The sequence below is a fragment of the Brevibacillus sp. 7WMA2 genome, assembly GCF_010748895.1.
GTDB lineage: Bacteria > Bacillota > Bacilli > Brevibacillales > Brevibacillaceae > Brevibacillus_B > Brevibacillus_B halotolerans.
In genome coordinates, this window is sequence record NZ_CP048799.1 from 4,430,515 (window position 1) to 4,486,751 (window position 56,237).

At 41.4% G+C, this 56,237-nt stretch carries 63 protein-coding genes and 1 riboswitch (2 of these 64 only partly in view); of the genes, 40 read left to right on the plus strand and 23 right to left on the minus strand.

Annotation, left to right across the window (positions count from 1 at the left end; all coding sequences use genetic code 11):
• The 3 genes from tatC to GOP56_RS19070 form a co-directional block, all read right to left on the minus strand.
• A protein-coding gene (tatC, locus tag GOP56_RS19060; protein WP_003345025.1) for a twin-arginine translocase subunit TatC crosses the window boundary here: on the minus strand, positions 1 to 157 show its start. The gene continues 578 nt to the left of window position 1, outside the view; 157 of the gene's 735 nt are visible here — the first part of the coding sequence; its start codon is at positions 155 to 157; the stop codon falls past the left edge of the window.
• A 40-nt stretch (positions 158 to 197) separates the two neighbouring features.
• Positions 198 to 431 carry a twin-arginine translocase TatA/TatE family subunit gene (tatA, locus tag GOP56_RS19065; RefSeq protein ID WP_163246305.1) on the minus strand — a complete coding sequence of 78 codons (234 nt, stop codon included), beginning with the start codon at positions 429 to 431 and terminating at the stop codon, positions 198 to 200.
• Positions 432 to 494: 63 nt separating this feature from the next.
• The gene (locus GOP56_RS19070) at positions 495 to 2,138 is read right to left on the minus strand and encodes a PhoX family protein (RefSeq protein ID WP_163246306.1); all 1,644 of its coding nucleotides are present in this window, start codon (positions 2,136 to 2,138) and stop codon (positions 495 to 497) included.
• Between the two features lie 364 nt (positions 2,139 to 2,502).
• On the opposite strand from GOP56_RS19070, the gene GOP56_RS19075 reads away from it, so the two are divergent.
• On the plus strand, positions 2,503 to 2,709 hold the full coding sequence (locus tag GOP56_RS19075; RefSeq protein ID WP_163244157.1) for a hypothetical protein: 207 nt from the start codon (positions 2,503 to 2,505) through the stop codon (positions 2,707 to 2,709).
• Positions 2,710 to 2,945: 236 nt separating this feature from the next.
• Positions 2,946 to 4,145, plus strand: a complete 1,200-nt coding sequence (locus GOP56_RS19080; protein WP_003335528.1) for an acetate kinase — start codon at positions 2,946 to 2,948, stop codon at positions 4,143 to 4,145.
• A gap of 63 nt (positions 4,146 to 4,208) precedes the next feature.
• On the opposite strand, the gene GOP56_RS19085 is transcribed toward GOP56_RS19080, so the two are convergent.
• Entirely contained in the window at positions 4,209 to 4,436 is a 228-nt protein-coding gene (locus GOP56_RS19085; protein WP_371808001.1) for a phosphoenolpyruvate hydrolase family protein, read from the minus strand.
• A gap of 101 nt (positions 4,437 to 4,537) precedes the next feature.
• Between GOP56_RS19085 and pdxK the strand changes: the two genes are divergently transcribed.
• From pdxK to GOP56_RS19115, 6 genes are all read left to right on the plus strand, one after another.
• The gene (gene pdxK / locus GOP56_RS19090) at positions 4,538 to 5,347 is read left to right on the plus strand and encodes a pyridoxine/pyridoxal/pyridoxamine kinase (RefSeq protein WP_003335527.1); all 810 of its coding nucleotides are present in this window, start codon (positions 4,538 to 4,540) and stop codon (positions 5,345 to 5,347) included.
• Between the two features lie 233 nt (positions 5,348 to 5,580).
• Positions 5,581 to 6,954, plus strand: coding sequence for a right-handed parallel beta-helix repeat-containing protein (locus tag GOP56_RS19095; protein WP_163246307.1), 1,374 nt, complete (start codon positions 5,581 to 5,583; stop codon positions 6,952 to 6,954).
• Positions 6,951 to 7,655 (plus strand): nitrous oxide reductase accessory protein NosL, encoded by a 705-nt coding sequence (locus GOP56_RS19100; RefSeq protein ID WP_163246308.1) that lies wholly within the window; start codon positions 6,951 to 6,953, stop codon positions 7,653 to 7,655. Before GOP56_RS19095 ends, GOP56_RS19100 begins: the two co-directional genes overlap by 4 nt.
• Positions 7,656 to 7,710: 55 nt before the next feature.
• Complete coding sequence (locus GOP56_RS19105; RefSeq protein WP_003345017.1) at positions 7,711 to 8,529, plus strand: ABC transporter permease; 819 nt, start codon at positions 7,711 to 7,713, stop codon at positions 8,527 to 8,529.
• Positions 8,522 to 9,334, plus strand: coding sequence for an ABC transporter ATP-binding protein (locus GOP56_RS19110; protein ID WP_174250690.1), 813 nt, complete (start codon positions 8,522 to 8,524; stop codon positions 9,332 to 9,334). Before GOP56_RS19105 ends, GOP56_RS19110 begins: the two co-directional genes overlap by 8 nt.
• 32 nt (positions 9,335 to 9,366) lie before the next feature.
• On the plus strand, positions 9,367 to 9,774 hold the full coding sequence (locus tag GOP56_RS19115; protein WP_233882622.1) for a FixH family protein: 408 nt from the start codon (positions 9,367 to 9,369) through the stop codon (positions 9,772 to 9,774).
• Between the two features lie 101 nt (positions 9,775 to 9,875).
• Here the strand turns inward: GOP56_RS19115 and GOP56_RS19120 are convergent, their stop codons facing one another.
• Positions 9,876 to 10,439 carry an LOG family protein gene (locus GOP56_RS19120; protein ID WP_096888133.1) on the minus strand — a complete coding sequence of 188 codons (564 nt, stop codon included), beginning with the start codon at positions 10,437 to 10,439 and terminating at the stop codon, positions 9,876 to 9,878.
• A 113-nt stretch (positions 10,440 to 10,552) separates the two neighbouring features.
• Between GOP56_RS19120 and GOP56_RS19125 the strand changes: the two genes are divergently transcribed.
• The 9 genes from GOP56_RS19125 to GOP56_RS19165 all read left to right on the plus strand — a co-directional run bounded on the left by GOP56_RS19125 (position 10,553) and on the right by GOP56_RS19165 (position 19,772).
• Positions 10,553 to 10,882 (plus strand): MazG nucleotide pyrophosphohydrolase domain-containing protein, encoded by a 330-nt coding sequence (locus GOP56_RS19125; RefSeq protein ID WP_003345013.1) that lies wholly within the window; start codon positions 10,553 to 10,555, stop codon positions 10,880 to 10,882.
• Between the two features lie 277 nt (positions 10,883 to 11,159).
• Complete coding sequence (locus GOP56_RS19130; RefSeq protein WP_003335518.1) at positions 11,160 to 11,387, plus strand: FeoA family protein; 228 nt, start codon at positions 11,160 to 11,162, stop codon at positions 11,385 to 11,387.
• Positions 11,384 to 13,402: a ferrous iron transport protein B gene (feoB, locus tag GOP56_RS19135; RefSeq protein ID WP_163246309.1), complete on the plus strand. Its 2,019-nt coding sequence runs from the start codon at positions 11,384 to 11,386 to the stop codon at positions 13,400 to 13,402. Before GOP56_RS19130 ends, feoB begins: the two co-directional genes overlap by 4 nt.
• 43 nt (positions 13,403 to 13,445) lie before the next feature.
• On the plus strand, positions 13,446 to 13,619 hold the full coding sequence (locus tag GOP56_RS19140; RefSeq protein WP_081476755.1) for a FeoB-associated Cys-rich membrane protein: 174 nt from the start codon (positions 13,446 to 13,448) through the stop codon (positions 13,617 to 13,619).
• Positions 13,620 to 13,783: 164 nt separating this feature from the next.
• The gene (locus GOP56_RS19145; protein ID WP_163246310.1) at positions 13,784 to 14,851 is read left to right on the plus strand and encodes an HD-GYP domain-containing protein; all 1,068 of its coding nucleotides are present in this window, start codon (positions 13,784 to 13,786) and stop codon (positions 14,849 to 14,851) included.
• A gap of 604 nt (positions 14,852 to 15,455) precedes the next feature.
• Entirely contained in the window at positions 15,456 to 17,570 is a 2,115-nt protein-coding gene (locus GOP56_RS19150) for an exo-beta-N-acetylmuramidase NamZ domain-containing protein (protein ID WP_163246311.1), read from the plus strand.
• Positions 17,571 to 17,775: 205 nt separating this feature from the next.
• Positions 17,776 to 18,579, plus strand: coding sequence for a flagellar motor stator protein MotA (gene motA, locus GOP56_RS19155; RefSeq protein WP_003344997.1), 804 nt, complete (start codon positions 17,776 to 17,778; stop codon positions 18,577 to 18,579).
• Positions 18,572 to 19,360: a flagellar motor protein MotB gene (gene motB, locus GOP56_RS19160; RefSeq protein ID WP_163246312.1), complete on the plus strand. Its 789-nt coding sequence runs from the start codon at positions 18,572 to 18,574 to the stop codon at positions 19,358 to 19,360. Before motA ends, motB begins: the two co-directional genes overlap by 8 nt.
• A 238-nt stretch (positions 19,361 to 19,598) precedes the next feature.
• On the plus strand, positions 19,599 to 19,772 hold the full coding sequence (locus tag GOP56_RS19165) for a hypothetical protein (RefSeq protein ID WP_022586282.1): 174 nt from the start codon (positions 19,599 to 19,601) through the stop codon (positions 19,770 to 19,772).
• Here the strand turns inward: GOP56_RS19165 and GOP56_RS19170 are convergent.
• Entirely contained in the window at positions 19,769 to 20,386 is a 618-nt protein-coding gene (locus GOP56_RS19170; protein WP_068793767.1) for a LysE/ArgO family amino acid transporter, read from the minus strand. The genes GOP56_RS19165 and GOP56_RS19170 overlap by 4 nt on opposite strands.
• Positions 20,387 to 20,508: 122 nt before the next feature.
• Between GOP56_RS19170 and GOP56_RS19175 the strand changes: the two genes are divergently transcribed.
• Both GOP56_RS19175 and GOP56_RS19180 read left to right on the plus strand, forming a co-directional pair.
• Positions 20,509 to 22,020 carry an aminotransferase-like domain-containing protein gene (locus GOP56_RS19175; RefSeq protein ID WP_022586280.1) on the plus strand — a complete coding sequence of 504 codons (1,512 nt, stop codon included), beginning with the start codon at positions 20,509 to 20,511 and terminating at the stop codon, positions 22,018 to 22,020.
• A gap of 47 nt (positions 22,021 to 22,067) precedes the next feature.
• On the plus strand, positions 22,068 to 22,295 hold the full coding sequence (locus GOP56_RS19180; RefSeq protein ID WP_163246313.1) for a DUF1450 domain-containing protein: 228 nt from the start codon (positions 22,068 to 22,070) through the stop codon (positions 22,293 to 22,295).
• 91 nt (positions 22,296 to 22,386) lie between these two features.
• Here GOP56_RS19180 and GOP56_RS19185 read toward each other — a convergent pair whose 3' ends face one another.
• The 4 genes from GOP56_RS19185 to sspK all read right to left on the minus strand — a co-directional run bounded on the left by GOP56_RS19185 (position 22,387) and on the right by sspK (position 24,615).
• Complete coding sequence (locus tag GOP56_RS19185; RefSeq protein ID WP_163246314.1) at positions 22,387 to 23,631, minus strand: site-2 protease family protein; 1,245 nt, start codon at positions 23,629 to 23,631, stop codon at positions 22,387 to 22,389.
• 66 nt (positions 23,632 to 23,697) lie between these two features.
• Positions 23,698 to 23,997, minus strand: a complete 300-nt coding sequence (locus GOP56_RS19190) for an iron-sulfur cluster biosynthesis family protein (protein WP_003335504.1) — start codon at positions 23,995 to 23,997, stop codon at positions 23,698 to 23,700.
• 95 nt (positions 23,998 to 24,092) lie between these two features.
• Complete coding sequence (locus GOP56_RS19195) at positions 24,093 to 24,446, minus strand: DUF3905 domain-containing protein (RefSeq protein ID WP_163246315.1); 354 nt, start codon at positions 24,444 to 24,446, stop codon at positions 24,093 to 24,095.
• 37 nt (positions 24,447 to 24,483) lie between these two features.
• A complete protein-coding gene (gene sspK, locus GOP56_RS19200; RefSeq protein WP_022586277.1) occupies positions 24,484 to 24,615 on the minus strand; it encodes a small acid-soluble spore protein K in 132 nt (43 codons plus the stop codon).
• Between the two features lie 89 nt (positions 24,616 to 24,704).
• Between sspK and GOP56_RS19205 the strand changes: the two genes are divergently transcribed.
• Positions 24,705 to 24,983: a DUF3886 domain-containing protein gene (locus GOP56_RS19205; RefSeq protein ID WP_003335502.1), complete on the plus strand. Its 279-nt coding sequence runs from the start codon at positions 24,705 to 24,707 to the stop codon at positions 24,981 to 24,983.
• A gap of 212 nt (positions 24,984 to 25,195) precedes the next feature.
• On the opposite strand, the gene GOP56_RS19210 is transcribed toward GOP56_RS19205, so the two are convergent.
• The 4 genes from GOP56_RS19210 to GOP56_RS19225 form a co-directional block, all read right to left on the minus strand.
• Entirely contained in the window at positions 25,196 to 25,624 is a 429-nt protein-coding gene (locus GOP56_RS19210) for a hypothetical protein (protein WP_035319078.1), read from the minus strand.
• Between the two features lie 203 nt (positions 25,625 to 25,827).
• Positions 25,828 to 27,018, minus strand: a complete 1,191-nt coding sequence (locus tag GOP56_RS19215; protein WP_096887958.1) for an ABC transporter permease — start codon at positions 27,016 to 27,018, stop codon at positions 25,828 to 25,830.
• A complete protein-coding gene (locus tag GOP56_RS19220) occupies positions 27,015 to 27,737 on the minus strand; it encodes an ABC transporter ATP-binding protein (RefSeq protein ID WP_022586554.1) in 723 nt (240 codons plus the stop codon). Before GOP56_RS19220 ends, GOP56_RS19215 begins: the two co-directional genes overlap by 4 nt.
• A gap of 14 nt (positions 27,738 to 27,751) precedes the next feature.
• Positions 27,752 to 29,017 carry an efflux RND transporter periplasmic adaptor subunit gene (locus GOP56_RS19225; protein ID WP_163246316.1) on the minus strand — a complete coding sequence of 422 codons (1,266 nt, stop codon included), beginning with the start codon at positions 29,015 to 29,017 and terminating at the stop codon, positions 27,752 to 27,754.
• A gap of 246 nt (positions 29,018 to 29,263) precedes the next feature.
• Between GOP56_RS19225 and GOP56_RS19230 the strand changes: the two genes are divergently transcribed.
• From GOP56_RS19230 to GOP56_RS19245, 4 genes are all read left to right on the plus strand, one after another.
• A complete protein-coding gene (locus GOP56_RS19230; RefSeq protein WP_163246317.1) occupies positions 29,264 to 30,622 on the plus strand; it encodes a glucose-6-phosphate isomerase in 1,359 nt (452 codons plus the stop codon).
• Between the two features lie 3 nt (positions 30,623 to 30,625).
• Positions 30,626 to 30,856 (plus strand): excisionase family DNA-binding protein, encoded by a 231-nt coding sequence (locus GOP56_RS19235; protein WP_003335494.1) that lies wholly within the window; start codon positions 30,626 to 30,628, stop codon positions 30,854 to 30,856.
• A gap of 10 nt (positions 30,857 to 30,866) precedes the next feature.
• A riboswitch (TPP riboswitch) is annotated at positions 30,867 to 30,978 on the plus strand.
• Between the two features lie 108 nt (positions 30,979 to 31,086).
• Positions 31,087 to 32,217 (plus strand): glycine oxidase ThiO, encoded by a 1,131-nt coding sequence (gene thiO / locus GOP56_RS19240; protein WP_163246318.1) that lies wholly within the window; start codon positions 31,087 to 31,089, stop codon positions 32,215 to 32,217.
• Positions 32,218 to 32,290: 73 nt separating this feature from the next.
• Positions 32,291 to 33,052 carry a DUF3888 domain-containing protein gene (locus GOP56_RS19245; RefSeq protein WP_163246319.1) on the plus strand — a complete coding sequence of 254 codons (762 nt, stop codon included), beginning with the start codon at positions 32,291 to 32,293 and terminating at the stop codon, positions 33,050 to 33,052.
• 66 nt (positions 33,053 to 33,118) lie between these two features.
• Here the strand turns inward: GOP56_RS19245 and GOP56_RS19250 are convergent, their stop codons facing one another.
• Positions 33,119 to 34,171, minus strand: coding sequence for a glycosyl hydrolase family 18 protein (locus GOP56_RS19250; protein WP_163246320.1), 1,053 nt, complete (start codon positions 34,169 to 34,171; stop codon positions 33,119 to 33,121).
• Between the two features lie 184 nt (positions 34,172 to 34,355).
• Between GOP56_RS19250 and GOP56_RS19255 the strand changes: the two genes are divergently transcribed.
• The 3 genes from GOP56_RS19255 (at position 34,356) to GOP56_RS19265 (ending at position 36,680) form a co-directional block, all read left to right on the plus strand.
• Positions 34,356 to 34,769 (plus strand): YugN family protein, encoded by a 414-nt coding sequence (locus GOP56_RS19255; protein WP_003335489.1) that lies wholly within the window; start codon positions 34,356 to 34,358, stop codon positions 34,767 to 34,769.
• 121 nt (positions 34,770 to 34,890) lie between these two features.
• Positions 34,891 to 35,694, plus strand: coding sequence for an NAD kinase (locus GOP56_RS19260; RefSeq protein ID WP_371807975.1), 804 nt, complete (start codon positions 34,891 to 34,893; stop codon positions 35,692 to 35,694).
• 110 nt (positions 35,695 to 35,804) lie between these two features.
• A complete protein-coding gene (locus GOP56_RS19265; protein WP_035318908.1) occupies positions 35,805 to 36,680 on the plus strand; it encodes an Ig-like domain-containing protein in 876 nt (291 codons plus the stop codon).
• A gap of 195 nt (positions 36,681 to 36,875) precedes the next feature.
• Here GOP56_RS19265 and GOP56_RS19270 read toward each other — a convergent pair whose 3' ends face one another.
• A complete protein-coding gene (locus GOP56_RS19270) occupies positions 36,876 to 37,646 on the minus strand; it encodes a cyclase family protein (protein WP_121473439.1) in 771 nt (256 codons plus the stop codon).
• Between the two features lie 111 nt (positions 37,647 to 37,757).
• Entirely contained in the window at positions 37,758 to 38,630 is an 873-nt protein-coding gene (locus GOP56_RS19275; RefSeq protein WP_163246322.1) for an arylamine N-acetyltransferase, read from the minus strand.
• A 261-nt stretch (positions 38,631 to 38,891) separates the two neighbouring features.
• On the opposite strand from GOP56_RS19275, the gene GOP56_RS19280 reads away from it, so the two are divergent.
• Both GOP56_RS19280 and GOP56_RS19285 read left to right on the plus strand, forming a co-directional pair.
• The gene (locus GOP56_RS19280) at positions 38,892 to 39,596 is read left to right on the plus strand and encodes a hypothetical protein (RefSeq protein ID WP_163246323.1); all 705 of its coding nucleotides are present in this window, start codon (positions 38,892 to 38,894) and stop codon (positions 39,594 to 39,596) included.
• A 138-nt stretch (positions 39,597 to 39,734) separates the two neighbouring features.
• Positions 39,735 to 39,947 (plus strand): hypothetical protein, encoded by a 213-nt coding sequence (locus tag GOP56_RS19285; protein WP_022585681.1) that lies wholly within the window; start codon positions 39,735 to 39,737, stop codon positions 39,945 to 39,947.
• A gap of 103 nt (positions 39,948 to 40,050) precedes the next feature.
• On the opposite strand, the gene GOP56_RS19290 is transcribed toward GOP56_RS19285, so the two are convergent.
• Entirely contained in the window at positions 40,051 to 40,833 is a 783-nt protein-coding gene (locus GOP56_RS19290; RefSeq protein ID WP_163246324.1) for an undecaprenyl-diphosphate phosphatase, read from the minus strand.
• Positions 40,834 to 41,137: 304 nt separating this feature from the next.
• Between GOP56_RS19290 and GOP56_RS19295 the strand changes: the two genes are divergently transcribed.
• Complete coding sequence (locus GOP56_RS19295) at positions 41,138 to 42,214, plus strand: CvfB family protein (RefSeq protein ID WP_163246325.1); 1,077 nt, start codon at positions 41,138 to 41,140, stop codon at positions 42,212 to 42,214.
• A 69-nt stretch (positions 42,215 to 42,283) separates the two neighbouring features.
• Here GOP56_RS19295 and GOP56_RS19300 read toward each other — a convergent pair whose 3' ends face one another.
• A complete protein-coding gene (locus GOP56_RS19300) occupies positions 42,284 to 43,504 on the minus strand; it encodes a cytochrome P450 (protein WP_163246326.1) in 1,221 nt (406 codons plus the stop codon).
• A 245-nt stretch (positions 43,505 to 43,749) separates the two neighbouring features.
• On the opposite strand from GOP56_RS19300, the gene GOP56_RS19305 reads away from it, so the two are divergent.
• Positions 43,750 to 44,337, plus strand: coding sequence for a TetR/AcrR family transcriptional regulator (locus GOP56_RS19305; protein WP_163246327.1), 588 nt, complete (start codon positions 43,750 to 43,752; stop codon positions 44,335 to 44,337).
• Between the two features lie 168 nt (positions 44,338 to 44,505).
• The gene (locus GOP56_RS19310) at positions 44,506 to 45,576 is read left to right on the plus strand and encodes a tetraprenyl-beta-curcumene synthase family protein (RefSeq protein ID WP_003344035.1); all 1,071 of its coding nucleotides are present in this window, start codon (positions 44,506 to 44,508) and stop codon (positions 45,574 to 45,576) included.
• Position 45,577: 1 nt separating this feature from the next.
• Here GOP56_RS19310 and GOP56_RS19315 read toward each other — a convergent pair whose 3' ends face one another.
• A complete protein-coding gene (locus GOP56_RS19315) occupies positions 45,578 to 45,754 on the minus strand; it encodes a DUF5325 family protein (protein WP_003335475.1) in 177 nt (58 codons plus the stop codon).
• Positions 45,755 to 46,067: 313 nt separating this feature from the next.
• Between GOP56_RS19315 and GOP56_RS19320 the strand changes: the two genes are divergently transcribed.
• From GOP56_RS19320 to GOP56_RS19330, 3 genes are read left to right on the plus strand one after another with little or no spacing between them, the layout of a single operon-like run.
• Positions 46,068 to 46,457, plus strand: a complete 390-nt coding sequence (locus tag GOP56_RS19320; RefSeq protein ID WP_101667428.1) for a GntR family transcriptional regulator — start codon at positions 46,068 to 46,070, stop codon at positions 46,455 to 46,457.
• Positions 46,450 to 47,334 carry an ATP-binding cassette domain-containing protein gene (locus tag GOP56_RS19325; RefSeq protein WP_096887970.1) on the plus strand — a complete coding sequence of 295 codons (885 nt, stop codon included), beginning with the start codon at positions 46,450 to 46,452 and terminating at the stop codon, positions 47,332 to 47,334. Before GOP56_RS19320 ends, GOP56_RS19325 begins: the two co-directional genes overlap by 8 nt.
• On the plus strand, positions 47,324 to 48,313 hold the full coding sequence (locus GOP56_RS19330) for an ABC-2 transporter permease (RefSeq protein WP_163246328.1): 990 nt from the start codon (positions 47,324 to 47,326) through the stop codon (positions 48,311 to 48,313). Before GOP56_RS19325 ends, GOP56_RS19330 begins: the two co-directional genes overlap by 11 nt.
• A 283-nt stretch (positions 48,314 to 48,596) precedes the next feature.
• Here GOP56_RS19330 and GOP56_RS19335 read toward each other — a convergent pair whose 3' ends face one another.
• Complete coding sequence (locus tag GOP56_RS19335; RefSeq protein WP_163246885.1) at positions 48,597 to 50,393, minus strand: sigma-54 interaction domain-containing protein; 1,797 nt, start codon at positions 50,391 to 50,393, stop codon at positions 48,597 to 48,599.
• Positions 50,394 to 50,654: 261 nt separating this feature from the next.
• On the opposite strand from GOP56_RS19335, the gene GOP56_RS19340 reads away from it, so the two are divergent.
• Together GOP56_RS19340 and GOP56_RS19345 are read left to right on the plus strand one after the other, a co-directional pair.
• On the plus strand, positions 50,655 to 51,575 hold the full coding sequence (locus GOP56_RS19340) for a proline dehydrogenase family protein (RefSeq protein ID WP_163246886.1): 921 nt from the start codon (positions 50,655 to 50,657) through the stop codon (positions 51,573 to 51,575).
• Positions 51,576 to 52,019: 444 nt separating this feature from the next.
• Positions 52,020 to 52,220, plus strand: coding sequence for a hypothetical protein (locus GOP56_RS19345; RefSeq protein WP_003335469.1), 201 nt, complete (start codon positions 52,020 to 52,022; stop codon positions 52,218 to 52,220).
• Between the two features lie 147 nt (positions 52,221 to 52,367).
• Here GOP56_RS19345 and GOP56_RS19350 read toward each other — a convergent pair whose 3' ends face one another.
• Positions 52,368 to 52,874 (minus strand): GNAT family N-acetyltransferase, encoded by a 507-nt coding sequence (locus tag GOP56_RS19350; protein WP_163246329.1) that lies wholly within the window; start codon positions 52,872 to 52,874, stop codon positions 52,368 to 52,370.
• A gap of 1 nt (position 52,875) precedes the next feature.
• Entirely contained in the window at positions 52,876 to 53,334 is a 459-nt protein-coding gene (locus GOP56_RS19355; protein WP_003335467.1) for a DinB family protein, read from the minus strand.
• A 153-nt stretch (positions 53,335 to 53,487) separates the two neighbouring features.
• Between GOP56_RS19355 and GOP56_RS19360 the strand changes: the two genes are divergently transcribed.
• The 3 genes from GOP56_RS19360 to GOP56_RS19370 all read left to right on the plus strand — a co-directional run.
• A complete protein-coding gene (locus GOP56_RS19360; RefSeq protein WP_003335466.1) occupies positions 53,488 to 53,907 on the plus strand; it encodes an acyl-CoA thioesterase in 420 nt (139 codons plus the stop codon).
• A 211-nt stretch (positions 53,908 to 54,118) separates the two neighbouring features.
• Positions 54,119 to 55,492, plus strand: a complete 1,374-nt coding sequence (locus GOP56_RS19365) for an MDR family MFS transporter (protein WP_003344045.1) — start codon at positions 54,119 to 54,121, stop codon at positions 55,490 to 55,492.
• A 183-nt stretch (positions 55,493 to 55,675) separates the two neighbouring features.
• Positions 55,676 to 56,237, plus strand: the 5' portion of a protein-coding gene (locus GOP56_RS19370; RefSeq protein ID WP_163246330.1) for an aspartate/glutamate racemase family protein. The gene runs 143 nt beyond the window's last position; only the first 562 of its 705 coding nucleotides appear in the window; it begins with the start codon at positions 55,676 to 55,678; its stop codon lies beyond the right edge, outside the window.

Below are 56,237 nucleotides of genomic sequence, written 5' to 3' on the forward strand. Positions count from 1 at the left end.
TTTCTCCAGAACGATTCGTGAGGAATTGATAAATAAAATCTACATATAAAAAGCAGATAACAAAGCTGATCAAAAATGTGGCAATGACAATAATAATCCGTTTTCGCATATCGCTTAGATGGTCGAAGATATGACTTGGAGTGTTGGAAGGGTCCAATGAAATTCTACCTCTTTCAACTAGATTCGAACAAATCAATTTAGGAAACCTCTTTTTTAGCTGGCTCCATAGCTTTTGTTGCTTCTGGCGTTTTCGCTAGTTCTGAGGACTGATCCGGTTCCTCGTCCTTGGTTAAATCCTTGGCTGCTGTTTTAAATTCACTTAGGGTACGTCCAAAGGCACGACCAATCTCAGGCAGCTTGCTAGGGCCAAAGATAACCAATGCAATAATTAGAATCAGGATAAGACCTGGAATCCCAATAGATGATAGCATGTGGATTTATCTCCCTTTCTTAATATAGAGTGTCTATCTATCTTCAAAAGGCAGGTGTAGCGGCTAAAATCCATGAATAGCAATTACTCCTGGCAAGGCGAGAGAGGATGCTCCGCGAGGCCAGTGACTGGTTGGCTTATCGTAAGACTCTAAATTTTCGCCAGGATGCTGAACGGATAAAAATAAAGTTTTTTCATCGGGTGTAAACCAAGGTCCTGTCATCTCCGCACCAACTGGGGCTGAAGCAAACTGACTAGCTACGCCTTTATGCTCACCAGAAGTAGGAATAAAATAGACTCCATTATTCCCAAAGGCACGGTAGATTCCCGTATTCATAGAACCAGAGGAGATGTCAGTCACGACCCACAGATTACCTGCACTATCAAAGGCCAGATTATCTGGAGCCGCAAAGCCACTTTGCGGACCACCTGTCGCAAAAATTTCAAAATCAAACTCTACGCCAGCGTGATCGTTATTCTTTTCAAACAGGCGCATGATATGACCATAAAAGTTACTATGATTTTTATTGTTTGTTAGGGAAATAAAGATAGAACCATCAATCGGATGAACCTCCACATCTTCGGGACGGTCCATTGGTGTCCCACCAGCTACTTTTGCAGCGATGCGACAGTTAATCAACACATCTGCTTGGGAAGTAAATTGCGGTTTTTTGTCTTTGTCCACAGCTTTTTGCAAGGCTTCGGTCTTGTGGTAATCGAGAGCTATCCATTTCCCCTTTGCAAAATTGGCCACATACAGCGTGCCTTCCTCTAGCAGCTTGCTGTTGGCTTTACCTTTAGCCTTATCGTACTTATTTTTAGATACATATTTATACACGTACTGATCAGTCGCGTCATCGCCCATGTATACCACTAATTGACCACCAGGAGCTAGTGTCATAGCGGTATTTTCGTGCGAAAAGCGTCCAAGTGCCGTATGCTTTTTAGGAGTAGAGCTTGGATCGAATGGGTCCACCTCCACTACCCAGCCATAGTGGCGCTCATCAGCAAGCTTGCAATCGGTGACCACATCCTGAAAATTCTCTTCACAGGATAAAATAGAATTCCACAGGGTGACACCGCCAGAGCAGTTGGCAAATGTACCGACTACTTCTTTCGCCAGGCTAGCGGCAGGGCCTGTCATGAGGTGTTTGGTTAATCCGCTAACACGGCGACCATATTTGGAGGTAGGAACCAATGTCCACTTACCTTGCGCCTTTTTAATTTCAATGACAGACCCGCCTAATGCGTACAGGTATTTACTGATTTGTTCTTGCGTGCGTTTATTATTTTGGGGATCAGCGTTTAGGTTATCATAGCCATTTACATAGTATTCTAGCTCACCGCAATATTCATGATTCGTCCAGAGTAAACCATGATCTGATTTTCCATTCATTGGCAGGAAACAGTTGAAATCAGCATTAAAACCAAAAGTATCGCCGGAAGCGTTAATTTTATCACCATAAAGGGCAATGACATTGTAAGTGAAGCCTTGGGGAAGAATGACGTCATCCTTTGTGCTTGGTTTAATCGGGGTGAATTTCGGATGAAAGGCTTTAGGAGGAGATTGAAGGCCAAATAGATGATCTGCTGTTTTCCCAGAGATGGACTCTCCTTTGGCAAGGGCCGGAATCCCTGTAGCCAATGAAGCGAGAGCAGCGGTGCCGGTTCCAAGAAATGTTAAAAACTGACGACGGTTTACTTCCATTGGTTGAATCGCTCCTTTTCCTTGTTAAAAGCTCGTTTTCGCTTTTCATTGTAAAGAGCTTGTCAGGAGATGAGGTTAAGCTGGGATGAAGATTCTATGAAAGAGAAACGAGTTTTTTTACAAAAGGAATGATAGTGATAGGAAGAGAGGAAAAGGCTGAAGCTTATTAATGGACGGGATTTTAGGAAAGATCAAATGGGGTAAAAGTAACGAGAATTATTAAAAAGGTATAGGCAGTGTAAAGAGTTATGATAGAGGCTTTTAAAAAAAATAACATTCAATTTCTAAGCTTGTCTATTCCTTTTCTAATGCATATGTTGAACTGCCCATCGAAAATCCGGAGTCGGTTATTTCTGAGGTCATTATGTTTTACGAGCAAAGAGGCCTAATTCCTAGATTTTATGTTAAAAATGTAGAGAAAGGATTTGCTGTTCCTTCCATTACGAAAAGAGCAAGTGGGCATAAAGATACGGTCTTGTTGGGAAATGTTGACATGCTACCCAAATTTAGAGGGAGGGGACTCATTCGTCAGCTCATTATTCATATGCAAAAGGAAGTGGGAAAAGCATAGCCGCGGTACGCGATGAAGGATGATGAACGAGCGCTGAGTACGATTGTATCGTTTTGGACATACTAAAAGTAACATTTTTTGAAAGAGTCTGAATTTCTTGTGATAACATTCACAGATGCGAGGATTCATGCTAAAGTAGATTACTAGAGATTGTGATGAAATCGGTCTATGCTGATTCTTCATTAATCGAGAGAGACAACGAAAGACAAACAACAAGATAGGATAAAGGTGATCATATGGCAATCGTACTATCCGTAAACTGTGGTAGCTCCTCTTTGAAATACCAATTGTTTGACATGCCTTCTGAGCGTGTATTGGCAAAAGGTCTAATGGAGCGTATTGGCATGGAGGATTCCATGTCTTCATTCCAAGTAGGCGATGGAGAGAAGCTAAAAGAAACGCTTGATCTGAAAGACCATGAAGTAGCTGTAAAAAAACTAATTGCTTTGTTAACTGATCCAGAAAAAGGCGCTATTAAAGATATTACAGAATTAGATGGCGTTGGTCATCGTGTAGTTCACGGCGGCGAGACTTTTAAAGATTCTATATTGGTAACAGATGAAGTAATTAAAAAACTAGAAGAGCTTTCTGAGCTAGCTCCTCTACACAACCCAGCAAACATCATGGGAATTACTGCATTCCAAAAAATTCTACCGAGCGTTCCTGCGGTTGCAGTTTTTGATACAGCTTTCCACCAAACTATGCCTGCTAAATCTTACTTGTACAGTATCCCAACTGAGTACTATGAAAAGTACGGTATCCGTAAATACGGTTTCCACGGTACTTCTCACAAGTATGTAATGCAGCGTGCTGCTGAATTATTGGATCGTCCAGTAGAAAAACTACGTTTGATTAGCTGCCATTTGGGTAACGGTGCTTCCTTGGCTGCTATCTACCGTGGTAAATCCATTGATACATCCATGGGCTTTACACCACTTGCTGGTTTGCCAATGGGTACTCGCTCTGGAGATATCGACGTAGCATTGCTTCCTTATCTACAACAAAAAACAGGTCTTTCTGTTGACCAATTAGTAGATGTTCTAAATAAAAAGTCTGGTCTTCTAGCTGTTTCTGGCTTGTCCAGCGATCTTCGCGATATCGAGTCTGCAGCAGAGAACAATGACGAGCGTGCCGAGCTATCTCTACAAATCTTTGTAGAAAAAATCCGTAACTACATCGGTTCTTATGCTATGCAAATGAACGGTGTAGATGCAATCATTTTCACAGCCGGTATTGGTGAAAACAGTGATATCATCCGTGGTCGCGTATTGGATAAATTAGAGTGGATGGGTGTATACTTCGACCGTTCTAAAAATAACGTACGTGGTAAAGAAACTGATCTTACTTTCGATCATTCTCCAGTTAAAGCTTTCATTATCCCTACAAACGAAGAGGTAATGATTGCTCGCGACACAATGAAATTTGCTAAACTATAAGAGATAAAATGAAAAAACTCTCCTAGCGCTTTGTTGAAGGTGCAGGAGAGTTTTTTTATATGATTATTCCATTATCTTTTTAAATTGGCCCATATTCTCTGTGATGGCAGTTTCCGTAGGGAGACGTTCCATACTGGATGCCCCGAAGAACCGGACAACACCTGTCGTATGTTTTAAGACATAAGTGGCATCCTCTGACGTAGCAATCGGACCACTATGACATAAAACAATAATATCGGGGTTAAGAGGAACCTCCTTACAATATGATCGGAAAGTATACTTCTCTAAAATTTATTCTGTTATGTTGAGAGCATCAGGTTTACAATATAAGAAGAATAGCAATCATACTAGCAGGTATAAAGCAGGAATAGTACAAGGGGGATTTTAAGCACATGACTATGCATAAAGCTCTGACTATCGCGGGTTCAGATTCAAGCGGTGGAGCAGGAATTCAGGCAGACTTAAAAACATTTCAGGAACGCAATGTTTATGGAATGACTTCTATTACAGCATTGGTAGCTATGGATGAAAACTGGGCCCATCTCGTTTATCCGCAACCTCTTGAAGCGATTGAGGCCCAATTGGAAACAACTATGCATTATGTGGGTGTAGATGCCCTGAAGACAGGGATGCTTGCAACAAAAGAAGTAATTGAGCTGGCTGCCCGCAAAATTGCTGAATATAATGTAACGAAGGTTGTTGTTGACCCGGTAATGATTTGCAAAGGGGAAGACACTGTTCTCTTAGATGAGCAAGCTATTAAAGCGATGCGAGAAGAGTTAATCCCAAGAGCAATGGTGGTAACACCTAACTTGCCCGAAGCTGCATTTCTTAGTGGTTTAAAGATTAATACGGTTGAAGATATGAAAGCGGCGGCGAAGAAAATCCATGAGATGGGAGCCAAATATGTCTTGATCAAAGGCGGCGGTCGTCTTGAGGATAGCCAAGCGGTAGATCTTTTGTTTGACGGGGAGTCATTCGAAATCTTAGAAACAGAAAAATTCGATACCACATTTACTCATGGGGCAGGCTGCACATATTCTGCTGCAATTACTGCTGAATTGGCAAAGGGAGCGGAAGTGAAGGATGCTGTTAAAACAGCGAAGGCTTTCATTACAGAAGCGATTCGCCAAGCATTCCCGTTAAACCAACATGTGGGACCAACATGCCATTCTGCTTACCGTGCTGTAGAAGGTAAATAAATCAATTCTGATAAAATAAGCGCTGTCTGAAGGAATGAGACAGGCTTATTTTTTTGCGAGTTTCCTTACTTTTCAGTAAATATTGTCCAATTTATTAAATCTTTACAAAAGGAAGCACATTTGACATACCCCACTAGCCCTTTCGAGTCATGCTGTGTTATAGCGACATATTTATCATAATAATGGCGTGAGTGGATGACTGCGCTTACCATACCCCAAAAAGGAGGGGACTTATGCGGCGACATACAGCTTTCAGGATAGGTAGTTATATTTGCTTGGTTCTGATGCTGGCCTGTTTGGTAGCTAGTGGTTTCATCATACGACCGGCGCAAGCTGAGGAGATGAAAAATGAGTTACAACAACTGATTGATCAGGCTAAGACGGATACGTTTCTCAAAGTGCCAGCAGGAGAATACAGTGGTCCTATCCTGATCACTAAGCCGATTCATGTAGAGGCAGAGGGTACCGTAACTGTACGTAGCCAAGGGGATGCTCCCGTAGTCACCTTGAAAAGTAACCAAGCAAGTCTGCGTGGTCTTACTTTATTAGATGAGCGTCAAGGTGCAGAGACTGCTACGCTAGTAATGGAAGGCAGCCGAAATGTAGTAAAAGAGCTCACGATTGAAACAAAGGGAACAGGTCTTCAGCTACGAAACGGTGAGCATAACCAGATCATTGGTAACAAGATCAAAGGATTGTTGGCGGGAAAAGCTATTCCTACTGGTTTAAATGAAACACGCAGTCCAGGAAAAAAGGGAAATGGAATTGACTTGAAAGAGGCCAACAACAATACCATTATGGGGAATTTGGTTGAAAATATGTTTGACGGTATCTATGTAGAGACCAGTCACAACAACCGTGTGGAGAAAAACATGGTCTACGATTCCCGTTATGGCTATCATCTCATGTTTAGTAATGATGTTACCTTGATACACAATCAGGGCGATCGGAATGTAACTGGCGGTATGGTCATGGGCTCGGACAATGCAATCGTTACAGATAACCGATTCACCAAGCAAAATGAGAGCGTTAACTCGCAAGGTATCCTGCTGTTTGATGTGCAAAAGGCAAGAGTGGAACGTAATTACGTGGAAGGAAACCGCGTTGGGCTTTATGTAGAAGCGGCAGAAAAGAATGAAATTTCCTATAATCAAATATTGCAAAATTACATCGGTTTGCAATTGAAAGAATCGAAAGACAATTCATTTACAGGCAATCATTTTATTGGAAACGTAACTCAGGCAGAGGCTCAAGGCAGTACAGATAACCTTTTGCAGATGAATTATTGGGACAGTGCTCAAAGCGTAGATTTGCAAGGGGATGGTAAGAGCGATTTGTCCTACCGTATTAATCCATTTTTCTTTGCTTTAACAGATCAAGTAGAGGCATTCCAGATTTTCTTTCAATCACCGGGACTATTATTTTTAGAGAGCATGTTTGATGATCATTCTGGCGCATTTTTGCATGATCCACAGCCTTTGATGACGCCAATCGAGCAACAAAACCAAGCACCTACAACTCATTCGCCGATAATCCTTGTGATTAGTGCGATTATGTTTTTAGGAAGCATTTATTTTATCTATTTAATGGGGGTTCGTACAAAATGAAAAAAACACATATGATTTGGGCAAGCATTGCATTGGTTTCCGCTTTAATGACAGGCTGTGGAGGACAGTCAGCACAGCCGGTGGCGATTAATGAAAGCGTTGATAAATGCGATATCTGCAACATGCAAATCGCTGATGATCATAATGCAACGGAAATCATTTTAAAGGATGGAAAAGCACTAAAATTTGATGATATCGGCGATCTGTTTGCTTGGATTAAAAAGAACGGAACTGAAAAAATTGACGTGAAATTCGTGCGTGATTACCACACGAAAGAGTGGATGAATCTAAACGATGCTACTTTTGCTTACGATAAAGAATTTAAAACACCAATGGCTTACGGAGTGTACTCTTTTAAAGATAAGCAATCTGCGGAAGCGTTCGTAAAAGAACAAGGTAAAGGCCAAATCCTGACAGCGGATCAGCTTAACAGCCATAATTGGGAAATGAATATGGATCAAATGGAGCATCACGGTGATAAGAAGCATCATGGTGATATGGAGCATAAAGAGGGAGACAGGGCTGGCGAACATTCACAACAGCACGATGCAGGTAAAGCTGAGGGGCATTCAACACAACAACATGATGCAGGTAAAACTGAGGGGCATTCAACACAACAGCACGATGCAGGTAAAAGCGCAGGCGAACACAATGGTTCTACTCCATCCACTGAAACACCAGCTAGTGGAGCAGGGCACTAGGACGATTTGTTAAAGCGCACTTGCCCGAGGGACTACAGATAGAGGAAGTGTTGATATGCAAGCTATCCATATCGCCAAGCGGGAAATACAGATTGGATTTCGCAATCCGTGGGCCTATTCATTCTTAGCCCTCTTCTCGCTATTTAGCCTAGCTTTGTTGTTGATTCAAGCCCAAGCCTATATGGAGGGGTATACCCATACGACAGGAGCTATGCTTAATTTAATCTTATATTTATTACCACTGATGACGTTGCTGCTTGGTTCCTTTTCTATTACTTCGGAAAAGGAAGAAGGAAGCTGGCAGTTACTTTCTACATATCCGCTCTCTACATCCGCGTTTCTTGGTGGGAAATATCTGGGGCTAGCTGCTGTTTTAATTGCGATTATCAGTTTTGGATATGGCCTATCTGGATTGGTAGGAGCTTTGTTTGGCAAAGGCTTTACGCTTTCACTGTTACTGTTTTTCTTCCTTTTTTCTATCTTATTAATCTTGCTGTTTTTAGGGATTGCCGTATGGATCGGAACCTTCTGTCAGAATCGTTGGCAGGCTTTAACGGTTGGTGTTAGCATTTGGTTCTTGTTTATTTTAGCTTGGCCTACCCTATTGATCTCCGTTTTGGGCTGGTTGCCTTATCAAGCAATTAAGCCTGCGGTGCAAATTTTAACCATATTAAATCCAGCCGAATTAGTTCGTATTTTTATGGTCATTAAAATGGGGGGCGGCTCTATTTTTGGTCCCGAGTACTACCAATGGGTAGACTGGTTAAAGACCAGTATGGGTACGACTTTGTTCGCTGTTTTTTGCCTGCTTTGGGTGGTATTGATGATGGCTGGATCTATCTTGGCCTGGGAAAGAAGGAGATACCGTGGGTAGCAGATCTGAAGCAGTAAATAAAGTGGTAGATGCGCATGATGTAAAATCTAGTGCATCGAAAAAGGAACGTTTACTTATTAAGGGTGTGAGTAAACGGATCAAACAGCAAACATTAGTTGAACCATTTGAGCTTTCGATGGATGCTGGTGAGATCGTGGCATTATGTGGCGGCAATGGAGCGGGGAAGAGTACTATTTTACGGATGATCGTAGGCATTACACAGCCGTCTGAAGGTAACATTACTGTAAATGGCATGAGCTGGAAGGAAAATCGCACTGAGTATTCTAACCAGATCGGCTATATGCCCGATCAGTTCAACTTCGGTAATGGACTGACAGCTTGGGAGACTTTACAATTTTATGCTTCCTTGCGTAAAATTAATGTGACAAGAACCGAAGAAGTGCTCGACTTAGTTGGCCTTACGGATGTACAAGACAAACGTGTCAGCACGTTCTCAAAAGGAATGCAGCAGCGCTTGTTATTTGCGCAGGCTATATTGGCAAAGCCAGCCTTGGTGGTCCTAGACGAGCCTACCAACGGACTTGATCCTTATTGGATGGAAGAGTTTGTCCAGTTAGTTCAACAAATTAAGCGAGAAGGAAGTAGTGTTATTTTTTCTACGCATCAGCTTAATATTGCGGAACTGGCGTGTGATCGAGCTATCTTTTTACAAAAAGGACGCATTATACAGCAAGGAAGTGTAGAGCACTTTCAACAAAAATACGGAACTCTCGGTTTACAAGGAGCGTTCGCAGAAATCTTTCCATTTGGACAACGTGCGGGGCAGGAGATAAAGCTAAGCTAGTCACACTTTGCCAGCAAAAGAGTACTGAAGGGATGAAAGGGTTGAAAGTGATGGGAAATCCCCAAAACAGGAAAGGAAGCCTGCTTTCCCTCTTCATTCTCATCCTATGCGTATTAGCGCTAGTTGGGTGTGAACCAAGAGGGCCTAAACCAGATATAACAGCAGAATTTAGCAGTGAACCAGCACCTCCTAAGGTAGGAGAGCAAACGATTTTAACTGCCAAATTGGGTGGGCTTGAGAATTATGATGAGGTGTATGTCGATATCGAATTAAAATTGGAGGGGCAACGTACACGCGAGCTAGTGAAAGCTAAGCAGGGAGAGAAGGCGGTATATGCGGCCAAGCAAAAGTTCTCTAAACCTGGCACGTACGATGTGACTGTCCATGTCTATACACCCCAACTGCACGAAACAGTCATGAAGAAGATTACAGTGGAATAAGACTGACAGTGTTAGAAGGAAATCAAGAATAGAGATAAAGGGAGAAGGGAAGGCGATGGTAGCCCTCCCTTTTTTATTGCTGAAAGATTACAGAATTACAACTAATATGTTTTAACAGTTGGGGCCTGATACGTTTCAAACTGATCCAGTAAAGCCTTGGCATCTGAATCCACGATGCTCATGGAGCGATATTTTGCCTGTAAGAACTGCTCTGTTACCATGTGGTCAAATAGAGCGAGTAGCGGATCATAGTAGTGATTAATATTGAGAAGACCCAGAGGCTTTTGATGGATTCCAATTTGGGCCCAAGTAAAGATCTCGAAAAATTCCTCTAACGTACCAGGACCCCCTGGTAACGCAATAAATCCATCTGCTAGTTCTGCCATTTTGGCTTTTCTCTCATGCATGGAATCCACAATGAAAAGCTTTGTTACATGCTGATGAGAGATTTCCCGTTCTATGAGCAGCTTAGGCATGACGCCGATTACCTCGCCGCCCTCCTCTAACACTGTGTCAGCGACTGTGCCCATAATTCCAACGCTTGCCCCGCCGTAAACCAATGAAATGCCTCGTTTAGCCAATTCTTTGCCTAATTGGACAGCCCCTTCCCGATAAGCCGATGATGCTCCATTACTTGAACCACAGAAAACAGCTAGACGTTTCAATGCAAGTACCTCCATTCAGTTCGTACCAATTGTGTAGGGTTGTATTGTCATGTAACATTATATAGAATTTTTAGATAAACGTAAGCAATAGTTTGAGTAAGGAGGCTGCTAGATTGAACATCGTAGAATTTCAAAAATGGGTCAAGGATTATTATGAACAAAGAGGATGGTCGGAGTTAGATATTTTTATTCGCATCGGTTTTCTGGCAGAAGAAATGGGCGAGGTAGCAAGGGCGATCAGAGCTCTGGAAATTGGGAGAGATCGGCCGGATGAAAAGATAGGAACCATGATAGAAAAAAAACAAGAGTTAACAGAAGAACTAGGGGATGTGCTTGGGAACCTCATCGTCATTGCGAACAAGTATGATATTGCCCTTGAAGAGATTTTTCAATCTCATCGTGAGAAACTGCAAAAACGTTATGCACAGCATGAGAAATCCTAAGCGTATTTTCCGCTACATATTTTGGGCTTGCTAGCTCCTATGGGCTGGTAAGCCTATTTTTTTAATCCGCCTTCATGCTATCTTATCCTACCTTTTATCTTTTATCTAAAAAAGATACCTCAGTTGTTAAGAAAGTAAATTATGCTAGGTGTAGTGATTTATTTCACATTAAATCTACTAGATGTCAACTATAATACAACTAGATTGATAATGATTATCGTTTCGGATTGAAATACAGCTCTATAGGAACACAGCTTTAAGGACGAGGTGATAGGTAATGGTACTAGCAGATGTTAAAGCGGGGATTTCCGCTAGAATCGTAGATATTACTCAAGTGAGCGCTCTAGTGAGGCGGCGCTTAATCGATTTGGACATTATGGAAGGAACGGTTGTCCGCATAAAAAAAATACTGCCATTTGGCGGTCCATATACATTGGAAGCAGGAGGTCAAATTATCGGGATTAGACGAAATGAAGCCAAACAGATAAAGGTCGTGTGTGAATGATTACGATTGCTCTTGCAGGTAACCCAAATACGGGGAAGACCACACTATTTAACATCCTGACCGGCTCATATGAATACGTAGGAAACTGGCCCGGTGTAACTGTTGAGAAAAAGATAGGCTTGCTCCGTAACAAACAAGGTCGGCTGATTGATTTACCAGGAATCTATTCATTGAATCCTCTGTCCAAGGACGAGGGTGTGGCCACTCAATATTTAGTAGATCACCATCCGGACGTGCTTTTAAATATTGTAGATGCCTCGCAATTAGAACGGAATCTGTATTTAACCGTACAGCTATTGGAATACGGAGCACCCATGGTGATTGGACTAAATATGACAGATGTTGCAAAAGCTAGAGGCTTTGCCATTGATGAGACAAAGCTAGCTGAGAAGCTCCAATGCTCAGTCCTGCCGATTGTTGCCCGTACAGGGGCTGGATGCCAGCAGCTAGCTGATAGCTTTAGTCAAGTAGTCCAAAAACCAAATCGTCCGTTTCATGTAAATTATGGAGAAGTACTTGAGGAAACAATCACTACGCTTGTGGAATTATTGCCGGCAAGCTTGGAACAGCTACCTCCGAAACGTTGGTTAGCTCTGCAATTTTTAGAAGGCAACCAATTAGTGTCTGACTTGTTGGAGAAATATGTATCAAGAGCCCGATTAGAAGAGATTTACAAGCAAGCAGAAGCGAACATCAAAAAAATGGAGAGTTTCCAAAACTGTACACTCCAGCAATATATACGCAAAGTGCGCAGTACCCTTATTCATGACATGATCTCTAGTTGCAGGGAACAGGTAAGACAGGTGGAGAAAACCTGGACGGATCGCATTGACTCCTTTTTAACACATAAATTTTTAGGCTTGCCTATCTTTTTATTGTTTATGTATCTCACCTTTAAATTAACATTTGAATGGATTGGAGCGCCGATATCTGATGCCTTCGATGATTTCCTGGGAGGGCCATTTACGGATTGGCTGCGAGCTACCTTGGAGGGAGTCGGAGTTTCTGAATTCTTGCAAGCAGCTCTACTAGATGGTGTTGTTGCCGGAGTCGGAGGCGTGCTTGTTTTTATTCCGCAGATTTTTGTATTATTTTTCCTTATCTCCCTTATCGAGGACTCTGGCTATATGGCACGGGTTGCCATGGTCATGGATAAAATTATGGAGATGATTGGGTTAAACGGAAAAGCTTTTATTCCCATGATTATCGGTTTTGGCTGTAATGTACCGGGAGTCATGGCGGCACGTTCAATTGAACAGCCCAAGGAACGACTTTTAACCATTTTGTTAACACCTCTTATGTCGTGTTCGGCTCGCTTACCGATCTATAGTTTATTTGTTGGAACGTTCTTTGTAGCTAATCAAGCCATTATTGTCTTGTCTATCTATGTATTAGGTATTGTTTTATCGCTCTTATTAGCAAAATTATTTTCTTCTACTGTATTAAAGCAGGAAGGCTCTATGTTTATTATTGAGCTGCCTCCTTATCGAATACCACAAGGACGTACCTTATTTCGTAGCACGTGGGAAAAAGGAAAGGGATTCATTCGAAAAGCGGGAACCTTCATTTTTGGAGGATCGATTGTCATTTGGTTCTTGAGCTATGCTGGTCCAGCAGGGCTTGATGTAGAGCTTAACGATAGCTTCCTTGCGATGATTGGCGGAGGATTGGCGCCACTGCTAATACCGCTTGGCTTTGGAACGTGGCAAGCGGGGGCTGCCCTCATTACGGGCTTCTTAGCAAAAGAAGTAGTAGTGTCTACGATGAATATTATTTATGCGGCACCAGATGATCATACACTACAGGCTGTCATTCAAACACATTACTCCTCTTTAAGCGCTTATAGTTTTATGGTTTTCGTTCTCTTGTATGTTCCATGCTTGGCAACAGTAGCTGTGATTAAAAAAGAAACAGGTTCTACTAAATGGACATGGTTCTCTGTGCTTTATGGACTTGGTATTGCCTATGTAGTATCGTTCATTATCTATCAGGTAGGGACATTGCTCGGATTTTAGATAATGAAAGAAGCCACAGAAGGGATGGACAATGATGCTTAACATGATACTTAATATTGTGATTGGAACGTTCATTTTTGGTTATGCAGCGTGGACCTTGTGGCGATATGTTCAGAAGAGTAAAAAGGGGAAATGTGCTGGATGCAGTCAGGAGAAAAAATGCTCATCCGCGTGCTGTTCGCCTGATTCAATCCAACAGAAGCATACTCCAAGATAGATCATAAAAAATTTGATGATTTTATAGAAAAAAGCTGGAAGCTCATTACAAGGAGCCCAGCTTTTTGTTGTTTTTATTATTCTATTTCTCAGAAAAATATTTCACTAGTTACTATATTTTGCCGATATTTGTAAAGAGGATACAAAAAAGGGGGGGAAAGGGCGTTGGTTCAAGTACATATGGATCTTAGTTTAGAGGGAAGAGTGCTGGCGGAGGATATCTATAACGCATATGGTGTGCTTCTTTTATCCAAAGGCACCGTGTTAACCTCCAAAGAAATCGCTAAATTAAAAGGAAATGGCTTTCAGTCGGTTAACGTAAAAGAGATCCCACACAATCAAGAGGACGATCGTTACCTACGTAAGCAATTTCAGCAAATTTCGGCTAATAAGCACTTGGTTGAAACCTATATGAATGCCACGCAAACCTTAAAGAGCTTATATACCTCTGTTACACACCAGTACATGCCGCCCATCCATGAATTTGAACAACTATATGAAACATTACGTGACCAAGTGATAAGCCAAAGGGATTTGTTTCGCTCATTGTATCTACTAGAAGGGTCAGAAAATTACACGTATCGACATTCTATTAATGTTGGCATTTTATCGGCTATCATTGCTAATCTGGTCGGCATGCCCCAAGAAGAAGTAGAGATGATGGGGGTTGCTGGTTTATTACATGATATTGGGAAAATGCTGGTTCCGTCAAAAATCGTAATGAAGCCAGATCGGCTGACGGAGGACGAATTTGAAATCATGAAGCTTCACACGGTGTACGGGCATGATTTGTTCCAGAAATCCGGGGAATTTCCCGACGTTTTTGCTCAAATTGCTCTGCTGCACCATGAAAGAATGGATGGCAGTGGATATCCTGAGCAACGTATAGGCGATGACATCCCCTTATCCTGTCAGATCGTAGCCATCGCTGATATGTTTGACGCAATTTGCTCTGATCGAATTTATAAAGAACGTACATCACCGTTTGAAGCAGCTCAATTACTATGGAACGATGCATGCACAGGAAAATTAAATCCCAAAATTGTCTCTACCTTTATGCAGTCGATTATCTCGATGTATATCGGAAGTCGTGCCCTGCTTAGTAATGGTGACGAGGTAGAAATTGTCCTCATAAATGCAGACGAGCCCATGCGACCACTAGTGCGAAAAGGAACAGAATATTTCGATTTAAGAAACAAGCGAGATCTACATTTACAAAAAATGATTTTGTAAGTGGGAATCTTCCATCATCGAAAAATCCTAAACCGAATGAAGACCCGTCTGCTTTTTCAGGAGTCGGGTTTTTTGCTGGAGGTAACAGCGGCTGAATCAGCGTTCATCCATAATTATTTACAATAAAAAGAGTGCAATACGTGTGATATCCAGCGTGCAGACGAATCGAGAAAGCTTGTCGTACCGAGCATACGCTTCTCAATACGCTAGCCCAAAATAATAGCAATATGACGATTGCTTTCATATATTTTACCAAGGGAAACACTGTTGTCGTTACCTAAAAAAACTGGTTTATTCCAAAAAGGAGTGTTCTCAATGTTAGAGGAGCGTTATGAAAGGTTTGCCATTATTGTTTTAATGATTGTTTGCTGCTTTGTTGGACTGTAACTAGCAAAAAACGACTGAATGATGATGTCAAAATCAGTCGTTTGTTACTAGTTTTTGATCAGATTTTTCAACAAAATAATACGTTTTACCCAAGTTTTACATCAATCGACTTATTTTTTCATACTAGATGAAACTATTTGTTAAAAAGAGAGTCTCATTTATATAGAAATTTATTTATATATTTCGCAATTATTTCGTAGGAAGGAATTTATAAATTATGCGCAAAGGTATACTTTTTCTCACGTGTCTGATTATGCTGATGTTCGTCTCAGATCGAAATTCCTACGCGAATCCACCGAGTATCAGGCTAGGTGATGATGTCCTAATCTCGAAATATCATCATCTTATTGATGGGAAAAGGATTGGGTTGGTTACCAACCAAACGGGAATAAATAGTCAGGGACAAAGCATCATAGATGTTCTGGCCAAATATCATAATGCCACCTTAGCGGCTCTATATGGTCCAGAGCATGGAATTGATGGGCAGGCTCGGGCTGGTGCCTATGTGGAATCTTATATACATAAAGATTGGAATATTCCCGTCTATAGTTTATATGGTAAAACTAGAAAACCAACCGCCAATATGCTAAAAAATGTTGATGTTTTGGTATTTGATTTGCAAGATATCGGAGCGAGAAGCTACACGTATATATCCACGTTACATGATGTGATGGAAGCGGCTCGTGAACATAAAAAGCCGCTAATTGTTCTGGATCGTCCTAATCCGTTAGGTGGAAAAATTGTGGATGGTCCAGTCCAAACACCTCCCTATCTAAGTTTTGTTGGTGTGGACGAGCTACCATTGGCACATGGAATGACGATAGGGGAGCTAGCACAGTTTTTTAATAGAAAAATGGGTGTTCATCTTACCATTATCCCCATGGATTACTATGCAAGAGGGATGATTTTTCAGGATACAGGCCTTAAATGGGTGAAAAGCTCTCCGCAGGTTCCTAACCTAGCTTCTGTCTTTGGTTATCTAGCAACAGGGCTTGGAGAGGGAATCGGCTTACAGCATAGCGATAACTTTAAATGGGTAGGCGCAGAGGGAATCCAAGCTAACCAGCTTGCTAAGATGTTAAATGATGCAGATTTACCGGGGGTTGTGTTTGTTCCTGAGACCAAAGGGTTTGCTGGTGGTGTTCGTTTGCAAATTATCGATTACCATGCTTTTAATCCGGCACGCACAGGGATGTATGTCTTGGCATACGCTAACCAACTAACCTCATCTGTTATGAAAAATCAAGATAAACGGTTCAATTCAGAGCAATTTGACAAAATAATGGGAAGCAGCGAACTTCGAAAAGCTTTAGCGCGTAAGGCTTCGCCAGAAGAACTCGAAGCATTGTACGCTCCAATGGTTAATTCCTTTAAAATGGAACGCTTGCCTTATTTAATTTACGAGGATATTGGCAAGGAGTATATGGGAGCAATTGTCGATTCAGGTAAAAAGGTAACAGTGGAACCAAAACCGGATACAACGAGTCCAGAACCAACCCCAGAACCAAAGCCAAAACCAGAGTCAAAACCAGAACCGAATACAACGAAACCGGTGACAAAGCCTAACCCAAAACCTGATGTAACGACACCAGTACCAGGTACAGAAACAAAACCAAATCCGAATCCAACAACATCAGGACAAAAACCTGACACGACAGCAACGAAACCGGTATCCTCTCAAAAGGTAGCACATCTTACCTTTGATGATGGACCATCTAATGTTACGGTCCAAATTCTGGATGTTTTGAAGCAACACAATATTAAGGCAACATTCTTTGTTTTAGGGCGCAATGTTAAAGGAAATGAAGCAATTTTACGCAGAATGCTAGCAGAAGGACATACCATTGGTAACCATACGCATTCCCATGATTACAATAAAATTTATAAAAATCCGCAAGCATTCTTTACTGATCTAAAACAATCCGAAGCAGAAATCCAAAAAATCACAGGGGAAAAACCAACCATGATTCGTTTCCCTGGTGGTAGTAATAATGGTGTTAGTAAGAAAGCGCAAGATACCACAATCTATGGAGCCAACAAATGGGTCATGAATGATATTGTGAAAGAAGTGAAAAATCAAGGATATACCTACTTTGATTGGAATGTTAGCTCCGGTGATGCTAGATCGAATAGCTATACCCCTCAAGAAGTCATCAGAAATGTGAAGAATGGCAGTGCAAACAAACATGAGGTGGTTATCCTGATGCATGATACCAAGGCAAAAGAAAGCACATTGAAAGCTTTGCCACAGGTCATTGCTGATTTGAAGAAACAAGGATTTACATTCGAGGCTCTACAACCAACAAGTAAGACTGTTCAATTTTTAAAATAAACCATCCGAAAAAACTCTAGGATCGATGTGGAAACATCCCTAGGGTTTTTCTATCTTTAAAAAGGAAAAAAACGGCTGAAACGTGAACATGAATGTATTTATAACGGAAAAATGTGGTTATCTAACAAGTTATACTCATACTTACCGGCTTGTTTACCGAAATAAGAAATAGGGATATTATTTTCGGGGAATAGGGAGTGTCTTGATGGATAAGTCTTCTGTAATAGGAATTATTCTTGGGTTTGTGGCTGTCTTTGTTGGGATGGTCTTAAAGGGAGCCAGTATTAGTTCTCTAGTTAACCCTGCTGCTTTTCTAATCATTATTGCTGGAACGGTTGCTACTATTTTTGTAGGCTTCCCTATGGTAGAAGTAAAAAGGATTCCCAAAATCATGAAAGTCCTTTTTACCAATCAACAGGAAGCTGATAAGCGTGAACTGATAAGCCAATTCATGACGTGGGCAGGCATTGCCAGACGTGAAGGGTTGCTAGCTTTGGAAAATACAGCTGATGAGATTCAGGACCCGTTTTTACGCAATGGCATGAAGATGATTATTGATGGTGGAGAGCCTGAATTTGTTCGCGATGTACTTGATGAAGAAATCAGTGCAATGGAAGAACGTCATCATAGCGGTGCGCTTATCTTTACCCAAGCAGGTACATATGCTCCAACGCTAGGGGTTTTAGGGGCGGTTATTGGTTTGATCGCGGCCTTGGGGAATCTTGCTGACGTAGAGGCATTAGGACACTCTATCGCGGCAGCCTTCGTAGCAACCTTGCTAGGTATTTTCACAGGTTACGTTATATGGCATCCCTTTGCTAACAAATTGAAACGTAAATCACAACGAGAAGTTGAAGTAAAACGTATTATGATTGAAGGATTACTATCCATTCAGGCGGGGGTTTCTCCGACTGCTATCGAGCAAAAACTACTGGTTTACATCCCAGTTGTTGAACGCCAAGCAGTGAAAGAGGGATCTAGCGAGGAGGGAGTCGGCGTTAATGGCTAAACGCAAAAAGAAGCATGAAGAGCATATTGATGAAACATGGCTCATTCCTTATTCGGATTTGCTAACCTTGCTATTAGCCCTCTTTATCGTATTGTTTGCGGCTAGTTCCGTAGATGCTAAGAAGTTTAGCCAATTAGCTGGATCGTTTAATGCAGCTCTGAATGGTGGAGTCAGTGTACTAGATTTTCCTTCACCGGTTGAGCCAATCAACTCAGAAGAGCAATCCCTTATGAAGCCTGGGGGAAATGAGCAGGTTGTTGACAAGACCAAGTATGAACAACAAATGAAATATCTACAGGAAACAGAGAAGCTTGACCAGCTAAAAAAACAGTTGGATAGTTATTTGAAAGAGAATAATCTTACAGGCAAATTGCACACGAAGGTCACCGATGAAGGATTGCTAATTACAATTATGGACAACGCCCTTTTTGCATCAGGCAGTGCAAAGGTGAAACCGGAAGCAAGGAATTTGGCAGCTGAGATTTCTAAGCTGTTAGAGCCAGATGGAAGACGAGTAACAGTGTCTGGTCATACGGATAATGTACCAATAAGAAACAGTCGATTTGAATCTAACTGGCATCTCAGTTCTGCGCGTGCTATGAATTTTATGACCATCCTATTGGAAAACAAAAAGCTAGATCCAAGTAAGTTTAGCGCACGTGCATTTGGTGAATTCCAGCCAGTAGCTTCCAATAAGACGAATGACGGTCGCGCAACGAACCGTCGTGTAGAAGTGGCGATTCTGCGTAATTTCGAGAAAAACAGTCAAATAACAAAATAAGCTCGTATCGGAATTCAATATGAGTTTGTTAAAAAAGGCCGGTTTATGACGGCCTTTTTTATTTGATCATGTGATGCAAAGCTAGGTGGGTAAAAAATCTTGTATCCCTAAACCTTTTTGAATAACCTTTTATGGAATTTTATGAATACGGATAGCAATCTTCTGCTATTCTATAAAACATGAAGAGTTTACCATTCAATGATGTAATGAATATGGTTCCACTGATAGGGGAGGAGTTATGAACAGTATTTGGTGGTTGCTACTCATTCTATTCATAATTGGCATGCTTTATCATCTCTATCAGATACGCCATGATAAGAAGAGTACATTTGCAAAAGAAGCCCTGTTTCTATTTTACTTAATAAGCTCGTTGCAGCTATTGATCTTTCTTCTATTTGCTGTGCTGCACTAGCTAGAGAGCCCGGAGTAAATGAGATAGGCAGAGGCCAGCCAGATAAGAATAGCTGCCAGTTTATTAATAACAAGCATGATTCGACCAGTATTATCTACTTTGCCTAGCATCCTACCTGCCCACGCTAGAGATAAGAACCACATCCACGAAATAAGTATACATGCCACCGTAAAGGCCACTTTCTCATGACCAGTATAGGCTGTTGAACTGGTTCCAATTACACCAATCGTATCCATAATGGCATGCGGATTTAAAAGTGAGACAGATGCTGCGAACATGACCTGCTTTCGCCACGTAAAAGAAGCATGGGTAGTCACGTTCGCCGCGATGGTCGTTGATCTCCAAGTCATATACCCCAAGTATAGCAAGAAGCAAGCTCCCACTACTACTAAAGCCGTTTTTAACCATACAATTTTCCACAATAGCATGGATACTCCTAAAACTGCGAGTAAGGTCAGAAGCGTATCGCAAATACTAGCTGTAATAATCGAAGGTAGGGCTCGGGTAAACTTCTTATGGGCGGCTCCTTGATTAAAAATAAAGATGTTTTGTACGCCTAAGGGTAAGATTAGTCCAAATGCTAGTACCATGCCATGTAACCAAGCGAGTACCATAATGATCACCTCTTTTTCTTTATTTGTATCTTACCTGGAGGAATTTCTACTGTCTGCATCCAATTGGTTGGTTGATCACCCAACCAAGTTTAGATTTCTACTTAAACGCAGGGAGGAAGCATGTGAAGAAAAAAAGGAAACCAAGTATGGTAATAGGCTTGGGGGAATGGAGACCGAAACGGGATGACCCGATCCCTCTTTATCGCCAAATTGCGTCGTATATACGCGAAAAAATTAGTGCTGGTGAATGGCCAGTGGGTTATAAAATTCCGCCGGAGCGTACGCTAGCTCTTACCTTTAAAGTGAATCGCAGCACAGTGGTTGCAGCGGTTCAGGAATTGACTGCGGAGGGCTTAATTCAGGGGAGAAGTGGAAGCGGCACGATAGTCGTGCAACAGCCAGATCCATTTCCTACGCTTCACTGGCCTAGCTATGTGAATGCTGGTATGTTTCATCCTAACCTTCCTACCATTCAAGAGATTAATCGACTAGAATTCGTACCGAACATGATACGCTTAGGAACGGGAGAGCCATCTAGCGATCTATATCCTCATGCCAACATGAAACAGGTACTAGCTCAGGTGGCTGAAAAAATCCCTTCCCTTGGCTATGAAGAACCCAAAGGGCTGTACAAGCTCCGCAGGGAGGTCAGCAGACATTTAGCCAAAAAGGGTATAAATGTACCACCTTCATGTATTTTGATCGTCTCAGGGGCTTTACAGGGGCTACAATTAATTTCATTAGGCTTGATGAACCCTGGAGCAACCATGTTGATGGAAAAGCCCTCATATTTATATTCATTAAATCTATTACCATCTACGGGTATCCGAATGAAAGGGATTGAACTGGATGCACAAGGAATATCCCAGCGGGCTCTACTAGCAGGGATCCAGCAGCAGACGGCGCAGATGCTGTATACGATTCCTACTTTTCAAAATCCAACTGGTAAGGTATTAAGTGAGAGTGGCAGAGAGCAGTTGCTGAAGCTGTGCCAACAAGAGCGCATCGCTTTAATAGAAGACGATGTGTATTCGGATTTGTGGTTGGATGAAGAGCCGCCTTTACCGATTAAGGCGTTAGACCAAAAAGGGACTGTACTGTATGTAGGCAGTATGTCTAAAACGATCAGCCCCGGTTTGCGCATCGGATGGCTGGTGGCACCAGAAACAGTGATAGACCGTTTGGCTGACTTAAAGATGCAGACGGATTATGGGGCCAGCTCCCTCTCACAATGGACTGTGTATGAGTGGCTAGCAAGCGGATTGTACGAACAGCATTTACTTTATGTGAGAGAGCAGCTTCGAGCTAGAAGAGATTTTATGCTAGCTTTACTCGAACGATATTTTAATGATCTAGCTACCTGGTCTATTCCAGCAGGGGGGTTTTATATCTGGCTTTGCTTTTTACATGAGAAGATATCCATGCGTTCCTTGTTTAAAAGAGCCCAGCAGCAATCCATCCTATTAAATCCAGGTAATCTATATGATCCCCTGGATGATACCCATTTACGGCTCTCTTATTCGTATGCTAGCTACGAACAATTGGAATTCGGGATGAAGCAGTTGGCTCAAATCGTCAGGAACTTGGTGGAATGCCCACGAGGATGTTGCGACAATTACAAAAAACAGCTATAGTGATTACTGATACACTGGGCTTTCGTCTGTAGAAAGGAACATGTAGAATGTCAAATGATCTACGCATCTGTGATGAGTGCAAAGGATACAACGCCGAAGAATTCGCGGAACGGTTAAAAGAGATGGTTCCGGATGCGAAGGTAGAAATCGGCTGTCAAAATATGTGCGGTCATTGCTTAAAGCGAGCTTTTATTTATGCAAATGGACGTTGGTTTATTGGGAATAGTGAAGAAGAACTAGTAAAAAAAATGCAACCGCACATTAAAAGGAAATAATAGACCGATTGCTGTTCTCGGTCATTCCCCAAACAAAAAGACAAAATCTCTGCTTACAAGCAAGCGGTGATTTTGTCTTTTTTTCTACAAACTATGCTGTTTTCATTACCTGTCGCCATTCTAATAACATTTGATCAGAATAGAAGTAAAAAGCGGCTAACAGTCCGGCTAGCACTAGATAAGCAAGTAACACCTTCCAACGCGTAGCAGCGCTTGCTTCATAGTAACCAGCCTGGTGTTCCAGTTCTTTATTCATGTCAGCTAGCTTTAATTCCGTACTGGATATGGTGTGTTGTAAAATTCCCTGCTCAGCTTGGAACGTATCCTGCTCTGTTGGGGGAATATGATCCTCAGCATTTGCAGTGTGTTCAGAAACGGCCTGAGCTTCTGTAGCTGATGCAGTAGTATCGGAATATTGATTCCACTCATTCCGATATTGCTCTTGCTCGTGAGCGACTAATAACTCCCAGCGTTTTATGATAAATTGGCGATCAAGCTGGAGCTTCTTATAAGCCAATTTTTTCTCTTCCTGAAACAAAGGAAAAGTAAAGGGCTTTTTTGGCTGAGCTTTTTGCGTTTGCAGGTATAAACGTTGTAGATCGTATCTTTCCTGCGATGTAGGAGGCTCAACGATCCAACGCGAAAGCTCCTGATGAAGCTGCTCCCATTTATCACGTTCATATTGAAGCTGTTTATGTTTGTAATCGCTGGTAAGATGCGACCACCACGAAAACATCCCAAAGATGAAAATCAGCACGAGCATAGGACTTGGTGAAAAGAAGATAAAAGCTCCTAAAATAAGTAAACCTAAAAACCAAATATTAGGGGACAAAACTCCTACGATGCGGCCTCCATCTAGTGGAGAAACCGGAAGTAAATTAAATAGGTTAAGAATCGCTCCCAAATGAATGACTAATGCCCATAATGGGTCTTCTGTATAGATATATAGTGGGATGGCGGGCAAAAACGAGAGTAATCCTGCGAATGGTCCCCCATAGGCGAGAAAAGCTTCTGTTGTTGCATCGCGCGGCAATTCTTTTAACTGAATGAAAGCTCCAACAAAAGGAATAAACATGGGCAAGCCTGTATTAATTCCTTTGATCCGCGCGGCAATTACGTGTCCTAATTCATGAATAAAAACCAAGTAGATAAGGGCGACTGCAAATTTCCATCCAAATACAACAGCATAAAAATAAAGAGCAACTCCCATGCTGATAATGGTCCCTGTAAATTTAAATCCTTTCAAAAAGAGAAAAATAAATTTAAACTTTGTCAGTAAAAACAGCCCTATCGCTACTAAAATCGAACGATTTGCATTTTTGGATTTGGCGGACATGATTTGAATTCCTCCTGGAAATACGTGGTTTCTTTACTAATACGATTCAACATACAGAATGGTTTCCTAAGGTTGCAAACCCGGATTCGTAAACATAAAGCCGTATTCTCCTAACTGCTCATCATATGATAAGGTACCTCCATCAAAATACCAAAAATCACTGGGGCGAATCACGAAGCGCAGACCTGCTACTTCATAGAGGGCATCATCGGATTGAAGCTGATCCTTTTCTACAGCATAAAACAACCCCCCAGTACCTGGTCCAGAGGTTCTAACATACAGACGAATGGTTTCACCAGGGATAAACCCAGCATATTTTTGATATGCCTTTGAAAATTCAGGCGTTATTGTTAATTGAAGTTTCATTGAGATCGTTTCCTTTCTGGCATTCAATTGCTTTTGTTATTGTAGCATAAAAAACCAGCACCTTTCCTTGTTAGAAGAAGATGCTGGCTTTTATCTTAATCGGTGTGATAGCTTACGTCTTTATCCAAATGGGTAAACATGTCCTTTTTCTTCCGAAGCTGTTGTTTTTCCAGTAGCTCACGGTTTTCTCGGGTATTCCAGCCAATGTCATTGGTGGGATGTACCCATTCTGGACCTGACATGATAGCAGGGTCGACATCGCGGGACCAATTGTTTATCGGAGAATCGGCGGAATTATAGGCGCTATCCCCAATCATAATCCCGTATTGGTTAACAAAGGGAGCCTGCATGCTAATGTGTGCCTGCTTAAAGTCAGGCGCATTGATTTGATGCGGCAGTGTTTGATCAACAGCAAGTGGATTCCTATCTGCTGGAGGCTTGCTTTTCATAAAAAACCTCCTTTATGAACGTATTGTACCCTGCAAATTAGCGGTTTTCTTTCATCCGTTCTTGGGGCTCAGCATTAATTGAACCATTAGAGCGCACAGCCTCGGATCGTGATTTTGGACCTTGTATATCTGCGGTTTTTCCAAAGTCCTTTGATTTGTTTCGCACCATGTGAATCCCTCCAATGATTTTCTCGCTTGTAGTATGACCTAAAATGGTACAATAAATGAGAGATAAAGTTGGAAAGGTTGGTAGTCACTATGGCAAAAAAACGTGGGAATCGCACACAAAATCAAACGAAACCGGCACAGGATGCTTTGGCTTCGGATAAATCAGGAAATAGCTTTAAGGATTTGCTAGGCGAAAATGCTCTAAGTAAGTTAAAGCAAATGGAAAAGGAATTGAAGGAAGGAAAAGAAAAGCAGGCACGCGAAGAAGCGGAAAAACGCCGCAAAGAATTAGAGGAACGAGAGAAAAATAAAAGCTTCGGTGAGCTTTTAGCGGATTACGAAAAAAAAGGGGGCAGTAAGTACTCTTGAAACCAGAAGACCGACGACCAGACACCTCTAAAAATGGGATGATGAAAAAAAATACCCTAAAGGTGCGGGAAGAATCGATACGTGAGCGAGGACGCTCTATAGTAGATAGACTAAATGCTCGAAAAATGCGGTCAGAAGATCATAATAAATAGCACCTGTTTTGAGGAAAGAAAAAGGCCCGCACACTCGCGGGCCTTTTCATTATATTCGCATTAGCCAAAAATAATATGGCTTGGTTTTTGTGTTGGTGCTTCTTGTGTCGTCTCTGGAAGTACGTTTGGATAGAATTTTTTCACGGCTTCATTTCCAGATGCCGGAGCTACTTCTTGTGTTGGCAACATAGCTGGGTAGAACTTTTGAATAGTATTTGCTGCTGGCTGATCGGCTTGAGGTGCTACAGGTAACATAGCAGGGAAAAACTTGCTGAAGTTTGAATCCGTTACGTTGCTTTGTTGTTGAGTAGTTGGCAGAATTGCTGGAAAATACTTTTCGATCGATTTGTCCACTACGGGATCAGCTACGGTCTGAGCTGTGTTAGCAGGTAGTTTGAACAAATAATTTGCTTCTGCAGCAAATGCAGAGCTTACCATCAGTAATGATCCTACGGCAGCTACTCCTAGAGTCAACATAGCTTTTTTCATGTTAGTCCCTCTTTTCATGTCTCTCTTTTTAGTTTGACTGGTCAGTATAAATATCTATACATTTTTCATTTTAGTTAATTTATCCAATTTGTAAAGGGGTTTTATAAAAATTAAAATAATCTGTCAATTTATATAAAAAAACAGGCTGAAACCCTGAAGGGATCCAGCCTGTTACGTGGTTTATTTCGTACTTTCTCTTCCGATTATTCGTAACGCAATGCTTCAATTGGATCCAGCTTGGCTGCTTTGTTTGCCGGATAGATTCCAAAGAAGATCCCGATTGCACTAGAGAAGCCAAATGCGATCAGAATACTATCCCAGGATGTAACAGGAGGCATGCCTGCAAATGAGATAATAATCGAAGCTAACCCAAGTCCAAGACCTACCCCTACACCGCCACCAATTAAGCAGACAATAATGGATTCGATCAAAAATTGGGTCAGGATATCCCGTTTTTTGGCACCTAGGGCTTTTCGAATCCCGATTTCGCGTGTGCGCTCCGTTACGGAGACGAGCATGATGTTCATTACCCCGATACCGCCCACTAAAAGAGAAATTCCAGCGATAACCGAGAAGACCATTGTAAGCATGTCAAGCATCTTCGTGATCTCTTTTAGATCATCGGCGCTGTTTTTTATCGTGTAATGATCGGTATGCTTATGTACACGATTTAGATATTGCTTGGTAAAGTCCATCGCGGCTTGAATCGTAGCATTTGATTTGGCCTGAATATGGAACATGTTTACCGTTGCTTTTTCGTTATGGTTAAGATAGGTTCGTGCCGGCATGTACACCAGATCCTGCATGCCGCCGCCCATAAAGCCCTGCATATCATTTTTTAGAACCCCAATGACCACAAAGGAGGCATCTGACATGTAAATCCGATTTCCTACAGCATTTCCCTGAGGAAACAATTTATCTGCTAAGCCCTTGTCTAATACCACAACATCTCGCTGTTCTTTATCGTCATCTCTGGTGTAGAAACGACCCTTCTCAATCTTATAGCTCGAATTTACCTCTAATAAGTTGGCCGTTGTCCCATATACTTGAGCACTGATATCCTTTTTCTTATCCTTGATGGTTCCGCTACCGTAGATTTGAGCCATGACATTTTGAACGTAAGGATTAATTCTTTCCAGGGTAACGGCATCATCAATGGTCAAATCATCATCCTTGACAGGTTCTTCGGTCTCCCAGCTTACCATCGCGGTAAACTTAGCATCGGCTACATTTCCGAACTGACTTGTCATCATTTCTTTTCCGCCCTTACCCATTGTCATAATGGCAATGACGGAAGCGATGCCGATAATAATTCCTAGCATGGTTAAAATGGAACGCAATTTATTGGACCAAATACCATCTATAGCAATGCGAAAGCTTTCGATGAGGTTCATGTAGCGAACACCTCGTTTTCATCTGCGACAGCAAAGAGTCGTTCTTTTACTTTTTCATCCTTCATAATGACACCATCTTTAAAGACAACAATACGTTCTGCATGCTGGGCGGTATCCAATTCATGCGTAACCAGAATAATGGTAACTCCCTGTGCGTGCAATTCTTGGAAAATGGCCATAACCTCTCTAGTAGAACGGCTGTCCAGGTTTCCCGTTGGTTCATCCGCTAGCAAAATCGCCGGGCGATTCACGAGAGAACGGGCGATGGCTACACGTTGCTTTTGACCGCCGGACATCATAGGCGGCTTGTGTTCCATACGCTCTTTTAGCCCTACGCTAATGAGCGCTTCTTCTGCACGTTTTTTGCGTTCGCTTGCCGAGATGCCTGCATAGAGCATAGGCAATTCTACATTGCGAATCGCAGAAATACGCGGCAATAGATTAAATGCCTGAAAGACGAACCCAATTTTTTGGTTTCGAAGATCAGCTTGTTGATTTTCGTTTAAGGTAGTGACCTCTACTCCGTCCAGTACATAAGAACCGGAAGAGGGGCGATCCAAGCAACCCAGCATGTTCATAAAGGTGGATTTACCAGAACCAGAGGGCCCCATGATTGCGACGAATTCCCCTTTATTAACGGTAAAATTAACTCCTTTTAGGATGGGTAGCTCAGAATCACCGTTCATAAAGGTCTTACGAATATCAGTAACGGTTAGCATCTGTTTCCCTCCTTTTATACTGCTCCAGGTACGCCTGCTTCCATTGCCATTACAGGCATGCCTTCCATCAAATCAGCGGAAGGGCTGCTAATGACACTGTCTCCTTCATTTAGACCGCTTGTGATTTCTACATTCAAGTCACTTTCTGTACCGGTTTGTACGGGACGTTTTTTCGCCAGACCATTTTCTACGACCCAGACAAAGGAACCGCTTGGATCATTCACAACCGCTTGGAAAGGGACAACAAGAATGTTGTTTTTATTGGTGATCATAATATCCACATCGACATTAAAGCCAGGTTTTAGCACAGAGACAGCCTGATCCAATTCCAATGTGACATTTACTTTTGTTTTTCCTGTCGTTTCCCCTTTTTGAATCTTTGTAGCCAGCGGTGAAATACGGGTTACCGTAGCTGCTGCTTTTTCTTTGCCCATAGAAGTGCCGCTTACAAGTGCTTTTTGTCCCATTTGAAGCTCTTTTACATCTGATTCGTTAATATCTGCTACTACTTGTAATTTTGTCACATCACCCATCGTAATTATTTCTGTACCCTTCGTCACGGCTTGACCATTCTTAGCATCCACCTTTAAAACGGTACCGGAGAAAGGAGCCACCACGGTGGATTGAGAGCTTTGCTTCGCTAGCTCCGCTTTTTTTACCTGTAGCTGGTTAATCTGTGCTTGAACGGAAGCAATATCTGTGCTTTTTGGACCTTTTTTATTGAGGGCTAATTCGCTCTGGGACATTTTAAGAGATGATTGCGCTTGGGATAATGAGTCCTTAGCCTTGTCCAAATCAGTGGCAGGAGAAGCACCAGCCTCTACCAATTGTTTGGTACGGTTGTATTCCTTCTCGGCAGAGTCAACCTTTTCTTTCTCTTGACGAACGCGTTCTTCCTGTTGGGCAATCGTTTCAGGTTCTTTGCCTGATTTAACACGATTTAGTTCAGCATGCTGCGAAGCGATTTGCGCATCAATGGATGCCATTTCGCTTGATAGATCGGTAACATCTATACGAGCAATGACTTGATTTGCTGTAACCTTGTCCCCTTCTTGTACGTTAAATTGCAGCAAGGTCCCATTATTTGGGGAGAAAAGCGTAACCTCTTGCTTTGCTTTAACCATTCCTGATGCCATTACTTTGTTTTCAATGCTTCCTTTTACAACAGGAATGACGGAAACAGGAAGGCCTGTTGCGTCGACAGCGGTCAATTTCAAATAACCATAGGCGCCGGCGACTAGTACTCCAGCTGCAATAACACCCCACCAACGTTTCTTCATAATAGCCTCCTTAAAAAATTTGTTTACAATGGATTTACGCATCAACTGCTAAATGGTTACAAAAATTTATGTTAAATCAGTAAAACGTAAGGAATAACATTATTATAATAATATTTAGAAGAGACTGATTTTGAAATTGACGTGATTCCGTTAAATTCTGCGTGATAGAATAGAGAGGATATCGCGTACAATAATAAACATCAGTTTATTATTAGTTGTGCAACTTACGATTCAGGGGGTATTATCGTGACAAAAGCGATCCGTTTTAGTTATGACAAAGCATTGCCATTCGTTTCCGAACACGAAATGAAGCATTTAGAAGCGGCTGTAGGGATAGCGCATCAACAATTACATGAGGGTACAGGTGCAGGTAGCGATTATCTAGGCTGGGTAGACCTACCGGATACATATGATAAAGAAGAATACGCACGTATTAAAGCGGCGGCAGAAAAAATCAAGGCTGATTCTGATGTATTGCTCGTTATTGGTATCGGAGGCTCCTACCTTGGAGCTAAGGCAGTAATTGATGTACTAGGGCATACATTCTATAACTCTTTAACAAAAGAACAGCGCAAAGCACCTGAGATTTATTTCGTGGGTAATAATATTAGCCCTGTCTATTTGACTCACCTTATGCAGGTTATTGAAGGCAAGGAGGTTTCGGTCAACATTATTTCTAAATCCGGAACCACTACAGAGCCAGCTATCGCTTTCCGTATTTTCCGTGAGTTCATGGAGAAAAAGTATGGCAAGGAAGAAGCGCGTAAACGCATTTACGCAACAACAGATAAAGCGCGCGGGGCTTTGAAGCAAGTAGCGAACGAAGAAGGTTATGAGAGCTTCGTTATTCCAGATAATGTTGGTGGACGCTTCTCTGTTTTAACAGCAGTAGGATTGTTGCCTATCGCTGTATCAGGTGCAGATATCGATGCCTTGATGAGTGGGGCACAGGCAGCTCGTCAGCGCTATATGAATCCAGCTCTTGAAGAAAATGAATGCTATCAATATGCTGCTATCCGCAATTGCTTATTACGTAAAGGGAAGCAAATTGAGATGCTAGTAAGCTACGAACCTCAATTCCATTATTTTAATGAATGGTGGAAGCAGTTGTTTGGAGAGTCTGAAGGGAAGGATGGTCGCGGAATCTTCCCGGCTGCTGCTGATTTCTCTGCTGACCTTCATTCTATGGGGCAATTTATTCAAGACGGCTCGCGCAATTTGTTTGAAACGGTGCTTTCCGTTGCACAACCGGCGACTGACGTTGAAATCATGCAGGATGCCGCTAATTTAGATGGCTTGAACTTCCTTAGTGGAAAAGGCATGGATTTTGTTAACAAAAAGGCAATGGAAGGCACGATGTTAGCGCACATGGACGGCGGCGTTCCTAACCTTGTAGTTGAATTGCCTGAGCTATCAGCGTATCATATTGGTGAGCTTCTTTATTTCTTTGAAAAAGCATGCGGCATCAGCGGTTATCTGCTAGGTGTGAACCCATTTGATCAGCCTGGCGTAGAGGCTTATAAAGCGAACATGTTCGCACTTCTTGGTAAGCCAGGTTTTGAAAAGCAGAAGGCTGAGCTGGAGGCCCGCTTAAAAGGACAGTAAACCATGTATTTAACTGTAAAGGAAACAGCTGCTTATCTGGATATGCCTGAATGGTTTATACGAGAAAAGATAGCGGAGAGACGTATCCGTGCCGTCCATAATGGTGAGGACTACTTTATTAATAAGGAGCAGTTTACTTATCATATGGAGGAGCTAGAGAGACTGAAGGCTTTTGAAGAGGCGGAAAAATTCGAGCCAATTCCTGAAAGCTATGATTACAAGGACGAAGATTAATAATTTCACATTGATCTACTGGGGGAGTCCTAACTTGCAGGGCTGAGAGGACAGAGCGTGTCTGTTGACCCTTTTTACCTGATCCAGGTCATGCTGGCGAAGGGAAGTGGTTAGATTTGGTGTTAAGTGATTTCCCACTTTTCCTACGCGGAGAAGTGGGTTTTTTCATTTCTTTGTGTAGAGAGCCAATCGATTCCCCACTCAGTAGATACGAGAAAGGGTGAAGAACAATGAAAAGCTGTTCAGACATCATTGTGATTGGCGGAGGAATTATTGGTTTGGCGATTGCCACGGAACTTGCTCATGTAGGCATGACGGTTACTCTCATCGAAAAGGGAGTGTTTGGAGGGGAGGCATCCGTTGCAGCGGCGGGAATGCTTGCTCCTTTAAAGGAATTTACGAAGCCAGGGCCACTTCTTGACATGGGAATACGTTCATTGGAGCTATATAAGAATTGGGTGCTTGAACTGAAGGAGGCTACCGGCATTGATTGCCAGCTATCTACAGCAGGTATTTTGACAGTAGCCATGACCGACATGGAGGAGGAGTGGTTGCAGGAGCGCTACCAGTGGCAAAAGTCTGAAGGTTATGATATCCGATTGTTGTCTGGAAAAGAAGTGCAGAAACAAGAGCCACATCTATCAAAAATGGTACGCCAAGCCATCTATTCTCCACACGAGGCTGACATCAATAACCGTCTGTTAGTAGAAGCCCTAGTGATACAGGCCAAAAACCGACATGTTCGTTTATTCCAAAATACTGCTGTAATCAGATTAAAGCATACTGGAAGGAAAATGACTGGCGTTGTAACAGAGAAAGGGGAGCTGGAAGCTAATCACGTGATTGTAGCAGCCGGGGCGTGGACTGCTGATATCTTACGTCAGGTGGGAGTGGATGTACCTGTCTATCCAGTAAGGGGACAAATCGCGGCGGTTGATTCGAATCATTTGCCTCTTTCCCATGTAGTCTTTGGAAAAAACGGCTATCTAGTGCCTAAGCAGGATAGACGAATTATTGTTGGAGCTACAGAAGATTTAGCCGGCTTTGATCGCTCTTCCACTGTTTATGGTGTTTCGAAAGTATTAACGGGGGCAATGTCAATTGTACCAGCGATTTCCGAAGCTCCATTTTTACAGGCTTGGGCAGGATTACGGCCTGCTACGGCTGATGGACATCCTATTTTAGGGCCAGTTCCAAACTGGAGTGGGCTAACGCTAGCCTGCGGACACTACCGGAATGGAATCCTGTTAGCGCCGATTACGGCGAAGCTGATCGCCGAATATGCCAGTTCAGATGAAACAGAGCATATGAATCTTTTCTTGCCTAATAGGTTCAGTCTTGTTTCGTCCGAGGAAAAATGAGGAGAAGGCGCTCACCCTTTTCATAAAGCATGGGAGTTTGAGGAAGGTTAACAGAAAAAGGAGATGATCGCAGATGAAGCAATGGGCAAATAGATGGCAGCATATGGCGATAGTTGCTTTTACTGTGCTTCTGTTTACTGTATCTACCTCTTCAGAGATCGCATGGGCTCAACTACCATCTCCTGTACCTTCTGATCCGATACAAGGAGCTCTTATTTTGACGATGAATCCCCATGTAATCAAAGCAATCACTGACTACTATGGTTATCCACGAGCCTATGATCTATCCTCAGCCAAGGTGGTAGGTGTCTCTCGTCTAACCAATCAGCCTCATTCCTTTGAAGCTGTTTTTCAGGTGAAAACCTATGAGAGAAATCATTCACCGCCTTTTGCAATTGAAACGATTAAGCTTGCAGTACACCCAAACGGGGTACAATTGACTGGATATTCTCATCAAGGCGACGAGTGGGAGGAAAAGCGCAAGGTGGAGGAGCAACAGGTACAAAAGGAATTTGAGGATTACTTTCAAATAAAACTGGCTGGCTATCAGCAAATCGGATATTACCAAATTGCTCACCAATATCGCGATGATCCTGATCATGCCTTACTCTTGCTGAATCAGGAATTGCTCTCCCAAAAAGAAGCGATTCAAAAGCAAGTTTATCTATTGCCTATGACCTTTCTTGGTAAACGGGACGGCTACATCTTGTATAAGCGACCAGATGGGCGGCAGATCGTCTATTTTCTGCTGAAGGAGCTAGGGACCTGGAAGCTGGATAAGATGAAGCATGTACCTAGTAAGGAAGTGTCGAAAGTCAGCTTGGCATTCGTATAGAATAGCTCAAAAGCCGTCAGCAACTTGAAATGCTGACGGCTTTTGGAATGGAAAAACCAGTTTCATTTATGACTTAGGAAGAAGCGCCGTCCAAAAAGTGTCATTCTCATATCCGAGGCGCCAAACGGCAAAGCCAGCCAGCTTGTACTTTAGAGCCAAGCTACGTTTAGCGGCGATACTATATTCATTCTCATACCAAAGGGTATGCCAAACGCCGTTTTTCATATAGTGCAGATAGGGCGATTTATATGTATCATGCCATGCTGGAACGGCTTGATTTTCCTTAATGATGGCAGGTATATTACGAAAGCTGATTGCCCTTTTTTTCTCGGTACTCCACTCGTAGCCATAGCTTGGAATACCCATTAATAACTTATAGGCTGGTACTTGAGAGACGCTATAGCGTATAACATCCTCCACCCAATTGTAGGAGGCAACTGGACCTTCCTCTGACCAAGTTCCATGCTCATCATACGTCATTAGTTGAAGATAGTCGGCCTTGGCACCCAGTGCTTTTAAATCAAAGCCATATACCCAGAAGATAGCAGGGTCATCGTTTGTTTTAGCAGGCACAGAGACGATTAATTGCTTTTTAATCGCATGAAGCTGGTCTGCTAAGCTTCCAACGAACGAGGAATAGGCCTGACGATCTTCGGCCGGAACATTTTCAAAATCAAGATTAGCACCTGACAATTGATTTTGCTGTACGGTGGTAAGGACTTGTTGGATAAAACGCGCTTTATAGTCCTTGTTGGCCAGGATCGAATGGACGATTTCCTTATCAAATAATTTTTTCCCATGATTCGTAATGACTAAAAAGCTGCCCTTTTTTGTATCTTTCGTTAACTGTAACGCTGTTTTAGGCAGGTCTCCTACCAAATAGCCTTCCTTGGTAGCATTGTAGTTAAAGAAGGCGACGTCAGAGATTCTATCCTGGTAATGATGCAGGGAGGTATAGGCGGCTAAATCACCTGGATAATTTTCGGCATAATAGCTAACTACCTTTTGTGTAGCCGTTACCTTTGGAGCTGCCGATACATTTGAGCCGGTGGCTGCTTCTAGCTGGCTTCCTCCGAGCGTAATTGAAAGTAGCGATAGTGTTAGCAAGATTCGTTTCACAAAAATAAAATTCCTTTCCGAGTAGGTACATGTTGTAAATTGATGATTTCTTCTTGTCCTTCCCTTTCGACACAGAGCATTGAATTCCTTTAAAAGTTACTGATGGTAAATGATGGATGCTAATTAAATCAAAGTGATTTGGAGAAGGCTATACGGATAAGAAGAAAGGAAAGGGGTAGCTTCGATGAAACAAATAGCAAGTCAAATTGAAGGGAAACAAGCGACATACGGTGATCTTATGGAGACGTTGGGGAAAGAAGGCTTTACTTTGTCCAATTGGGAATATAGAAGTGGCTTCTTGGATCGCAAGCTCGATGATAAAGGCATGGTGTTCTTACGTTTACCTGTACAGGTAGTGAGCGGCGAGCTGGATCAGCCTCAAGCTGTTTTACGCTTTGAACAACCATTTGTCCTGAAGCATATCTACCAAACCGGATCTGATGATGATACTGATTATGCAGCCGCTTCGGTCGTTTCCTCTATGTTTAATCAGTTTCAAGAACCCATTAATAAAGATGCGGATATAGAATCGACATACATTGTACAGGCTGAAGAACTGTTGAATAGATTAGAGCAGACGATATTTGCGGGAGAATGAGGAAAAGAGAAATTCTCGACCTTTTGTAAAATAGTTGTTAACTCATTTGCTGATAGCTACTTGCAATAGTATGATGAATATGAAATCAAGGTTATCGCAAAAGAGAAAGGATTTTAACGAAATGAAAATCGCAACGGTTTTACGTAATGATGATCATACACGTCAGGTGGATATAAGGTTGCGTGAAAAGCTGGCTGCTTCCACTTCGCGTTCCTATCGTTTTTTAGGTGCCAATAGTCAAGAAAAACCGGATATGGTTTTGTCTATTGGAGGTGATGGAACCATGCTGGAAGCTGTTCATCAATATGGATTCGAGCCGCATTATATTGGGATTCATACGGGCCATTTGGGATTTTATGCGGACTGGCATCCTGATCAATTGGATGAATTTGCTGAGGCCTTGGAACAGGTAGACCCTTTAATAGCCGAATACCCAACTGTTTCCTGTCAAATTCGCACCAAGGATGGACAGCTATTGGAGAAGTGGGCACTAAATGAACTAGTCATTCGCAATGCCAGCCTTTCTTCCTTGGTAGTCTCCGTTTTTATTAATGAGCAAGAATTTGAACATTTTCGCGGAGACGGTCTTATTATTTCATCGCCTTCAGGTAGCACTGCTTATAATAAAGCGGTGGATGGTGCCTTGCTGCATCCTTCCCTAGAGGCAATCCAGCTAGCAGAAATTGCTTCCATCAATAATCAATCCTATCGGACGATAAACAGCGCACTAGTTTTACCTAAGCACCATCAGGTAGAGCTGATTATTATGAATCCTGAAATCATGCTTGGCATGGATCGAGAGCAGGGCGTTTGGAAAAATGTTGATTCAATCACCTGTCGTGTTGGTCCTCAAAAGGTCAAATTTGCTCGATACAAGCGACTAACCTTTTGGGATCGTGTGCGTAAAGCTTTTATTCATGGTTAATATTACAAAAAATTGGTTTTTGGTCTTTACAAGTTCCCCTTCTTTGCCGATATAATTATATGAGATATCAATTTCATTTACGTTAATATAGTTAGAGGATGGGTGAACGAATGAGAAAGAATAGGTTTTATAAGATATTTGGATTGGGTTTAGCTATTTGTATGGCCTTTGGCATGCCGACTACTTCCGTTTTGGAAGCCGCAACCAAGCCTGCAACCAAGCCTGCCGAGAAGGTTCTGTCTTCTTTGAAGATTTCAGCCAATACTCTGGCACTTGAAGCAGGAAACACGAAATCACTTACTCTAAGTGCACAATACACAGTAGGAAGACCTGTTTCTGTCACTTCCAAGGCAGCTTGGAGTACGTCAAACAGTTCGGTAGCAACTGTTACTAACGGTAGAGTAAAAGCTGTAGGAGCAGGAACAGCGGTAATTACAGCCAGCTATATGGGTAAATCAGTTACCACGTCTGTAACGGTATCCAAAAAGCTGAAAGTATTGGAAGTAAGCTCGAAAAAAGTGGATTTGCTTCGAAATGATTCGAAAAAAGTTTCTGTGACAGCTGTTTATACGGATTCTTCCAAGGAAAATGTTACAGATAAAGTAACTTGGCAGGTAAAAGGTAATGCAGTTACTGTTGATAAAGGATTAATTAAACCAAAAGAAGCGGGTTCGGCTACGGTAACAGCAAGCTTTGGTAACAAAAAGGCAACTGTAAGCGTACAAGTCGACCAAATGAATAAATTGTTGGTTACGACACAGCAGCTACACCTGTTCAAAGACGATGATGATTTTGAAATAAAAGCTACTGCTATCTACAAAGCAGGATCAAACGAGGATGTTACCTCTAAAGCAACATGGACAAGCACGAATACGGATATTGTAACAGTTAAAAACGGAAAAATTATTCCGCGCAAGGCTGGTAAAGCAATTGTTAAGGTGAAATTCGGTAACAAGAACGTAAACATCACCGTGAATGTTTACTAAGAAGAGCATCTCGATAAAGTAAAAAAGCATCCCCTTTACATTACCTGTGTGAGTAGCACAACGGTAAGCGGTAAAGGGGATTTTTCATGGGCAATAAATAAACCTCAGTCCAGCAAATGGGACTAAGGCTATTTGAGATTGAGTAGTCAATTTTTTGGAATAAGTACCTTCATATCCTTTGGTCTTTTGTCGTATCTACGGGGTTTCAATAATCGCTACAGGCCTTGTCCAAGCTCCACTTGCTTTGTCGATTTTAATGGGAAAACAACTGATTTTGAAGCCATAAGGTGTCGGGATTTTATCTAGGTTAGCAAGCTTTTCGATTTGGCAATATTCTTTATCTCTTCCAACGTAATGAGCTGCCCAGAGAAGTCCTTCCCGTGGCTTTTGCTTGTAATTCGCAGCTTGAATAGTAAGAGGGATGTCCCAGCCCCAGCCGTCAGTACCCATGACCTTGATTCCTTGCTCAATAAGCCAGCGAGTTGCTTCGGCAGATACGCCAACATGAATGTAAGCATAGTTGTCATCCATCATTTTTTTATCAGCATCGGAACGAATTAACACAATATCGTATGGTTTTAGCTGATAATCCATTTCCTTTAGCTTTTGAATCAGGTCATTCGTCGTAATTTCATAACCGGATTCCTTGTCACTAAAATCAAATACAACACCGTCTGCAAAAAACCATTCTAGTGGTAGCTCATCAATGGTTTTGGAAGGTTGACCTTCTGAAGTCGGCCAGTAATGCCAAGGGGCGTCAACATGTGTTCCTGAATGAGTATTTGCGGTCACTGTCTCCGTTGCCCAAGCTTTTTTCTCTGGAAAGTCTCCAGGCTCAAGACCTAGGATATGAGCTGCCTGAATGGCACCTTCCTCGTGGGAGGAATAATCAATTTTTGCCGGTAACGGCTCTTTTATGTTGGGACTTAGAGTAACGCTTAAATCAATAAATTGTGGTTTAGCCATAAAATCCTCCTCTGGTCACAGCTTTTCAAATGTTTTTCTACAAGAATATGTGTGGAAAATGATCCTACTATTTTTTCCTCCATTTGACAATGACGACACGGTGAATTATGTTTAAACCAAATTATTTTGTTGCTTTTCTATCTTTTTTTCAAAGATGTTAATTCCTAATTCAGCAAGAACCTCGACAGCTTCTCTTACAGGTAATCTGGGGAGCTTGAATTCCTCCTGTAAGACCTTCTCTATCTCTTCCGTATTAGACAGAAGTATAAGCTGTTCATTCCCGCTTTCATCTACAATACTAAATTCATTATTGTGAATCGTTACCTTCCGATGTTGATCTAGCTGGAATAATTGAATGAATAATAGAGACATAAATTTTCTGTCTAGATCAAATGATTTTGCCACCGTATTATTAAAGTAGATCAGGTTTTTCGTGACAGTTGGGTCAAACGTCCAGTCCTGTTCGGTTAATTGATTTTTAACGTACCGGTTGTAGAGATAGCGTCCCGGATTTTTTGTATCTGCAACTAAACGAACGCCAATATCAGCGTATTCACTGCAATTGTCCGGGTTGCGTATAAAATCAACGGGTGTAAAAAAAGGAGCAGCAGAAGCACAATCTACATATAAAGGTATGCCTGGTTCCTCAGGATGATCAACCAGAATAGCAATATGTGTTTGGCCAACAGGAAGTAATTTTGCTGAGAATCCAAGCTCTAATAAAAGCTGCTGCAACGTTGAATTAAGCACGTAGCATGTTCCACCAAATTGCATGGTATAGAGGTGCAGAGTAACAATATCTAACGGGGGAATGTAGAAGTTGTTTTGGTTATATTCTCGATAGTAAATCAGCTTACTAATATTTTCAAAAGGTACTGTTGATAGGTGATTACGACAAATTTTTTGGAGAAATTGGTAGGAAGGCTTTTCTTGTTTCAGGTGTATTTTATGCAAATAAGACTCAGCCCACGTTGGTAATTTCATAGCGATTACCCCCTTCATTTTAAAATCAATAGATTATTTTCTGGTAGGTGTCAAATAGTATTTTAATTGTAAATATTTAGATAAAAATGAGCAAGGAATTTATGTCCGGATAGCTTGCAGTCTCATGAGGTATTCCTTGATTTCATACGCAAAAGCATTAGGGTAAAGGTTATCCAATTTATTACTTTATTGTAACAAATGATTTTGAAAGCTGTCTAATAAAGTAAATTCATCCTAGGTATAGCGAAGGAGGAAGTATGTATGAAACGAAAGGGACCGAGACGGAAGATGATAGGAATGCTTTACGTCACTTGTCTGGCGGCCTTGCTGATTCCAACCTCAGGCTGGGCACAAGCCGAAATGATAAAGCCAGCGTTCTCATTTCCTAACAATACGGGAAAAAGTGGAGAGAGAACAATAGTTAGACCATTGAAGCAGCAGGATCCTCAGAAGGCTTGGCCGAAAGAATGGCGCGAGAGAATTGAGCATCTGATCAATAGCTATGAGCCATGGAGCCAGTATCAGATTGTGAAAGGAACATTTCGCCGAGAAGAAAGTCGGGAATATTGGGACGTTCAATTGGCAAAAGGAACAGATGAAAAGCTATCTCTTACAATCAACGGTAAAAATGGGCGCTTATTACGAGCCCTATCTATAAGTGAAAAAAATCAGCCTGCCCCCCTCTTGTCCAACGAATGGGAAGCAGTAAAACAAGCTCAGGCTTTTCTTGAGAGTATGCTGGGCAGAGAAGCTAGTGAGTATCAGATAGCATCTCATTTACCTTATGAGCAATCCGTTAGCCAAGTCACTGCTGAACTAAATAACGTCTTACAGGGCATCAGAGTAATTACCTACCAGCGTATAAATGCCAAAAGCTCGCCTGCGGTAGATGATGCTATACAGATTGGGATAGACGGAGAAGGAAAAATAAAGAGCTTTGTTCGTGTTGAAATTCCTAGAGGATAGCCTAAAGTATCTTTGCCGTATGGTGAAAAGCCAGCTTGCTTGAACAGCGCATTTATTGCAGTATGGAGGTTTTTCAACGAATATTTGCTAATTAGTTGGGCAATACCAATCCTAGGAACACTAGGATGGAGGAGTCATATGCGTTCACTAATGAACTTTTTTCAGAGAGCTAACTTATTAGCGTGGATTGTGGGATTGTTTATTGCTCATATCGTCATGTATCTTAGCCTAGGGACTCCGACGTGGTTTGCTACTTCGTTATTAGCCGTATCTGTATATGCTGTACTGTTCATGGTAATGAAAATGGTTGCCCAGCGTTATCATGAGAAACAACGAGAAGGAAACCGGTAGGGCCAGTCTCTTTACAAACGAAAAAGCTTGCACCTACAGTAAAAAAAGCGTACAGAAGAGTAAGCTCCTGTGCGCTTTTTGTCTGCTAGATAACAAAAGAACGTTACCATTTTCCGAACCATTGTAATACAATTATGCAAGTGCCTAAAGCGAATACATAATAGGCAAAGACCTTCAGTGACCCACTACTGATCAGTTTAATCATCCAACGAATAGCGATATATCCTGTTATACCTGCAAAGATAGCTCCAACTAGCATAGGAATAATACCGTTTGGTAGCACAGACATCTCAGCCAAATCCTTTGCCTGTAAAACGCATGCTCCTAAGATAGCGGGAAGAGATAGCAAAAAGGAAAAACGCGCGGCATCATTACGATCAATTCCTCTTAGCAATGCACCAGCAATTGTGAGGCCAGAACGGGAAATAGCAGGTAAAATAGCGGCTCCTTGTAAAGCACCAATGAATAAGGCATCTATGTAATTGATTTGTTCAAAAGCTCGTGTCCCCTTGCGCATGGATTCCACGGCCCATAGAATTAGCCCTGTAGCAAGGAACTCTACCCCGATGGTTTGCCCTGTCTGTGAAATCTCCTCGAAATAATCCTTGAAAGTCAGACCAATAATGCCAGTTGGAATGGTACCTACGATCAACAGTCGAGTTAATTTGCTGAATGGATTGCGAATCACATAGAGAAGTTCATCCCAATAGACAATAACAACGGCAAACAATGTACCTAGATGCAGTAATGTATCAAATAGCAGACCAGCTTCACGTAGTCCGAACAATTTGCCAAACAAGACAAGATGTCCTGTACTTGATATAGGCAAAAATTCAGTAAAGCCTTGAATGATACCAAGAAAAATCGATTCTATATATGCTAGCATGCTCTTCTCCCCTCTTAGCATGATTCCTACTCGATAAGACAAGTGTATGCAGATAAGTAGTCGGACTTGCTGTTTTTATGGATAAAAGTTTAGAAAGATGTTTATTGTAAATGATGTAAGGAAAGCTGTTCTTTGGATACAGCTTCAAGGAGCGAAAAAGCTACATTTTGTATTTATTTTTTACAAAATCCGTACAAGCGGTGAAGTCTCACGTGGAACGCACCAACAGATTGTGTATAATGAGGGGACGAAGGGATAACCTTACGGAATATATTGAGCGTGACATAGAGTAGGAAGTGACGAAATGAGAGATAAACGACAGTTTGGTAATAGAGACGGACAGGGAAGAGGAGGACGCGGTGTCAGAAGCGGTGGAGGCAGCGGCAGACAGCAAGGCGGCCGTTTTAGCTCAACTCGTGCCGGATACAGAGGAGATAGCAGGAACGCATGCTTTTCTGAAAAGACGATGCCAGCTCAATCTACGAAATACATGGCAGGGACGATTGTTTCTTTGCCTGTTTCTAGAGTGGAAGAGTATGGCTATTTCTTAACAGATGGCGACGTAGAAATTTTATTGCATCAAAATGAAGCGACAGATCAGCTAGAGGTAGGCGATACTGTAAAAGTCTTTTTGTATCACGACCATGAGAATCGCTTGGCAGCAACGATGCAAATGCCTCTGGTCAGAGAGGGCGAGTATCAATGGTTAGATGTTGTGGATGTCTCCACACGCGTAGGTGTTTTCTTACATAATGGAATTCAAAAAGACCTGTTAGTATTTAAAGATGATCTGCCTATGCAATGGGAAGAGTGGCCACAGGTTGGGGATAAACTTTTGGTGACCTTAAAGCGTGACAAGCACGGTCGTCTTTTAGGAGAGCCAGCCGCTGAAAATGTCATTTGGGAGCTATCTCGGAATGCAACTAGCGAAATGAAGAATAAATGGGTAGAAGGTATTGTTTACCGGGTGTTTATGGAAGGTGTATTCGTATTTACTGACGATAAGCATATTTTATTTATTCATGAGGATGAAATGACAGAATCCTTACGTATGGGACAAAGAGTACGAGCTCGGGTCAGCTATGTACGTGAAGATGGCCGCTTGAATGGGTCCATGCAGGAACGTAAAGAGGTACGCTATGGAATTGATGCTCAAATCCTTTTAGGTGTGCTAAAGGAACGTGGAGCGATGCCATACACAGATAAATCCACACCAGAAGAGATTAAGGATCGCTTTAACATGAGCAAGGCCTCCTTTAAACGTGCTATGGGCAAACTCATGAAAGAGGGCCTGATTGAGCAAGTTGATGGCTGGACGCATCTGAAAAAGGAAGTTTATATGAATCACCAAAGAGAGCTAGAAGAGAATATGGAATCATAAACAAGTAAAACCCTCCCTGTGGAGGGTTTTAGCATGTTTGAAAGGCTTGGGGAGCTACAAATAGAGCGATCAGTCAACGCTAACAGGAAAGCTTTTTAAACCGTATATGGTAGTGCTATTTGCAATAGGCACCGGCTGATTGTTCTTGTGAAAGGAAATATGCTTGATATTTTTAAATAATTCTGTCAAAGAAATTTTTGCTTCTAATCTTGCTAAAGGCGCACCTAAGCAAAAATGTATGCCCTGTCCAAAGGCAAGATGAGGATTTACCCTTCGACTGATATCAAAAGTAGAAGCATGCTCGAATACTGTCTCATCCCGGTTAGCTGACCCTATCCAAGCAATGATAATCTGATCTTTTTTAAGCAGATGGGGCCCAATTTGTACATCCTCCCCTACTCTTCTGACGACTCGTTGCGCTGGAGAACGGTAGCGTAATGATTCCTCTAAAGCTTGGGGAATCAGGGATAAATCTTGCTGAATTTGTCTATAAGCTCCGGGACTCTCCAATAGACTATACATGGTATTAGAAATAAAGTTTGTTGTCGTCTCATTTCCTGCTACCAATAACAATTTACAAAAAGCGACAAGTTCATCAATGGAAATTTTGCTTTCTTCGCTTTCTGCCTGGATAAGAATAGAGATAATATCTGATTCTGGATGAGGGCTTTTTCGTTTATGTTCAACAATTTCTGTAAAAAAGCTTGTTAACTCCTGATCAGCTTTTGTACGAACAGATAGGAATTGCGTCAAATGATCTGGGTCATCGTTATCTGGGGAACTTACCACAATATCTGACCATTCCTTAAACTTCGACATCTCTGATGAAGGAACCCCCAGCATCTCGGCAATTACAATGACAGGTAGCGGGTAAGAGAAATCTCGTACTAGATCAAATTCTTGTTGGTCTTGCACATTTTCCAGAAGCTGCTTCGTGATTTCTTCAATACGTGGGGCCCACGCTTTCATCATTTTCGGGGTAAAAGAATGCATAACAATAGAACGAATATCTGTGTGCATAGGCTGATCCATGCCAATCACACTTCGATTAAATGGAGATGCTCTTTTTGGGGGCAAAACGCTAGAAAAATTTTGTTTGTCTTCCAGTACCCGTTTGACATCGTGATAGAGAAAGACGTTCCACATGTCTGCTTTTTCATTATAGAAAACAGGGGATTGGTGCCTCATTTTTTCGTACCACAAAAAAGGATGATAAGGATCTAGTTGAACTTCTTCATCTCTAAAATAATTGCTAGGAATCATGATAAAAGATTGTTTCATGTCATTCATGATACTCTTTCCTCCTTTAAAGATGTCGAAAATAATTAAACTGAATATCATTCACTGAATATCATTCAGTTTATAAGGTAAGTATAAATCAAGGAGGATAAAATGTAAATTTTTTACTTTAAGAGATTGTGTGCTGTCTACTGGAAAAAATTGATACAATATTCTCTAGGAAGTGGCGCATCTTTTTCAACGCGGAGTATATGTCCTCTTCCAATACGTACATGTTAATTAGGAGAATAAATACGATGCCGGAAAGAAAATTAACCAAGCGACAAGAAAAAGCCATAGAAACAAAACGCACAATTTATCATGTAGCTCTGGATTTGATAAAAGAAAAAGATTATGAGAGTATCTCCATCGAGGAAATTAGTAAGAAAGCAAGTGTATCAGTGGGAACATTTTATTATTACTTTAGTTCCAAGGAAGAGATTTATCTTTGCTTATTTCAGGAAATTGATAAACGCTTTGCTCTTGATATACAAGCTGACGAAAAACAAGAGCCAACAAAAGATCGGCTCTTACATTTTTTTGTTCAATTAGCCAAGCATACATCTGAGCTGGGATTGCACATTAATAAGCAGCTTTATCATGGAAATAATCGACTGTTTACTTTGAAACCTTCTTCTACTTGGACAAAGCTTCAGGAAATTATCAGTCAGGGGCGAGTTAGACAAGAATTAACCATGGATTTAAAAGAGGAAGAAATACTTGAATATTTAATTATGCTATCAAGAGGGATTATTTTTGATTGGTGCATCCATAATGGAAAGTATCCACTGGTTGAGGTGATGCACAAGTACATGAAGAAGACCATTTCATCTATATGTAAGTAAATGCGAATGATGGATAGCCAAGGAGCCTATGGATTGAAGGCTGTAAAATCTTAGGAAGCCTCGTATTAAAGATATATCAAATTGGTTACACAAGGGGATAAAGCAGATTTTTCCTCCAGAGATATGTTAAGATGTTTTATAGCAAAAAACCAAAGGAGGAACTTTAGCTTGCAAGCGAAACCGATTCATAAGCCTTGGCAGTTACTTTATCGCGTCTATCGCTATATTTTGCCCTTGCTTGAGCAAGAGTTCGCTTATTGGTATGAACGAGCGAAAGAAATCCCGGATAGGGAGCTTCGAAAACAAGCCATAGCTAGCATGGATACCAAGAAATTTCATTGTCAGGGTGGTTCTGTTTATGCTTCTCAGGTTATGGCTTATAAAGAAACACTGGTCAAGCTAATCGTAGCTTATCAGACTATCAGTGATTATCTAGATAATTTGTGTGATCGTAGTACGTCACTTGATCCAATTGATTTTCGTCAGCTACATTACTCCATGCAGGATGCACTAACTCCTGATGCACCGCTAAGGGATTACTATGAATTTCGTGAGGAAAAGGATGACGGCGGCTTTTTGAATGCATTAGTTTTGCGATGTCAAGAAATGGTCCGAAAGCTACCTTCCTATAAAGATGTTCAGCAGCATATTGTGAATTTATCTACGCTGTATAGCGATTTGCAGGTATATAAACATATCGCTTTAGAGAAACGGGAAGAAGCCTTATTAACATGGTGGGATCAGTATAAGGAAAGCTATCCAGAGATAGAATGGCAGGAGTTTGCTGCGGCGACTGGCTCGACCATTGGTATTTTTGCATTGTTTTGCTTGGCAACAGAGCCTGCGGTTGATCCTAAGGAAATAGAAGCATTACATCATGCCTATTTTCCTTGGATAGGCGGCGTACATATTTTGCTAGATTACCTGATTGATTTAGAAGAGGATCGAGAAGGTGGGGATTTAAACTTTGTCAGTTATTATCAATCTGATGAAGAAGCGTATGAGCGGCTGCAATACTTTATTGAACGAGCCAAACAAAGCATTGATCAATTGCCTCATCCTGCGTTTCACCGCATGATCGTTGACGGGCTACTTGCCTTTTATTTGGCTGATCAGAAAGTGAATCGGCAACAGCCGCAAATTTATACGATTTCCAAGCGTTTATTAAAAAAGGCAAGCAGTTTTACTTCTTTTTTATTTTACGTAAACAGCCTATTTATTCGCCGGAAGGAAACATAATTTATGGACGAAGATGTTTCTTTTTATAAGAAAATCCGAACCCCATCAAACAGGTTGCCAATACCAAGCAGCCAATGATACCAAGTGCGCTTTTCAGTCCAATAAAGACACCTACTCCTACCAAGCAGAAGGCAACTAACACTGCAAGGAAAAAAGTCACCAATTTATATTGATTCATTAGGGAATACCTCCTTTGTTGACGGTGTTCCTATTATACCTTATTTTTTCGGTTTGTTTTACATTTTCTGAATTTGGAAGTGTCGGTAACAGTAGTATTTCCCAAACACAACCTATCTTCATAAGCCTTTGCCAATCTTATTAGGTTGGTAAGGGCTTTTTTTGACATGCAAGAAAAAAAAGAGATGTACTATGTGACTGTGCTTTTGGGCTGTAGTTGTGAAGGGTATTGACACCAATCACAAAAAGAAGTAGTGTATTAAGTGTACTATATGATATAGTACACACCGAACTGTAAGAGGTGGTTGATTATCATGATTCTGATTAATGAACGAAGTCCTTCGCCCATTTATGAACAGATCATTCAGCAGATAAAAGAGTTGATTCTAAAAGGTATATTACAGGAGGGAGAAAAATTGCCATCGGTACGAGAACTGTCCGGCATGATTGTTGTTAATCCAAATACAGTGAGTAAGGCATATCAGGAATTGGAAAGGCAAGGAATTATCGAGACGTTGCGTGGAAAAGGAACTTTCGTCGCTAAGCAACAGGTTCCTCGGATGGAAACAGAGCGTTTGGATAAATTCCAGGCATCCTTAAAACAAATCGTTATTGAAGCAAGTTACCTAGGGATTAGCACACAGCAAGTACAAGAGTGGGTTGAGAAGTACATGTTAGAATTACGAGGTGATTCAAATGCTTAGTTTATATAATGTAAGTAAAGTAATTGATGAGGAAGAGATATTACATAACATTAGCTTTGAGATACCTAGGGGTGTGATTGTAGGTCTTGTAGGTCGTAATGGGTCGGGTAAAACAACCTTGCTGCGTACGATCATGGGAATTTTGGATACGGATGGGGGAAGTGTGGATCTGGATGGTCGCTCTATCCACCAGCACCCGGAGTGTAAAAAAGACATGCTTTTTGTTCCAGATTCTCCAGAAGCGTTGCATTTTTATACACCTGATGAATGCGCTAAGCTGTACAAAGCTATGTACCCTAACTTTGATTATGCTCACTATGTAACGCTGATGGAGCGCTTTAAGCTTCCAAGACGAAAAAAAATTCGTCAATTTTCTAAAGGAATGAAAGCTCTGGCGTCACTTATTTTAGCATTCTCCTCAAAGGTATCCATGATTATACTAGATGAACCGACAAACGGAATTGATCCGATAGTCAAAAAACAGGTACTAGGCATGATTGTTGAAGAAGTTGCCCAACGTGAAGTAAGCTTTATCATTTCTTCGCACCAACTTGAAGAGCTAGAAAGAATAGCTGACATGATTATCATGATCAAAAAAGGAAGTGTTGAAGCGACCACTTCGCAAACAGATACTGAAGAGAGATTTAAGAAGTTTCAGGTGGTTTTTAAAGGAGAAGCTCCACAGACATTGCTTGACCTGCCGCAGGTATATCTTCTTCAGCAGGTAGGGCGTGTACATACCTTATTACTGGAGGATCCAACAGGCTCAGCATTAGCTCGATTACAAGAGGAACAACCACTTTTATTAGAAAAATTACCAGTTGATTTAGAAGATTTATTTATTACCAAGCTAGGTGGTGACGATTATGTTTCATAAAGCATTATGGCTAAAGGAATGGAAACAGAGTAAATCAATGATATGGTTGTTACCGTTTATTACCTTTCTGTGTATGGGCTTCACCCGTATGCAGAATACCTTATTTCTAACTGAAAACCAGGTTATCATGAATGTAGCTCGATTAAAAAAAGAAGGAGCAGAGTTTTTTTACTTTGCTACTAATAATTCAAACTATCTATTTGCTAGCTTTCCAGTACTGTTGTTGATTGCTTTGACATTGATGGGGTCGGAGAGAAGAAGCCTAGTAAACGATTTTACTTTCTCTATGCCTTTTTCACGCAGAGATATATATTTGACCAAATGGATGCTAGGGGCATCAACGATTGTTATTAGTTTAGTATTGAATACTTTAATTGATATGATCGTTATCCTGGTTTCTCCATTCCAAGAATTCTTCATTTTGAAGGAGCATCTTTATCCTTTACTTCAGTCATCATTAGCTCTCATCGCTTTTTATAGCTTTGTCCTGATGATTGGAACCTTAGCGGGGGGAACAATGGTTCAAGCCATGCTGTCCCTAATCTTTAGTATCTTTCCTGTTGGAATTGCCTTCTTAACTAACGGGTTTTTACAAATGAATTTTGGCATCGAATTGAACTTTGACTTATTTCCAATCAATCTTATCTTGTTGACAAGTCCAGTAGTAGTAGTAAACATGTTTGGAAAGCTATCGTCACCTTTTTTGATTCCGATTTTGCATTTGCTTGTTACATTAGGAATCGGTATTTTCTTATATCAGCGCAATCGATTAGAGAATAATGGCAAGGTTATTATGTTTCCAGCGTTAGAGCCTGTGTTTTACGGGGGAGCTATTCTGTGCTTTGCCTTACTTGGTGGACTTTTTGCCTCAACTGTAATTGAAAAAGATTTATTCACGTATTACGCCGGTTTTATTTCTTTAGGGATTTTAGCAGCCATCGGGTCTTACTTTTTGCGAAATGCTCGGATTCGTATGTAGCCCACATGTAAAAGGATAGCCTTGTTGCCATTCTGCAAATTTTTATTTTACAACCAGAATCAAAGCTTATGGTCGATAAATAGCGTCGTTTGGACAATTGCTTCCACTTTTAGGAGGAGGCTTGGTAGCGTTGGTGCCAAGCCTCGCTTTTACTTTGTGGTAGCATGCTAGCCCTTTTCAAGGATAGGCGCTGTGATCCTACAACGTCACCTTTTGCCACAAAACAGGAAGAGTATGAAACGAAACATACGAGACATCAATGTGTCTTAGTGTAAGTGTAATGTTATTGTTTGATTGATTCCTCTACAAGTCCATACCTTCTCATTTTGTTATAAAGCGTACCGCGTGACATTCCTAGTAGCTCCGCGGCCGCTTTCTTATTTCCATAAGTGCGTTCTAATGCCTGTAATATTTTTGTTTTTTCCATATCGCTCCCCTTTTCCAACCGAGCTGGTACATATTCGTTGTGTAAGCCATAGATCTCAGAGGTAGTCTGGCTGCTGGCAGAAGGAGATACAGTGGCTGCTATATAGGCTGAAGACAGCTCTGTAGCTGATGAGCTACTGGATTTGGCCGGATGATCCGAATTACGTTCGTGAGCGTTCTTTAATGCGGCAGGAAGATGCTCCCAAGTAATGACTCCATTTTCTTGTAAAATGGATAAACGCTCAATGATGTTGCGGAGCTGACGAATGTTTCCGGGCCAATGATAGTCAAGGAGCGCTTGCATCACATCTGGCATAATGCGGGGCACTGCTTGATTATTAGCAAGAGAATATTCATGCAGGAAAATCGGAACCAATTCTAAAATATCCTCTGAACGTTCCCGTAACGACGGAAGCTCTAAAGAAAAAACATTTAATCGATAATATAAATCCTCACGAAAACGTCCCTCTGCCACCATTTTTTCTAGGTTTTTGTTTGTAGCCGCAATGATTCGTGTATTCACATAAATCGGTTCTGTTCCACCGACACGATAGAATTGTCGCTCCTGTAGGGCACGTAATAACTTCGCTTGCAATTCTAGAGGTAATTCCCCAATCTCGTCTAAAAAAAGCGTACCTTCATGAGCCAGCTCAATCTTGCCAGGTTTCCCTTTTCGTTCGGCTCCCGTAAAAGCTCCCCCCTGATAGCCAAAAAGCTCGCTTTCAAATAAGGCGGCAGGAATGGCTGCGCAGTTAATGGCTACAAAAGATTTTTTACTCCGTTTACTTACCTGATGAATAGCCTGAGCAAATAGTTCCTTACCCACTCCGCTTTCTCCATATATAAGGACAGTAGCATCGGTTACGGCGACCTTTCGGGCTGTCTGCATAGCTGTTTGTAAAGCAGGCGAATGTCCCTTGATAGGGAAAAATGGATCAGTGGGAGCTTGGTAACGAGTCATTTCCTGCTGCAAATTGTGTAAATGCTCTGTTGTATTCGTTAATTCCTCATGCAGTTTGACTAATTCAGTAATGTCCTGCTCAATGGAGATGGCTCCAATAATCTCTGATGATTGAATGATTGGGGCTGAGTTAATCAAAACGTGTTGATTAGGACGCGGGATATGGTAGAGCCTTTGGACAGCCGATCCCTCTGATAATGCAATCTTTAAGCGAATAGATTCGCTAGCAAAATGGTTATCCAACGAAGTGCCCACAACATCTTCTTTGTTGATTTGATACATCTTTTCAGCTGCTGGATTCCAATAAACAACCTGATTAAAAGAGTCTACAATGGTGGTCGCCTCGCTCATAGTCGACAATAAAGTATGAAGGAGAGCTTCTTGATTGCTGGCGACAGTGCCAATGATCTCAAATAATTGCCAAAAGGGCAGATAGCCAAGAGGCTTGCCGTCTACGGAATCCAACACAAGTAGCTTTGAGTGGAAAGCTGGAGCTGTTGATTGCGAAAGAAAGCTAGATGCACATAAAAAGGCCTGCCATAGCGTATGTGAACTAGGAATGGCGCAATATTCAGGCAAGTAAGAATGCATGACATCCCCAGCAGTGTTAGATTGACTTGTCACATCCTCAGAGAAAGAAAGCGGTAGCATACAAGCGGTTACCTTCATTTGTAACGAGAAGAAGGATTTCATGAGATCACCTGTGCTGTTTGACATTATGATTGATACTTTCACAAAAAGGACACTCTTTAATCATTAGTGTACATGATTTTGAACAAAAGTGTACATAAATGTCAAAATACTATGTGTTTTCATACGACGGGACACCAGAAAGGTTAGAAATTGACGATTTTATGAGATTTTTCCCGAACTCGCTCGATTGGCACGATGCTTGCTTGGTATATAAAGCAGAAAGTAAATGTACTGGTAAAGCAGCTTGAGGGGGATGTAATGATGGAACAAATCTTAAAGAACTTTTTCTTATTCCTTTCTAAAAATCAGGGATTAAATAAAGCGGCAAAGAAATGGGGGCTTCGTTTTGGTGCCAAACGAGTGGTGGCGGGAGAAACAATCGCAGAAGCCATTCGTGGTGTCCGTGAATTAAATCAAAAAGGGCTGGTTTGCACGCTGGATCATCTTGGAGAGTTTGTGTTTAGCGTAGAAGAGGCTAATGAATCCGCTGATTATTGCATGAAAACGATAGAAGCCATTTATGAATCTAAAGTGGACTGTAATCTTTCGCTTAAAATGACACAACTGGGCTTGGATATTAGCCGTGACTTATGTGTTGGCAACATGCGCCGAATTTTAGATACAGCCAAGCAATGTGGGAATATTTTTGTGCGCATTGATATGGAGGACTATGCTCATAATCAAGTGACCTTGGAAATCCTGCATGAACTATTAGAGGATTATGATAATGTTGGCACTGTTATTCAAGCATACCTCTATAAATCAGAGAATGATGTGGAGAGTGTGAAAGATAAAAAAGGTAACCTACGTTTGGTAAAGGGTGCTTACAAGGAATCACCAGAGGTAGCGTATCCAGCAAAAGTAGATGTTGATGAGAATTACAAGAAAATTATTAAGCAGCATCTCCAAAATGGTAATTATGCAGCGATTGCCACACATGATGATGCCATTATTGCCTATGTGAAGCAATTAGAAAAGGAGATGGGTTTTTCGCGGGATCAATTTGAATTTCAAATGCTGTATGGTATCCGCCCACAGTCCCAGCTAGATTTGGCAAAAGAGGGCTATAAAATGCGTGTGTACGTTCCGTATGGTAATGATTGGTATGGATATTTCATGCGTCGTTTGGCGGAGCGTCCAGCCAATGTAGCATTTGTAATCAAGGGTCTATTTAGTCGTTAATTACGCAAGGCATGATAACTATAGGGTTGTAATATGATGTAAAAGCCAAGTTTATGCATAGAGATGAAAGCGGGTACAATTTAACCTGTGTCTATGTATGGAAGCTTGGCTTGTTTTATCTTCGCGTGTTGAATAATGCAGATACATATCTTCCAGTAGATGGCACATGAAGTCAGTTATCAATTTTGCTATGCTTATATCACATCTTTTGATGGATTACCGGGAGCTATTAACAAATCCTGGAGGAGTGCGATATAATAAGGTTGGTTGTTCACGATGGCTGAATCGCTGTTGGTTAACATGGTTCATAAGCTTCTGAGGTAAAATGATCAGAAGATACATAAACCAATTTTTTATAAGAAAATTGAAGTTTTTTAAAGCAGGAAAAATGGGGTATAAATGTAGTATAATTATAATTATTCTAGTTGTGGGGAGAGAAACGAAATGGAGCTTACTGGTCAACGCTTGTTCGTATTATGGAGAACCTTTTCTCAACTTGATTTTCTACGTCAAATTAGAGGACGTGACATCCCGGATCAGTCTGTAAATGAATTAATTAACAAAGTGAAAAATTTAGATGAAGTGGAAGTATTACCGATTGATACGGAACAATTACGTGAAACGGTAATCAAACTTCGTAAATAAATAAAAAGAAGGATGCTTAGGTTGCATCCTTTCTATTTCTATTTCAGCATAGGATGTGTAGGCTATGTGCATACCCCTTGCTAGAAAATGAATCATAGATGAAAAACCGGCCTCTCCTCAAACAGGATAAGTCGGTTTTTCATTTTGTTATAGAAATTTTGCCATGCATAAGACTGGCTGGGTCAGCTTCCCTACTGAAGCAGTCACCTGCCGATACTGTTCGAAACCTAATTTTCCCCAAAAATCTAATGCGCGTTGATTGGAGGTGATGACACCGATATGTACGGTCTTTTTATCCAATGAACGAAAATACTCTTCTAGCATTAGATAGGCTTTTTTCCCGTATCCCTTGCCCTGATAGCTGGAATCTATCAGTAATAAACCAATCCAAGGTTTTTGGTCGTTTGGATTTTCCAACAGAATATGCGAGATGCCAATGATTTTATCTTCATACCGAATAGCTAGCCAATGACCGGTTGGATATTGGTTTGCGTCCTCATATTCTCGGCTTAGTTCAGCGAGAGTTAATGTAGGTTCTCCGTTTGTAAGTACATTATAGTTCGGATTCCTGTTATATATTTCAACGGCACGAGGTAGTTCCTGTTGCTCTAATGAATTGATCAGCAATTGATCCTGATAAAAGGATAGACTCATATTAGGCTTGCGCTCCGTATTTTTTTATCCAGCCAATTTGACCAGCGTGATATCCTTTATGATAAAGTAATAGACCAAAGGCATCACGCGGGGTCATGACACCAATGCGAGATTCGACTGGTTGATCCCAGCTTTCTTCGGGTAATAATTCCATTGATTGCAAGAGGAATTGGCTAGCGCGTTCCGTGTAATCCATCAAATCGTTTAGGTTAACCCAGACTCCTGTGTCTGTAACCTTGCCTAAGGTAAAGATGCCTTCTTCCTTAGCAGGTGTTTGGTTAAAAAACATCTGAGAAAAAGCATACTCTACCTCAGCGATGTGCCTGATAAGAAACCCGATCGAATTAGTGGCAGGAGGAAGTTTCCACGATAGATGTTCCTCACTGATTCCCTGCAATAAAGCTAGATAACGCTTTTGATGAGTAGCATGGTATTGTGGTGCTAATTCTTGAACAATCATGGGACACACCCTTCCTTAACGTATGGATACATAGCCTTGTCCTTTATTATATGAGATAATTTTTGAAATTTCACGCAAGCAAAAAAGAAAAATGTTCAAGCTCTACAAGAATCGTATATAATCAAAAAAAGGGAAAATAAGGAGGCTACAGACATGGCACATACCTTTGCTTTTACGGTTCGTTCTACAGAAGTTGATTTTATTGGTCATGTGAACAACGCCAAATATTTGGAATATATGGAATGGGCTCGCTTTGACTGGTTAATCACTGAGGGATATACTATAGAGGAGCTACAGAGACGGCATATTTTCCCGGTAGTTGTGAATATGAATGTCAATTATCGAAGTGAGCTTGTCATGGGTGATGAGATTACGATTCACACTACCTTGGTTAACGTAGGCAAACGGAGCTTTGTCATCAAGCACGAACTGCATCATGAGAAGAAGGGTTTGGTCGCAGATGGCCTTGTTACAATGGTGATGATTGATCAGACTAAACGGCGTGCGGTTGAATTGCCGAATGAGTTAAAAGAGTTATTTCTTTCTATACAAAAAGAAGAATTGATACCCTAAGTAGTTGCTGCTACAAATTTGATTCCTTTTGGGGAATAATATTTGTGTGCTGTTTACCCTCCGCTATCGGGGGGTTATTTCTTTTCATATGAAAACAAAGGAGGGGAGTGAGCTGGAAAGAAACGATTGACAATTGTCTTTTTGTGAAACATAATCAACTATTATGTATAGAAAATAGCAATTACGTTTAGGAAGAAAAAGGAGTACGAATATGGTACGTTCTAAAAGAAGCATCCTGACCGCTTTGATGGTAACGACATTTTTAACAGCCATTGATACGACTGTAGTAACAACGGCAATGCCTGCCATCGCAAATGATTTGGGACAAACAACCCTCATTTCCTGGGTGTTTTCCATCTATTTACTAACAACGGCTGTTACGACACCTATTTATGGAAAGCTAGCTGATTTGTTTGGACGAAAAAAAATCTTCTTATTTGGTACGACTGTTTTTTTAACAGGTTCATTTTTATGCGGCTTGTCTGGCTCTATGACACAGCTCATGCTATACCGAGGTATTCAGGGCTTGGGAGCTGGAGCTGTTCAACCGATCACTATGACAATTATTGGCGATTTGTTCACACAGGAAGAACGTGCTAAATTGATGGGATTATTTAGTGCGGTATGGGGAGTAGCGGCAATCGTAGGGCCTGTAATTGGCGGTTTTTTCGTAGATTATGTGGCTTGGGAATGGATTTTTTATATTAATATTCCAATTGGACTTGTTAGCATCTTTATGATTTCAAAATATTTCAAGGAAGAGCTTACTCCTAAAACGGTTCATATCGATTATTGGGGAGCATTATTCTTCACTGGCAGTTTAGTTTCGTTCCTGTACACACTCTTAGCAGAGGGTGAGGGACAAGGGATTACTTTTAATGCTACAACCATATCCTTACTGATCGTCAGCCTTGTTCTATTTTGCATCTTTCTTGCTATTGAAAGACGCACACCAGAACCGATGCTTCCATTATCCTTATTTAAGCGTCGTTTAATTGCAACTTCGCAGGCTATTTCCGTGTTACATGGAGCTTTATTAATTGGTGTATCTGTTTATATGCCCAACTGGCTTATCAATATTGTCGGCTTATCTGCAACGCTTGCGGGGATTGTCGTTCTGCCATTATCGCTTGGCTGGCCGTTAGCAGCTTCTGTAGGTGGACGTTATTACAGTCGCTTGGGATATAAATGGCTGGTGGCAATTGGTGGAGTTTTCTTTTTGATTGGTCAACTTCTCCTATCATTCCTTACGCCAGCAACATCTGTGTTCTATATTGGCTTCTTAATGTTTATTCTGGGACTGGGCTTTGGGCTGACAATGACTGCTATCACAATTGCAGTACAAAGTAGCGTCGTCTGGCGCCAACGTGGTGTCGCGACTAGTTCCGTACAATTCATGAGAACGATGGGACAAACTGTAGGGATTACGATGTTTGGTGCTGTATTTAATATGTATCTATTACAAGGACATATGGAAACCGGTTTAATCAAAGTTTTCCATGCTCTATTTGTAACAGCGATTATTGGGATGTTTGTAACGATTCTACTGCCGAAAAAAGCAGAGCAAGTAGAAGAAGAGCGCTAATCAAAAAAAGCAAGATCAATAAAAGGGCGATTCCTGCCTTTCATGATCTTGCTTTTTTCTATGTAAACAGGCTTGTTTTGGTACAGTTCGTGCTTTGTGCTGTCTTCATTATCTTGTCAGTCTCAGGGCTTCATGATAAACTTGTCAAAATCTATCAAAAACGGGGAAGAAGGAGGATACAGCATGAAAACAATCGGTCTGTTAGGCGGTATGAGCTGGGAATCTACTACTGAATACTATAAGCACATCAATCAGATGGTGAATCAACGAGTCGGAGCTCTTGCGTCAGCCAAATGTGTTGTATACTCAGTTAATTTTGAAGAGATTGTTCAGTGTCAAAAAGAAGGACGTTGGGACGATGCTGCGGCTATATTAGGTCAAGCGGCACAGCATCTTGAGAAGGCTGGGGCAGAATGTTTGCTAGTTTGTACCAATACTATGCATAAAATTGCCAAACAAATTTCTGCTTCCGTTACCATTCCCTTTTTACATATCGCAGATGCCACAGCAGAAAAGATTCGGGAACAAAAGCTGCGGAAAATAGGATTGCTGGGTACGAAATTTACGATGGAACAGGACTTTTTTATTGAAAAGATGAAAGATCACGGCATCGAAATTATTGTACCAGAGGAGAAAGAGCGAGAGATTGTTCATCAGGTGATTTTTGACGAGCTTTGTAAAGGGATCATTACCAGCGCATCACGTCAAGCTTATCGGGAAATTATGGATTCCCTAGTGAAAGTGG

Bases quoted from the DNA above. Each gene is read 5' to 3' on its own strand.
- tatA (WP_163246305.1), bottom strand. From the start codon at position 431: ATGCTATCATCTATTGGGATTCCAGGTCTTATCCTGATTCTAATTATT.
- GOP56_RS19070 (WP_163246306.1), bottom strand. From the start codon at position 2,138: ATGGAAGTAAACCGTCGTCAGTTTTTAACATTTCTTGGAACCGGCACC.
- GOP56_RS19075 (WP_163244157.1), top strand. From the start codon at position 2,503: ATGTTTTACGAGCAAAGAGGCCTAATTCCTAGATTTTATGTTAAAAAT.
- GOP56_RS19080 (WP_003335528.1), top strand. From the start codon at position 2,946: ATGGCAATCGTACTATCCGTAAACTGTGGTAGCTCCTCTTTGAAATAC.
- pdxK (WP_003335527.1), top strand. From the start codon at position 4,538: ATGACTATGCATAAAGCTCTGACTATCGCGGGTTCAGATTCAAGCGGT.
- GOP56_RS19095 (WP_163246307.1), top strand. From the start codon at position 5,581: ATGCGGCGACATACAGCTTTCAGGATAGGTAGTTATATTTGCTTGGTT.
- GOP56_RS19100 (WP_163246308.1), top strand. From the start codon at position 6,951: ATGAAAAAAACACATATGATTTGGGCAAGCATTGCATTGGTTTCCGCT.
- GOP56_RS19105 (WP_003345017.1), top strand. From the start codon at position 7,711: ATGCAAGCTATCCATATCGCCAAGCGGGAAATACAGATTGGATTTCGC.
- GOP56_RS19115 (WP_233882622.1), top strand. From the start codon at position 9,367: ATGAAAGGGTTGAAAGTGATGGGAAATCCCCAAAACAGGAAAGGAAGC.
- GOP56_RS19130 (WP_003335518.1), top strand. From the start codon at position 11,160: ATGGTACTAGCAGATGTTAAAGCGGGGATTTCCGCTAGAATCGTAGAT.
- feoB (WP_163246309.1), top strand. From the start codon at position 11,384: ATGATTACGATTGCTCTTGCAGGTAACCCAAATACGGGGAAGACCACA.
- GOP56_RS19140 (WP_081476755.1), top strand. From the start codon at position 13,446: ATGATACTTAATATTGTGATTGGAACGTTCATTTTTGGTTATGCAGCG.
- GOP56_RS19150 (WP_163246311.1), top strand. From the start codon at position 15,456: ATGCGCAAAGGTATACTTTTTCTCACGTGTCTGATTATGCTGATGTTC.
- motA (WP_003344997.1), top strand. From the start codon at position 17,776: ATGGATAAGTCTTCTGTAATAGGAATTATTCTTGGGTTTGTGGCTGTC.
- motB (WP_163246312.1), top strand. From the start codon at position 18,572: ATGGCTAAACGCAAAAAGAAGCATGAAGAGCATATTGATGAAACATGG.
- GOP56_RS19165 (WP_022586282.1), top strand. From the start codon at position 19,599: ATGAACAGTATTTGGTGGTTGCTACTCATTCTATTCATAATTGGCATG.
- GOP56_RS19170 (WP_068793767.1), bottom strand. From the start codon at position 20,386: ATGGTACTCGCTTGGTTACATGGCATGGTACTAGCATTTGGACTAATC.
- GOP56_RS19180 (WP_163246313.1), top strand. From the start codon at position 22,068: ATGTCAAATGATCTACGCATCTGTGATGAGTGCAAAGGATACAACGCC.
- GOP56_RS19185 (WP_163246314.1), bottom strand. From the start codon at position 23,631: ATGTCCGCCAAATCCAAAAATGCAAATCGTTCGATTTTAGTAGCGATA.
- GOP56_RS19190 (WP_003335504.1), bottom strand. From the start codon at position 23,997: ATGAAACTTCAATTAACAATAACGCCTGAATTTTCAAAGGCATATCAA.
- GOP56_RS19195 (WP_163246315.1), bottom strand. From the start codon at position 24,446: ATGAAAAGCAAGCCTCCAGCAGATAGGAATCCACTTGCTGTTGATCAA.
- sspK (WP_022586277.1), bottom strand. From the start codon at position 24,615: ATGGTGCGAAACAAATCAAAGGACTTTGGAAAAACCGCAGATATACAA.
- GOP56_RS19205 (WP_003335502.1), top strand. From the start codon at position 24,705: ATGGCAAAAAAACGTGGGAATCGCACACAAAATCAAACGAAACCGGCA.
- GOP56_RS19210 (WP_035319078.1), bottom strand. From the start codon at position 25,624: ATGAAAAAAGCTATGTTGACTCTAGGAGTAGCTGCCGTAGGATCATTA.
- GOP56_RS19215 (WP_096887958.1), bottom strand. From the start codon at position 27,018: ATGAACCTCATCGAAAGCTTTCGCATTGCTATAGATGGTATTTGGTCC.
- GOP56_RS19220 (WP_022586554.1), bottom strand. From the start codon at position 27,737: ATGCTAACCGTTACTGATATTCGTAAGACCTTTATGAACGGTGATTCT.
- GOP56_RS19225 (WP_163246316.1), bottom strand. From the start codon at position 29,017: ATGAAGAAACGTTGGTGGGGTGTTATTGCAGCTGGAGTACTAGTCGCC.
- GOP56_RS19235 (WP_003335494.1), top strand. From the start codon at position 30,626: ATGTATTTAACTGTAAAGGAAACAGCTGCTTATCTGGATATGCCTGAA.
- thiO (WP_163246318.1), top strand. From the start codon at position 31,087: ATGAAAAGCTGTTCAGACATCATTGTGATTGGCGGAGGAATTATTGGT.
- GOP56_RS19245 (WP_163246319.1), top strand. From the start codon at position 32,291: ATGAAGCAATGGGCAAATAGATGGCAGCATATGGCGATAGTTGCTTTT.
- GOP56_RS19255 (WP_003335489.1), top strand. From the start codon at position 34,356: ATGAAACAAATAGCAAGTCAAATTGAAGGGAAACAAGCGACATACGGT.
- GOP56_RS19260 (WP_371807975.1), top strand. From the start codon at position 34,891: ATGAAAATCGCAACGGTTTTACGTAATGATGATCATACACGTCAGGTG.
- GOP56_RS19265 (WP_035318908.1), top strand. From the start codon at position 35,805: ATGAGAAAGAATAGGTTTTATAAGATATTTGGATTGGGTTTAGCTATT.
- GOP56_RS19270 (WP_121473439.1), bottom strand. From the start codon at position 37,646: ATGGCTAAACCACAATTTATTGATTTAAGCGTTACTCTAAGTCCCAAC.
- GOP56_RS19275 (WP_163246322.1), bottom strand. From the start codon at position 38,630: ATGAAATTACCAACGTGGGCTGAGTCTTATTTGCATAAAATACACCTG.
- GOP56_RS19280 (WP_163246323.1), top strand. From the start codon at position 38,892: ATGAAACGAAAGGGACCGAGACGGAAGATGATAGGAATGCTTTACGTC.
- GOP56_RS19285 (WP_022585681.1), top strand. From the start codon at position 39,735: ATGCGTTCACTAATGAACTTTTTTCAGAGAGCTAACTTATTAGCGTGG.
- GOP56_RS19290 (WP_163246324.1), bottom strand. From the start codon at position 40,833: ATGCTAGCATATATAGAATCGATTTTTCTTGGTATCATTCAAGGCTTT.
- GOP56_RS19295 (WP_163246325.1), top strand. From the start codon at position 41,138: ATGAGAGATAAACGACAGTTTGGTAATAGAGACGGACAGGGAAGAGGA.
- GOP56_RS19300 (WP_163246326.1), bottom strand. From the start codon at position 43,504: ATGAATGACATGAAACAATCTTTTATCATGATTCCTAGCAATTATTTT.
- GOP56_RS19305 (WP_163246327.1), top strand. From the start codon at position 43,750: ATGCCGGAAAGAAAATTAACCAAGCGACAAGAAAAAGCCATAGAAACA.
- GOP56_RS19315 (WP_003335475.1), bottom strand. From the start codon at position 45,754: ATGAATCAATATAAATTGGTGACTTTTTTCCTTGCAGTGTTAGTTGCC.
- GOP56_RS19320 (WP_101667428.1), top strand. From the start codon at position 46,068: ATGATTCTGATTAATGAACGAAGTCCTTCGCCCATTTATGAACAGATC.
- GOP56_RS19325 (WP_096887970.1), top strand. From the start codon at position 46,450: ATGCTTAGTTTATATAATGTAAGTAAAGTAATTGATGAGGAAGAGATA.
- GOP56_RS19330 (WP_163246328.1), top strand. From the start codon at position 47,324: ATGTTTCATAAAGCATTATGGCTAAAGGAATGGAAACAGAGTAAATCA.
- GOP56_RS19335 (WP_163246885.1), bottom strand. From the start codon at position 50,393: ATGAAATCCTTCTTCTCGTTACAAATGAAGGTAACCGCTTGTATGCTA.
- GOP56_RS19340 (WP_163246886.1), top strand. From the start codon at position 50,655: ATGGAACAAATCTTAAAGAACTTTTTCTTATTCCTTTCTAAAAATCAG.
- GOP56_RS19345 (WP_003335469.1), top strand. From the start codon at position 52,020: ATGGAGCTTACTGGTCAACGCTTGTTCGTATTATGGAGAACCTTTTCT.
- GOP56_RS19350 (WP_163246329.1), bottom strand. From the start codon at position 52,874: ATGAGTCTATCCTTTTATCAGGATCAATTGCTGATCAATTCATTAGAG.
- GOP56_RS19355 (WP_003335467.1), bottom strand. From the start codon at position 53,334: ATGATTGTTCAAGAATTAGCACCACAATACCATGCTACTCATCAAAAG.
- GOP56_RS19360 (WP_003335466.1), top strand. From the start codon at position 53,488: ATGGCACATACCTTTGCTTTTACGGTTCGTTCTACAGAAGTTGATTTT.
- GOP56_RS19365 (WP_003344045.1), top strand. From the start codon at position 54,119: ATGGTACGTTCTAAAAGAAGCATCCTGACCGCTTTGATGGTAACGACA.